Origin of the sequence: Kribbella turkmenica, from assembly GCF_004348725.1 — a bacterium.
GTDB lineage: Bacteria > Actinomycetota > Actinomycetes > Propionibacteriales > Kribbellaceae > Kribbella > Kribbella turkmenica.
Genome location: NZ_SMKR01000040.1, coordinates 1 through 45,228, shown reverse-complemented (window position 1 = coordinate 45,228; position 45,228 = coordinate 1). Strand labels below are relative to the sequence as shown.

At 71.7% G+C, this 45,228-nt stretch carries 34 protein-coding genes; 14 read left to right on the top strand and 20 right to left on the bottom strand.

Features of this window, described 5'->3' with window-relative positions:
- Nucleotides 1–3,000: error-prone DNA polymerase (locus E1218_RS11940; protein ID WP_132319297.1), on the bottom strand; the 3,000-nt coding region annotated here is incomplete at its 3' end.
- A 64-nt stretch (nucleotides 3,001–3,064) separates the two neighbouring features.
- Between E1218_RS11940 and E1218_RS11935 the strand changes: the two genes are divergently transcribed.
- Entirely contained in the window at nucleotides 3,065–3,400 is a 336-nt protein-coding gene (locus E1218_RS11935; protein ID WP_132319295.1) for a hypothetical protein, read from the top strand.
- Nucleotides 3,401–3,415: 15 nt separating this feature from the next.
- Here the strand turns inward: E1218_RS11935 and E1218_RS11930 are convergent, their stop codons facing one another.
- From E1218_RS11930 to E1218_RS36005, 6 genes are all read right to left on the bottom strand, one after another.
- Nucleotides 3,416–5,683, bottom strand: coding sequence for a penicillin-binding protein (locus E1218_RS11930; RefSeq protein WP_132319293.1), 2,268 nt, complete (start codon nucleotides 5,681–5,683; stop codon nucleotides 3,416–3,418).
- A gap of 9 nt (nucleotides 5,684–5,692) precedes the next feature.
- Nucleotides 5,693–11,206, bottom strand: a complete 5,514-nt coding sequence (locus tag E1218_RS11925) for an ATP-binding protein (RefSeq protein WP_132319291.1) — start codon at nucleotides 11,204–11,206, stop codon at nucleotides 5,693–5,695.
- Nucleotides 11,207–11,331: 125 nt separating this feature from the next.
- On the bottom strand, nucleotides 11,332–12,225 hold the full coding sequence (locus tag E1218_RS11920) for an LLM class flavin-dependent oxidoreductase (protein WP_132319289.1): 894 nt from the start codon (nucleotides 12,223–12,225) through the stop codon (nucleotides 11,332–11,334).
- A gap of 33 nt (nucleotides 12,226–12,258) precedes the next feature.
- Nucleotides 12,259–12,663 carry a Rieske (2Fe-2S) protein gene (locus E1218_RS11915; protein WP_233712179.1) on the bottom strand — a complete coding sequence of 135 codons (405 nt, stop codon included), beginning with the start codon at nucleotides 12,661–12,663 and terminating at the stop codon, nucleotides 12,259–12,261.
- 11 nt (nucleotides 12,664–12,674) lie between these two features.
- Nucleotides 12,675–13,226, bottom strand: a complete 552-nt coding sequence (locus E1218_RS11910; protein ID WP_132319287.1) for a DUF6529 family protein — start codon at nucleotides 13,224–13,226, stop codon at nucleotides 12,675–12,677.
- A gap of 8 nt (nucleotides 13,227–13,234) precedes the next feature.
- Nucleotides 13,235–13,900, bottom strand: a complete 666-nt coding sequence (locus E1218_RS36005) for a hypothetical protein (RefSeq protein ID WP_165949235.1) — start codon at nucleotides 13,898–13,900, stop codon at nucleotides 13,235–13,237.
- Nucleotides 13,901–13,984: 84 nt separating this feature from the next.
- Here E1218_RS36005 and E1218_RS11900 point away from each other — a divergent pair, with 84 nt between their 5' ends.
- Nucleotides 13,985–14,704, top strand: coding sequence for an alanyl-tRNA editing protein (locus E1218_RS11900; protein WP_132319283.1), 720 nt, complete (start codon nucleotides 13,985–13,987; stop codon nucleotides 14,702–14,704).
- Between the two features lie 70 nt (nucleotides 14,705–14,774).
- Nucleotides 14,775–16,130: an FAD-binding oxidoreductase gene (locus E1218_RS11895; RefSeq protein ID WP_132319281.1), complete on the top strand. Its 1,356-nt coding sequence runs from the start codon at nucleotides 14,775–14,777 to the stop codon at nucleotides 16,128–16,130.
- Here E1218_RS11895 and E1218_RS11890 read toward each other — a convergent pair.
- Nucleotides 16,127–16,975, bottom strand: coding sequence for an NAD-dependent epimerase/dehydratase family protein (locus tag E1218_RS11890; protein WP_132319279.1), 849 nt, complete (start codon nucleotides 16,973–16,975; stop codon nucleotides 16,127–16,129). The two genes, E1218_RS11895 and E1218_RS11890, sit on opposite strands and share 4 nt — an antisense overlap.
- 90 nt (nucleotides 16,976–17,065) lie before the next feature.
- Here E1218_RS11890 and E1218_RS11885 point away from each other — a divergent pair, with 90 nt between their 5' ends.
- The 3 genes from E1218_RS11885 to E1218_RS11875 are packed head-to-tail and all read left to right on the top strand — an operon-like array spanning nucleotide 17,066 to nucleotide 20,771.
- Complete coding sequence (locus E1218_RS11885; RefSeq protein WP_132319277.1) at nucleotides 17,066–18,223, top strand: pyridoxal phosphate-dependent aminotransferase; 1,158 nt, start codon at nucleotides 17,066–17,068, stop codon at nucleotides 18,221–18,223.
- 9 nt (nucleotides 18,224–18,232) lie between these two features.
- Nucleotides 18,233–19,186: an MBL fold metallo-hydrolase gene (locus tag E1218_RS37195; RefSeq protein ID WP_132319275.1), complete on the top strand. Its 954-nt coding sequence runs from the start codon at nucleotides 18,233–18,235 to the stop codon at nucleotides 19,184–19,186.
- Entirely contained in the window at nucleotides 19,179–20,771 is a 1,593-nt protein-coding gene (locus E1218_RS11875) for an FAD-dependent monooxygenase (RefSeq protein WP_233712178.1), read from the top strand. Before E1218_RS37195 ends, E1218_RS11875 begins: the two co-directional genes overlap by 8 nt.
- 161 nt (nucleotides 20,772–20,932) lie before the next feature.
- Here E1218_RS11875 and E1218_RS11870 read toward each other — a convergent pair whose 3' ends face one another.
- Nucleotides 20,933–21,310 carry a DUF5997 family protein gene (locus tag E1218_RS11870; protein WP_132319273.1) on the bottom strand — a complete coding sequence of 126 codons (378 nt, stop codon included), beginning with the start codon at nucleotides 21,308–21,310 and terminating at the stop codon, nucleotides 20,933–20,935.
- A 58-nt stretch (nucleotides 21,311–21,368) separates the two neighbouring features.
- Here E1218_RS11870 and E1218_RS11865 point away from each other — a divergent pair, with 58 nt between their 5' ends.
- Both E1218_RS11865 and E1218_RS11860 read left to right on the top strand, forming a co-directional pair.
- Entirely contained in the window at nucleotides 21,369–22,115 is a 747-nt protein-coding gene (locus E1218_RS11865; RefSeq protein ID WP_132319271.1) for a LysR family transcriptional regulator substrate-binding protein, read from the top strand.
- A gap of 67 nt (nucleotides 22,116–22,182) precedes the next feature.
- Nucleotides 22,183–22,701: a VOC family protein gene (locus E1218_RS11860; RefSeq protein ID WP_132319269.1), complete on the top strand. Its 519-nt coding sequence runs from the start codon at nucleotides 22,183–22,185 to the stop codon at nucleotides 22,699–22,701.
- Between the two features lie 30 nt (nucleotides 22,702–22,731).
- On the opposite strand, the gene E1218_RS11855 is transcribed toward E1218_RS11860, so the two are convergent.
- Nucleotides 22,732–24,756, bottom strand: coding sequence for a GMC oxidoreductase (locus E1218_RS11855; protein WP_132319267.1), 2,025 nt, complete (start codon nucleotides 24,754–24,756; stop codon nucleotides 22,732–22,734).
- A 179-nt stretch (nucleotides 24,757–24,935) separates the two neighbouring features.
- Here E1218_RS11855 and E1218_RS11850 point away from each other — a divergent pair, with 179 nt between their 5' ends.
- On the top strand, nucleotides 24,936–25,895 hold the full coding sequence (locus tag E1218_RS11850; RefSeq protein WP_132319265.1) for a TIGR03885 family FMN-dependent LLM class oxidoreductase: 960 nt from the start codon (nucleotides 24,936–24,938) through the stop codon (nucleotides 25,893–25,895).
- On the opposite strand, the gene E1218_RS11845 is transcribed toward E1218_RS11850, so the two are convergent.
- The 10 genes from E1218_RS11845 to E1218_RS11800 all read right to left on the bottom strand — a co-directional run bounded on the left by E1218_RS11845 (nucleotide 25,892) and on the right by E1218_RS11800 (nucleotide 37,925).
- Nucleotides 25,892–27,046: an alkaline phosphatase PhoX gene (locus E1218_RS11845; RefSeq protein WP_132319263.1), complete on the bottom strand. Its 1,155-nt coding sequence runs from the start codon at nucleotides 27,044–27,046 to the stop codon at nucleotides 25,892–25,894. The two genes, E1218_RS11850 and E1218_RS11845, sit on opposite strands and share 4 nt — an antisense overlap.
- A 118-nt stretch (nucleotides 27,047–27,164) precedes the next feature.
- Nucleotides 27,165–27,704, bottom strand: a complete 540-nt coding sequence (gene cpt / locus E1218_RS11840) for a chloramphenicol phosphotransferase CPT (protein ID WP_233712177.1) — start codon at nucleotides 27,702–27,704, stop codon at nucleotides 27,165–27,167.
- Nucleotides 27,705–27,751: 47 nt separating this feature from the next.
- Nucleotides 27,752–28,438: a GAF and ANTAR domain-containing protein gene (locus E1218_RS11835; protein WP_132319261.1), complete on the bottom strand. Its 687-nt coding sequence runs from the start codon at nucleotides 28,436–28,438 to the stop codon at nucleotides 27,752–27,754.
- A gap of 28 nt (nucleotides 28,439–28,466) precedes the next feature.
- Nucleotides 28,467–29,717 (bottom strand): MFS transporter, encoded by a 1,251-nt coding sequence (locus E1218_RS11830; RefSeq protein WP_132319259.1) that lies wholly within the window; start codon nucleotides 29,715–29,717, stop codon nucleotides 28,467–28,469.
- A gap of 77 nt (nucleotides 29,718–29,794) precedes the next feature.
- Entirely contained in the window at nucleotides 29,795–30,409 is a 615-nt protein-coding gene (locus tag E1218_RS11825) for a maleylpyruvate isomerase family mycothiol-dependent enzyme (RefSeq protein WP_132319257.1), read from the bottom strand.
- A gap of 64 nt (nucleotides 30,410–30,473) precedes the next feature.
- Nucleotides 30,474–31,286, bottom strand: a complete 813-nt coding sequence (locus E1218_RS11820; protein ID WP_132319255.1) for a class I SAM-dependent methyltransferase — start codon at nucleotides 31,284–31,286, stop codon at nucleotides 30,474–30,476.
- 76 nt (nucleotides 31,287–31,362) lie between these two features.
- Nucleotides 31,363–33,240: an FAD-dependent monooxygenase gene (locus tag E1218_RS11815; protein ID WP_132319253.1), complete on the bottom strand. Its 1,878-nt coding sequence runs from the start codon at nucleotides 33,238–33,240 to the stop codon at nucleotides 31,363–31,365.
- A 141-nt stretch (nucleotides 33,241–33,381) separates the two neighbouring features.
- Nucleotides 33,382–36,534: a BTAD domain-containing putative transcriptional regulator gene (locus E1218_RS11810; RefSeq protein ID WP_132319251.1), complete on the bottom strand. Its 3,153-nt coding sequence runs from the start codon at nucleotides 36,532–36,534 to the stop codon at nucleotides 33,382–33,384.
- 15 nt (nucleotides 36,535–36,549) lie between these two features.
- A complete protein-coding gene (locus E1218_RS11805) occupies nucleotides 36,550–36,960 on the bottom strand; it encodes a PRC-barrel domain-containing protein (RefSeq protein ID WP_132319249.1) in 411 nt (136 codons plus the stop codon).
- Nucleotides 36,961–37,064: 104 nt separating this feature from the next.
- Nucleotides 37,065–37,925, bottom strand: a complete 861-nt coding sequence (locus tag E1218_RS11800) for a Gfo/Idh/MocA family oxidoreductase (protein ID WP_132319247.1) — start codon at nucleotides 37,923–37,925, stop codon at nucleotides 37,065–37,067.
- Between the two features lie 83 nt (nucleotides 37,926–38,008).
- Between E1218_RS11800 and E1218_RS11795 the strand changes: the two genes are divergently transcribed.
- The 5 genes from E1218_RS11795 to E1218_RS11775 all read left to right on the top strand — a co-directional run bounded on the left by E1218_RS11795 (nucleotide 38,009) and on the right by E1218_RS11775 (nucleotide 45,221).
- Nucleotides 38,009–39,220, top strand: a complete 1,212-nt coding sequence (locus tag E1218_RS11795; protein ID WP_132319245.1) for a helix-turn-helix domain-containing protein — start codon at nucleotides 38,009–38,011, stop codon at nucleotides 39,218–39,220.
- A 171-nt stretch (nucleotides 39,221–39,391) separates the two neighbouring features.
- Nucleotides 39,392–41,278, top strand: a complete 1,887-nt coding sequence (locus E1218_RS11790; RefSeq protein WP_132319243.1) for an outer membrane protein assembly factor BamB family protein — start codon at nucleotides 39,392–39,394, stop codon at nucleotides 41,276–41,278.
- 9 nt (nucleotides 41,279–41,287) lie between these two features.
- Complete coding sequence (locus tag E1218_RS11785) at nucleotides 41,288–43,243, top strand: NHL repeat-containing protein (protein WP_132319241.1); 1,956 nt, start codon at nucleotides 41,288–41,290, stop codon at nucleotides 43,241–43,243.
- 23 nt (nucleotides 43,244–43,266) lie between these two features.
- On the top strand, nucleotides 43,267–44,496 hold the full coding sequence (locus E1218_RS11780) for a DegT/DnrJ/EryC1/StrS family aminotransferase (RefSeq protein WP_132319239.1): 1,230 nt from the start codon (nucleotides 43,267–43,269) through the stop codon (nucleotides 44,494–44,496).
- The gene (locus E1218_RS11775) at nucleotides 44,493–45,221 is read left to right on the top strand and encodes an amidohydrolase family protein (RefSeq protein ID WP_132319237.1); all 729 of its coding nucleotides are present in this window, start codon (nucleotides 44,493–44,495) and stop codon (nucleotides 45,219–45,221) included. Before E1218_RS11780 ends, E1218_RS11775 begins: the two co-directional genes overlap by 4 nt.
- Nucleotides 45,222–45,228: the final 7 nt, after the last annotated feature.

The following is a 45,228-nucleotide window of genomic DNA, read 5'->3' as shown; positions in this document are numbered from 1 at the left end:
CCCGGCGGCGGTGATGCCGGCGAGCTGGCCAGGCCGTTCCTCGGCGGCCCTGCCGGCCTCCCACAACGCCTGCCGGCGGTCGAGCCCGAAACAGTCGAAGGCGCCCGCGGTGGCCAGCGCCTCCACCTGCGCGGCGGTGATCCCGGTCCGGCGGACGAGGTCGGCCATCTCCGTGAACGGCCCGTTGCGCTCGCGTTCCTCGACGATCAGCTTCGCGCCCTTCTCGGCGACCGTGCGCACCTCCGACAGTCCCAGCCGGACCGCGAACGCGCCGTCGCGGCGGTGGGCACCGGTGTCGAACGGCGCCTTCGGGTCGAACGGCCCGACCAGCGGCTGCGGGTCCACCAGGCACACCGGGTCGCCGGTCGGCCCGGTGAGCTGCTGTCCGTCGACCAGTTGCTCGAGGCCGGCGTCGACCCCCGAGAGGTGCAGGTCCGGCCGGCGGACCTCCACGCCGTGGCGGCGGGCGTCGGCGACCAGGGACTGCGGTGAGTAGAACCCCATCGGCTGGGCCCGCAGCAGCGCGGCCAGGAACGCGGCCGGGTAGTGCAGCCGCAGCCACGTGCTGGAGTAGACCAGCAGGGCGAAGCTGATCGAGTGCGACTCGGCGAACCCGAAGTTCGCGAAGGCTTCGATCTTGTCGTAGATCTCGTCGGCCAGGTCGCCGGTGATGCCGTTGCCGGCCATCCCGGCGTACAGCTTCTCCTTCAGGGACGAGATCTTCTCGATCCCGCGTTTGGACCCCATCGCGCGCCGGAGCAGGTCGGCCTCGTCGCCGTCGATCTCGCCGACCGCCATCGCCATCTGCATCAGCTGCTCCTGGAACAGCGGCACGCCCATGGTCCGCTCCAGCACCGGCCGGAGCTTCGGGTGCAGGTAGGTGACCGGCTCCGCCCCGGTCCGGCGCCGGATGTACGGATGGACCGCACCGCCCTGGATCGGGCCGGGCCGGATCAGCGCGATCTCGGTGACCAGGTCGTAGAACCGCCGCGGCTTCAACCGCGGCAGGGTCGCCATCTGCGCCCGCGACTCCACCTGGAACACCCCGACCGAGTCCGCCCGGCACAACTGGTCGTAGACGCCGGCCTCCTCCTTCGGAATCGTGTGCAGCAGCCACGACTCCCCCACGTGCTCGCGGACCAGGTCCATGCAGTACTGCAGCGCGGCCAGCATCCCGAGCCCGAGCAGGTCGAACTTCACCAGCCCCATCCACGCGCAGTCGTCCTTGTCCCACTGCAGGACCGTGCGGTTCTCCATCCGGGCGTGCTCGATCGGCACCACCTCCCCCACCGGCCGCTCGGTCAGCACCATCCCGCCCGAATGGATCCCCAGGTGCCGCGGGAACTTCAGCAGCCCGGTCGCCATCTCCACCACCCGTGGCGGGATGTCGTGCTCGGTCGAGGTGATCTCCGGGCTCCAGCCGTCCACCTGCTTCGACCACGCGTCCTGCTGGCCGACCGAGTACCCCAGGGCCTTGGCCATGTCGCGGACGGCGGACTTCGGCCGGTAGCTGATCACGTTCGCCACCTGGGCCGCGTTCCGCCGGCCGTACTTCGCGTAGACGTGCTGGATCACCTCCTCCCGGCGGTCGGAGTCGAAGTCGACGTCGATGTCCGGCTCCTCCGTCCGGGTCGAGGCGAGGAAACGCTCGAACGGCAGGTTGTAGAGGATGCTGTCGACCGCGGTGATCCCGAGCGCGTAGCAGACCGCCGAGTTCGCCGCGGAGCCCCGGCCCTGGCAGAGGATCCCGTGGTCGTGCGCGAACTTCACGATGTCCTGGACGATCAGGAAGTACCCCGGGAAGCCCTTCTCCTCGATCACGTCGAGCTCGCGCTCCAGCCGCTCGTACGCGTCCGGGCGCTCCGCGCGCGTCCCGTACCGCAGGGCGGCGCCCTCGAAGGTGAGGTGCCGCAGCCAGGACATCGGGTCGTGGCCGTCCGGCACGTCGCGCAACGGCAGCTTCGGCTTCGCCCGGGCCAGGTCGAAGGCCAGCTGGCCGGCCAGCGTGACCGACCGCGACACCGCTCCCGGGAACTTCCGGAACCGGGTGGCCATCTCGGCTCCCGACCGCAGGAACGCCATCCCGGCCGGCGGCAGCCAGCCGTCCATCGAGTCCAGGTCCCGCCGGGCCCGGACGGCGGCCACCGCGGCGGCCAGCTTGTGCTGCGCCGGGGTCGCGTAGTGAACGTTGTTGGTGGCAACCACCGGGAGCCCGCGGTGCGCGGCCAGCCCGGCCAGCACCCGGTTCCGGGTCGAGTCGGCGGGCAGGAGGTGGTCGATCAGCTCGACCACCACCCGGTCCTTGCCGAACAGACTCGTCAACCGGTCGAGCTCCCGACCGGCGGCAGCCGGGCCGTCGGCGAACCCGCCGAGCTCCAGCGCCTGCCGGACCAGCCCCTTCCGGCACCCGGTCAGGATCAGCCAGTGTCCCTTCCCCGCCTCGGCCAGCTCCTCCAGGTCGTAGACCGGTTTGCCCTTCTCACCGCCGGCCAGCTGCGCCTCGGTGATCGCGCCCGCCAGTCTGTGGTACCCCTCCTGGCCCTCCGCGAGCACCAGCAGGTGACTGCCCTCGGGGTCGGCCACACCGTTCTGCGGGCCGGTCAGGCCGAGGGAGAGCTCCGCCCCGAACACCGTGGGCAGCGCGTACGCCGCGGCCGCCTCGGCGAACCGGGCCGCGCCGTAGAACCCGTCGTGATCGGTCAGCGCCAGCGCGTGCAGGCCCTGCCGGACCGCGGCCTCGACCAGCTCCTCCGGCTGCGACGCGCCGTCCAGGAAGGAGAAGTTCGAGTGCGCGTGGAGCTCGGCGTACGGCACCGCGTGCTCCGGCCGGCGGGCGGCCAGGGCCTGGGGCGGCACGTACGGCCCGCGGTGTTGCGACCACGCCGGGCTGTCGCCGCCGTCGGCCGTCACCGGACGGTCACCGTGGCTGCCCGGCCGCGACCGGTTCGACAGTTTGCGCTCCAGCTCCGACCACTTGACCGGCGGATTGTTGTAGCCCATCGCACACACCTCCCGTCGACCACAAGACTAGAACATGTGTTCGAAGTAGCGCTAATCTGAAGCCATGCTTGGGCGGTTCACGGTGCGGCCTCTCGACGACGGATCGAACAGATTCGGCGTCTGGGACGGCGCGGTCAACGGGTGGCGGGCAACAGACATCGACGACGAGACGGAGGCACACCGGATAGCCAGCGATCTCGACGTCCAGTACGACGCTCACGGTCCGCGACCGGCCGACGCGATCCGGAAGGTGAATCCGACCCAGGCGGTCCAGCGGGCGCAGTGGCACAACGGCGAGCTCGACGTCTGGATCCGCGACAACGGCGAGTGGCTGGGCCGCGTCCGGGACAAGAACGGCCGGGTCACCTGGATCCCCGGCAGCGACCTGCGCCCGCTGTAGCCGCTGTGGGAGCCCTCAGTCCCCGTCGGAGAGGTAGACGGTGATCAGGGAACCCTCCGGGGCACCCTCGCGGGCTCTGGGGTCGGTGTAGGCGACGGTGCCCTCGTTCTCCGGGGAGCGGACCCGGTCGTCGGCGATGACGACGTCGAAGCCGGCCTGCCGCAGCTTGTCCTCGGCCTCGTCGGGGTTCAGCCCGTGGATCGGCGGGATCTCCTGGCGGTCGCCGTCGGCCGTCGTCGGCCTGGGCGCGACGAAGCGGCGCAGCGACATCCCGTCCAGGGCGCCTTCCATCGCCGTCCGCCAGAGCGGGCCGGCGGTGCCGGAGCCGGTCGGGTCGGAGATGTCGCGGCCGTCGAGCGTGTGCCGGTACATCAGGTTCGTGTACGGCAGGTTGGCGTCGGCCACCACGGCGGCCGCGGCCAGGTTCGGCGCGTAACCGGCGTACCAGACCGCCTTGTTCTCCTGGATCGTGCCGGTCTTGCCGGCCAGGTCCCAGTTGCCGAAGTTCAGCCGGCCGCCGGTGCCGCCGGGCTCCATCACCGCGCTGAGCACCCGGTTCACGCCGTCCGCGACCTCAGGCTTGAGGGCCTGCTTGCACTCGATGCCCGGCGTCTTGATCGGCCGGCGGGACTTGTCCAGGACGGCGGTGACCAGCAGCGGCTTGCAGTACTTGCCGCGGGCCGCGAACGTCGCGTACGCGTTCGACAGCATCAACGGCGTCACGTAGCCGACGCCCAGCGTCATCGAGATCACCTGGTCGAGCGGCTCCAGGGTCTGGCCGTTGTACATGCCGAGCGCCTGGGCGGTCTTGGCGATCGCGCACAGGCCAACCCGTTGCGACAGTTGCAGGAAGTACGTGTTCGTCGAGTACCTGGCCGCCTCGACCATGGTCAGGTTGCCGCCCTGGGTCGAGTTCTGCGGCGTGTAGTCCGGGTCCCTGGTCCAGCCCGTGCAGGTCCGGAACTTCTTCCCGCTGAGGTTGATCTGCTGCGGCGAGTTGATCCGGTAGTCCAGGGGGATGCCCTTGGAGATCGCGGCCGCGACCGTGAACGCCTTCATCGTCGAGCCGTTCTGGAAGCCGCCGAACCCGCCGGGGTAGGACTTCTCCACGTTGTAGTTGTAGGCGGTCTGGAAGGAGCCGCGGCCGTACGGCCGGCTCTGCACCATCGCCTTCACCAGACCGGTGCCGGGCTCGACGACGGTGATCGCGGCGACCGCGCTGTCGGTCCGCTTGGAGTGCTCGTCGATCGACGCCTGCGCGGCCTTCTGGATCCGCCGGTCGAGCGAGGTCGTCACGGTCAGGCCGCCGGTCTTGAGGTAGTGCTCGCGGTCCTTGACCGTCCGGCCGAGGGCCGGGTTCTGCAGCAGCTTCGAGACGACGTACTCGCAGTAGAAGGGGTACTTCGAACTCGCGCAGCCGTTCGGGACCTTGAGGACCCTGTCCGGGTCGATCACCGGGGTCTTGAGCGCGACGTTCGCCTGGTGCGGCGAGATCACCTTCAGCTCGAGCATCCGCCGGATCACCACGTCCCGGCGGGCCTTGGCCCGGGCCATGCTGTTGGTCGGGTCGTACCCGGTCGGGTTCTTCACCAGGCCGGCCAGCAGGGCCGCCTGCGGGAGGGTGAGGTTCTTGGCCGTGGTCCGGAAGTAGTGCTGCGCGGCCGCCTGGACGCCGTACGCGCCGTCGCCGAAGTTCACCACGTTCAGGTACCGCTCCAGGATCTCGTCCTTGGAGTACTGGCTCTCGACCGCGATCGCGTACCGCAGCTCGGTCAGCTTGCGCTCGTACGTGACCGCGGTGGCCCGGTGCCGCTCCTCGGCGGTCTTGGCCTTCTCGACCAGGCTGAGCTTCACGTACTGCTGGGTGATGCTCGACCCGCCCTGCTGCACGTCGCCCGCGGTCTGGTTGCGCAGCATCGCCCGCAGCGTGCCCTTGAGGTCGAGGGCGCCGTGCTCGTAGAACCGGGAGTCCTCGATCGCCACGATCGCCTTGCGCATGATCGGGCTGATGTAGCTCAGCGGCACCGGCAGCCGGTTCTGCTCGTACAGCGTGGCGATCACGGTGCCGTCGGCGGCCAGGATCCGGCTGCGGACCGCGACCGGCTCGATCTCCAGCTCGCGCGGCAGCGTCTGGACGGTCTCCACGACCTTCTCGCTGCCGACCCCGGCCAGGCCGGCGAACGGGACCGCCAGGCCGGCCGCCAGCGCGCCGGACATCACGCTCACGGCGAGAAAAGTCACCAGTGCGCGCGTCTTGCTGCGACCGCCCCTGTCGGTGCGCATACCTCCAGGTTAGAGGGGTCCGTCGTCACCGGCCAGGCGACCGGCGAGTGCCTCGATCAACCGGGGGCGCAACTCGGTCGCGCTGATCACCGCGTCGACCGACCCGACCTCGACGGCTCGCTGGATACTGTGCACCCGGTCGAACCCGGTCGCGACCTCGCCGAGCTTCTCCGCCCGTACGGCGGTGCGCACCTCGGCCAACTCGGTCGCCAGGGCGGCCCGCTCTGCCCCACTCGCCTCCCGGACCCGCTCGGCGAGCGTCGCGACCCGCGGGTCGGAGGCGGTCCGCGCGTCCACCTCGCCGGCGAACACGACCGCGGCCGCCGGCGCACCGCCGATCACGGACGCGAACGAGCCCTCGACCGCGAGGACGGTCATCGACGGGTTCAGCGCCTTGGAGAACACCACGAACGCGCCGCCGTGGTAGCGCGACACCACGCAGAACACGATCGGGCCGGAGAAGTTCACGATCGCCCGGCCGATCTCGGCGCCGTACTCGAGTTGCAGGTTGCGCATCGAGTCGGGTGAGCCGTCGAAGCCGGACAGGTTCGCGAGCACGACCAGCGGCCGGTTCCCGCTGGCCGCGTTGATCGCCCGGGCCGCCTTCTTCGACGACCGCGGGAACAGCGTGCCGGCGGTGTAGGTGTCCGGGCCGTCGGTCGGCGGGAAGCCCCGGCGTGGCACCGACCGGGACTCGATCCCGAGCAGGCAGACCGGGTACCCGCCGAGCCGGGCGTCCTGCACGACCGCGGTGTCCGCGTCGGCCATCCCGGCCCAGCGCTCCAGCACCGGGTGGTCCTGGTCGGTGACGGCCCGCATCAACGTGCGGATGTCGAACGCCTTCTTGCGCTCCGGGTTCGTCGCGGCCGAGAAGATCTCGCCGACCGTGCGGAAGTCGCTGCCCGCGACGTTGTGCGGGTACGTCGTGACGTCGCGGTCCACCGGGTCCGACGTCTCGGCCCGGCGCGGTCCGCTCTCCCCCGGAACGACGTAGGTGTGGTCGTAGTGCGCCATCAGCACGTCCCGGGCCCCCTTGAGGTCGGGCGCCCAGTACTGCGCCTGGCCGTTCGGGCCCATCACCCGGTCGTAGCCGCCGATGCCGAAGTTGTCCTCCGCGGACACCCCGCCGGAGAAGTCCAGCGACTGCTTGCCGGTGAGCACCATCGCGCTGTCCGGCGTCATCACCAGGATGCCCTTGGTGTGCATCAGCATGGTCGCCTCGGCGTTCCAGTACGGCTGGGCGCCGACGTTGATGCCGGCGACGACGATGTTGATCTCGCCGCCGTCCTGGGTGAACTCGACGATCCGCTTCAGCGCCTTGGCCACCCAGTCCATGTTCTCGGTGCCGGAGTCCATCGAGATCCGGGCGCCGGCGGACAGCGAGTACCACTCGACCGGCACCCGCATCCGCTCGGCCAGGTCGAGCGCGGCGATGATCCGGGAGCACTCCGCCTCCGCGACCGCGCCGAGCGCCATGGTCGGGTCGCCGCTGAGCACCACCCGGGTGACGCCTTCGGGGTACCGGGTGGTCGGCGTGGTGACCACGCCGGCGATCAGGCCGGCCTTGTTCAGCCCGCGCGGCCGCTCGACGGGCACGAGCGCGCCGGTGTCGTCCAGGTCGTACTCCGTCCAGGTGCCACCCGGCCCGGCCACCATGCCGGCGACCTCGTAGGGGTAGACGGTGTTCCGGCGACGGGACCGCTGGACCTTCTGCGCGTAGTCGTCGAGCGGCTTCAGCCGCTCGGTCGGCGGCTGCTCCACCGACGTGACCACACCCGCGCCGTGCTGGTAGTAGAACCGCGCGGCGAGCAGGTTGACCGAGCCGTCCGGGGTCGCCACCCGGCCCTGGACGAGGACCTCCTCGATCCCGGCCCCCGCGGTCATCGGCGCGATGTTGCGGCGCAGCGCGGTGAGCTCGTCGACCTGGGCGTCGATCTGCGGCCAGATGTGCACCCAGACGTGGTTCATGTCCAGCTTGGCGCCGGCCGCGCCGCGCTCGGTGCGGGCCCGGCGGATCGCCTCCAGGCAGTTCGCGATCGCGCGCTCCGCGTGCGGCAGCGAAGTGACCTGCCCGTCCTCGTCGCGGACCACCGCGAACTGGCGGACCTGGGCGAGCGCGACCAGCCGCTGGTCGGCCTCGTTGTCCCGGGCGACGCAGTGGTAGAGCAGCACGTCCTCGGGCGCGTCCAGCCGGGTGATCCGGAAGTCGTACAGCCGCCACAGCGTCAGCCGCCGGCCGACCATCGGGTGCACGCCGCGGACGTTGTCGTCCTCGGTCATCGACCCGGCCGCCGGGCGGTAGGTGAAGTACCAGACCGGGCGGCCGTCACCCCGGGCGACCGCGACGGACAGGCGGCGTACTTGCTGGGAGACCGGCAGAGCGGTGACCAGGTCGCGCAGGTGGTCCGACGCCTCCTGCAGTCCTTCGGGAATGTCCGGGCCGTACAGGTACAGCTCGGCGACGGCCTCGCGCCCGGCCGGCCGGGCGTCCACCTGCGCGGTCAGCGCCTGGACGAGCCCGCTGTCCGGGTCGGCCAGCTCAACCACCGCGCCGACCGTGGTGACGAGGTGGCTCAGCCGGTCGTCGATCGAGTAGTCGGCGGTCGCGAACGGCCGGCCGTCGACCGCGAAGTCGCGCAGGTCGTGCAGTTCGTACTCGCGGTAGTGCCGGCGGATGAGCACCTCGAGCATCGGCTCCTGCTCACCCCAGCCGTGCTCGAGCCGCTGCGCCAGGAAGCGGACGATCGGCTCCGGGATTGACGCCAGCGCGTCGATCCGCTCCTTGCGGTTCGGCGCCTGCGGGTCCGCGGACAGGGCCGCGACCTCGTCGCCGACGCCGGCCAGCACAGAGGCCCGCTCGGCGTCCACCAGCGGCTGGTCGTACCAGCGGAACCGGACGCTGCGGGCCAGGTCGCCGATCACCGGGAAGCGCAGCTGGGTGGCCACCACCAGCCGGTCCAGCAGCTCGTGCGCGCCGTCGTCCAGCGTGGCGGCCGGCCGCGGCTCGGCGATCCAGCGCTGCAGCACCGCTGTCACCAGCAGCACGTCCGGCGTGGACCGCTGCTGGGCGAGGAAGATCCGGAAGACGGCTTCCTCCAGCTCGGTACTGCGCTCGAAGTCCGTCACCCCGTAGTGGCCCAGCACCCGGGCGAGCCGCGTACGGAACTCCGCCGGCAGACCGCCGCGCTCGGGGTCCAGGCTCTGCAGGTAGGTGTGGAAATGCTCGCGCGGGCTGTGCACCCGGTTCTCGGTGCTGATCTCCTCGCCGGCCGGCCGGTTGCGGCTCAGTTCGACGAAGTCCGCGAACACCTGCAGCAGGTCCATCTCGGCCGACACCGGCGGCTGCGGCAGCTCCGCCCGCGCCGACAGGTAGTCGGCGAGCATGCCGCCCTCGTCCTGCGGGTCGATGTCGAACCCGAGCAGCATGCTGCGCAGGTCGTCCAGACCCCGCTCGACCCGCTCGGCCGCGGACTTCTCTCCCGACCCGTTCGGCAGATCCAGCCGTACGCCGTTGTCCACCGGTGCGGCCTCTTCCGCACCGGCCTCGTCGTCGACCGGCTCCAGCCGGACCAACGGCGCACCCGTCTCCACCTGGCTGCCGGCGGCGACCAGCAGCTCCTTCACTGTGGCCTTGAACGGCGCGTTCAGCACCGTCTCCATCTTCATGCTCTCCAGCACGAGCACCGGGGCACCGGACTCGACCACGCTCCCGGCCTGGACCGGTGTCGCGACCACGAGCGCCGGCGCGGGCGAACGCAGTACGCCGCCCTCGTCGCGGCTGACGCGGTGGGTCACACCGTCGACCTCGACCAGGTGGACCGGGCCGTGGGTCGCGGTGACCAGGCGGAAGCGCTGACCGCCGACCACGAGCCGGCTGCTGTACGAGTCCAGCCGCTCGAGCTCGGCGTCGACGGCCTTGAACTCGGTGCCGTTGCCGACGCCGACGCGGAACCGGTCCGGGCCGATCCGGGCGACGGTCACCCGGTACCCGACGCCGCGGAGCTTCAGGTCGATGGCCCGGCCGACCTCGTGCTGCACCTGCGGCCGGCCACCGTGCGCGGTCTCCAGCAGCCGGGTCCGCTCGACCTGCTCGGCTTCCTCGTACCCCTCGATCGCGGCCGCGACGAGCGCGACACCCGAGTGCCGGTGCGAGACCAACCGGCCCTCGCCGCGGACGCGGTCGATCCAGCCGGTGTCGGCACTGCCGTCGATCACCTCGGGCTGGTCCAGCAGCTCGAGGATGAAGCTCTTGTTGGTGGTGCCGCCGTCGATCAGCACGGTGGTCGCGGCGACCGCCCGGCGCAGCCGCGCAAGCGCCTCGTCGCGGGTCCGGCCGTAGGCGATGATCTTCGCGATCATCGAGTCGAAGTCGGCCGGGATGCTGTCACCCGCGCTGACGCCGGTGTCCACCCGGACGCCCGGTCCGGCCGGCAGGTCCAGGACGGCGATCCGGCCCGGGGACGGCGCGAAGTCGCGGTCCGGGTCCTCGGCGTTCAGCCGCGCCTCGACCGCGTGCCCGGTCTCGACCGGCTTGATGCCTTCCAGCCGACCGCCGGCGGCGACGTGCAACTGCGCCTTGACCAGGTCGAAGTCGGTGGTCAGCTCGGTGATCGGGTGCTCGACCTGCAGCCGGGTGTTCACCTCCAGGAACGCGAACGCCTTGTCACCCGGGTGGTACAGGAACTCGACCGTCGCCGCACCGCGGTAGCCGACCGCGAGCGCGAGCCGCTCGGCCGACGCCTTCAGGTCCTCGACCTGCGACGAGGACAGCAGCGGGGACGCGGACTCCTCGATCACCTTCTGGTTGCGCCGCTGGACCGAGCAGTCCCGGACGCCGAGCGCCCAGGCCGTGCCCTGGCCGTCGGCGATGACCTGCACCTCGACGTGCCGGGCGCCGGTGACCAGGCGCTCCAGGAAGACCACGCCGCTGCCGAACGCGCGGGCGGCCTCCTCGCTGGTCCGCGCGTACGCGTCCTCGAGCTCGTCGGCCGACCGGATCACCCGGATGCCGCGGCCGCCGCCGCCCGCGGTCGCCTTCAGCATCAGCGGGTAGCCGATCGACTCGGCTGCCTCGAGGGCCGCCGGCAGCGACTCGACCGCGCCGCGGCTCCATGGCGCGACCGGTACACCGACCTCCTCGGCGATCAGCTTGGAGCCGATCTTGTCGCCCAGCTTGCGCATTGCCTCCGGCGGCGGACCGATGAAGGTCACGCCGATCCGCTCGCACAGCTCGGCGAACGCCGGGTCCTCGGCGACGAACCCCCAGCCGACCCAGGCGGCGTCCGTCCCGGTCTCGCGCAGGGCGCGCTCGAGCACCTCGAGATCCAGGTACGGCCGGGCAGACGCCGGGCCGAGCGGGTAGGCGATGTCGGCCTCGCGGGCGAACGTCGCGGTCCGCTCACCCTCGGTGTACAGCGCGATCGTCTCGATCGGCTCGCCGCCCTCGGCGTTGAGCTCACGCACCGCGTTGATCAGCCGCATCGCGGCCTCGCCCCGGTTCACCACTGCGATACGCTTGTACATCGACCGCCTCCGTGTCTCACCCTGCGTTGTGCTCCTGGGATCGCCAGTCGCTGGCACAGGTTTTCAGCCCGGGAGCCCTACCGTCGAGTCGCCCCCCTTTTCCGGAGCGCCGTCACGCCTGGTAGTCAGCCCGTCAGTCCGTCCAGCAGCGCCTTCGTCGCCGGTACGACGTCGGTCGCGAACCGGGTGATCTGCGTGAGGTCGTGGCGCTCCGGCCAGAACACGAACGTCCGGAACGGCTGTTCGGTCGCCAGCCGGGCGAAGAACGCCGCCCACTGGTCCGGCGTACCGCGCACCGGAGCGTCCCCATGGGTGGTGTCGGTGTCGCCGGGTGCGTCGGTGATCGTGCCGACGACCTGGGCGATCCGGAGCACGGCCGCCGGATCGCGGCCGGCCGCTTTCGCCGCCTCGTCGATGATCGCGTTCGCCCCGGCCCACTGCTCGTACGGCAGATACCTCGGGATCGGGGCGGCCCAGCCGTCGGCCAGCCGGCCGGTGAGCCGCATCGACTTCGGCCCGACCGAGCCGACCCAGATCCGGATGTCGTGCGGCGGCCGGGGCCCGGGGCGCAGGTCCAGCGAGTAATACTTGCCGTTAGCAACCACCCGGTCGGGCTCGGTCCACAGCCGCCGCAGCAGCGGGATGCCTTCCTCGAGTGCCTCCAGGGCCTCGGCCGGTGTCCGGGCCGGGCCGCCGATGCCGGTGATGCCGCGCGGAAACCCGCCCGCTCCGAGCCCGAGCTCGAACCGCCCGCCGGACAGGACGTCGAGGGCCGCGGCGGCCTGCGCGAGCATGCCCGGCGGGCGCAGTGGCAGCGGCGCCACGTCCGGGAAGAACCGCAGCCGCTCGGTCCGGGCCAGCAGGTCCCCGATCAGCGTCATCGCGTCGATCTGGCTCGGCGCGTACGGATGGTCCTGGACCGCGACCAGGTCGAGCCCGCCTTCCTCCGCCGCCGCGACCAGGTCCCGGTGCAGCCCGATCTCCGGCGTCGGCGTCACCTGTACTCCGAATTCGACCATGCCGGAAGGATGTCAGTCGAAGAGCACTCGAAATCAACCGAGCCGGATGGAGTCACCGGTGACGGTGATCCGTTGCGGGGCCAGCGGCTGCTGCGCGGGATCCTTCACGACCGACCCGTCGGTGATGTCGAACTTGCTCCCGTGACAGGTGCAGTTGATGGTGCCGCCCTCGACACTGGCGACCTGGCACCGCTGATGCGTGCAGACCGAGGTGAACGCCTTGAACGTGCCGGCGGTCGGCTGCGTGACCACGACCTGGGCGTCGCCGACGATGACTCCCCCGCCGACGGGGACGTCGGCGGTCTTCGCGAGCACGGCGTTCGCCGGCGCCGACGTGGCCGGCGCGTTCTGCGGTTCGCCGTAGGTGCTGCAGCCGGAGACCGCGGCGACGGCCGCAGCACCCGCGGCGAGGACGGTACGGCGACTCGCTTCGTCCACGGGGAGTCCTCTCAACGAATGATGCCGAAGGTGGAGAAGAACCACAGCGACGAGGTCAGCCAGAGCCCGACCAGGCCGGTGAACACCGCACCGCCGACCGCCGGCAGCAGCCAGCGCGGCAGGTCGTTCCGGCTGAGTGTCAGCATCTTGGCCGCGAATGCGCCGTAGAAGAAGCACCCGAGCAACGAGTGCGCGAGCACCCGCGGCTGGTCGTACTGGAATCCCAGCGCGTACAGGCAGTGCGCGACCACCGGGATCGTGACCGCGACGGCGGCCCGGCCCGACCACCGGTGCAACGGACCGACCCACCGCCGACCGCTCAGACCGCGCAGGTGCCCGAACAGTGCAAGCGCCGAGACCAGTTGTACGGCGGCCAGCACCACGGCGACGGTGGCCAGCCAGGCCTTCACCGACTGCGGACTGGAGAAGCCGGCCACACTGACTGCGACCCCGGTCGGATCGTGCAGCCGGCCGTAGACACCGAGGACGACGGCGACCGCGGCACCGACCGACAGCGGGATCACGGCCCTGCTCGCGGCCCGGACCGGCGCAGTCGTCGCCATGGCTCTCCTCAAAACGTCTCGTCGCCGGTGATCGACGCGGCCGTCACCGGCGTACCGCCGACGGTCGCCGCGCCGGTGCCGGGGTCGAGGGCCGGGGCGGGTGCCGGGCTGCCGTCGTTGTCGACGCCGACCTGGCTGCCGTCGGGGAGGACGATCCAGCCGATGGTGTTCCGGGTGGTGCGCGCGCGGTAGAGGCCGGCCGGCGGATCCACCTTGTCGATGGTGAAGGACAGTTGGCGGCCGCGCACGGTGACCGTCCCGGTGACGGCGTCGGCGGCCACGGTGGCGGCCAGCTGGTCGCCGGCCTTGGACCGCAGGGCGAGCCGGCCGGCGTCCTGTGCCCCGGTGAACCACGCTTCGACCTCCCGGCCGTCGCAGACGTACCCCACGGCCCGGCCGCCCTTCACCGCGACGGCGAGGGTGGCTTCGCGTCCGGTCGTCCGGCCGGTGAAGACGAGGGCGATCTGCCGGGTCGGGCTCGCCGTCGGGCTCGGAGTCGGCGTCGCGTCCGGCGAAGGCGGCCGAGTGGCCGGAGCGCTCGTGGTCGGCGGGACGGTGGTCGCGGACGCATCGGGTGCGGCGAGCGTGCCGGTCTGGGTGCTGTTGACGACGAGCATCGCCACCAGGCCGACGGCGGCGGCCGCGAGCGTGACCAGCGGACTGCGTTGCCCCATGTCTCCCCCAACCCCTGCGATCGAGAATCCACGGTGCCCCCGCCGGGGTCAACGGCTGAGAGACGTGCCCTAGGATTCGGCAGGGTGACGCACACCCATCGGCTGGATCTCGACGACGCCACCCTGCGGGAGTGGGACGCGACCGTCGTCGGCGTCGACCCCGAACGCGGCATCGTGCTCGACCGGTCCGCGTTCTATCCCGGCGGCGGTGGTCAGCCGCCGGACCACGGCGTGCTGCTGTGGGGCGGGGTCCGCACCCGCATCCTCGGCACGGCCAAGGGCGACGACCTCTACCTGGTGCCGCACGAGGAGGATCCGGTGCCGCCGGCCGGCACCGCCGTCCGCGGTGCGCTCGACGACCGGCGCCGGACGGAACTCATGCGGACCCACTCGGGCCTGCACGTGCTGACCGGTGTGGTGTTCCGGGACTTCGGCGCGCTCGTCACCGGCGGGAACATGGAGCCGCTGACGGCCCGGATGGACTTCGACCTGGCCGAGGTCCCGCCGGACTTCAAGGACCGGGTGGCCGAGGCGGTGAACGCGGAGATCCGCACCGACCGCCGGATCACCGTGAGCACCCTGCCGCGGGACGAGGCGTTCGCGATCCCCGACATCATCCGGACCGCCACCAACCTGCTGCCGCCCGGCATCGAGGTCGTCCGGATCGTCGACATCGACGGTCTCGACACCCAGGCCGACGGCGGCACGCACGTCGCGTCCACCGCGATGATCGGCCGGATGGAGGTCGTGAAGATGGAGAGCAAGGGCCGCGGCTTCCGCCGGCTGCGCGTCCGGATCGTCTGATCCCGCACCGGGCCCTGCATCGTCTGACCCCACCCATCGGGAAGACTCGCCCCGGAGAGGGGAGACACGCATGGGTGCGTTGGCAGAACAGCTTCGGGGTGTGGTGCGGGGTCCGGTGTTCGGCCCCGAGGACGACGGATTCGCGGCGGAGGTGGCGGGGTTCAACCTCGCGGTCCGGCACACGCCCGAGGTGGCCGTCGGGATCACCTCGGAGGCGGAAGCGGCCGCGGTCGTCCGGGCGGCGGCGGACAGCGGTACGCCGGTCCGCGTGCTGGCGACCGGCCACGGTTCGGCCCGGGCGATCGAGGACGGTGTGCTGGTCACGACCGCGCGGATGGCGAACGTGACGATCGACGGCCGGATCGCGCACATCGAGGCGGGCTGCCGCTGGGCCGAGGTGGTCGCGGCCGCGGCCGAGCACGGCCTCGCGCCGATCACCGGCGCCTCCGACGCGGTCGGCTGCATCGGCTACACCCTGGGCGGCGGCCTCGGCCCGCTGTCCCGGACGTACGGCGTCTCGTCCGACTGGGTCCGCGGCTTCCGGGTGGTCACCGGCACCGGCGAGGTCGTCACGGCGAACGCGGACGAGAACCCCGACCTGTTCTGGGCCCTGCGTGGCGGCAAGGGCGGCCTCGGTCTGGTCACGTCGATGGACTTCGAACTCGTCGAGCTCACCTCCCTGTACGGCGGCTCACTGTTCTTCGGCGCCGACGACATCGCGTCCGTGCTCAGCGCCTGGCTCGAGTGGACCAGGTCCGTGCCCGAGACGGTGAACTCGTCGGTCGCGATCCTCCGGCTGCCGCCGCTGGACGCGATCCCCGAACCGATCCGGGGCCAGACCACGCTGACCGTCCGCTACGCGTTCGTCGGCGACCCGGCCGAGGGGGAGCGCCTGTTCCAGCCGATCCGGGACGCCGGTACGCCGGTGCTCGGCGGCGTCGGCGAGATGCCGGCGCGCGACATCGCGCTGATCCACAACGACCCCAAGGACCCGCTGCCGGCCTGGGACCGCGCGGTCCTGCTGGCGGAGGCCGGCGCCGACTTCGCGACGACGTTCGTCGACGTCGCCGGCCCGGGCCGGCAACTGCCCCTGGTCGCGCTCGAGCTCCGGCACCTCGGCGGCGCCGTGCACCGCGACGTGCCGGAGGGCAGTGCGGTCGGCGGGCGCGGCGGGGCCTACAGCCTGGTGATCATCGGCGTCCCGGATCCGGCGCTGTTCGCAGAGGTCCTGCCGGCCGCGGCCGACGGCGTACTGGCGCCGCTCGCGCCCTGGATCTCACCGGAGATGACCGTCAACTTCGCCGGTGGGCTGTCCGTTCACGGGGTGTACGAGGCGTGCTGGCCGGCCGAGACGCTGGCCCGGCTGACCGAGGTCCGCACGGCGTACGACCCGGACGCCGTGTTCCCCTACGGGCCGCGGAGCTAGTCGCGCCAGGAGTGCTGCGGTTCGTAGCCGAGGAGCTTGCGGGCCTTGTCGATGGACAGCAGCGTCTCGTTCGGGCCGAACGGCCGCTTCACCGCAACGCCGGGGAAGACCTCGGCCAGGAGCTCCTCGTTCGGCCGGGTCATCACCGTGTCGGCGTTCGCGACGATGAACACGTCTGTGCCGGTGGCGTCGTACTCGAGCGCCTTGCGGACCGCCTGGGCGCCGTCGCGGGCGTCGATGTAGCCCCACAGGTTCCACTTGCGCAGGGTCGCGTCGGCGTCGAACGACGGGAAGTTCGCGTAGTCCTCGGGGTACATCACGTTGGAGAAGCGCAGGCCGATCAGCTTGAGGTCCGGGTGCCACCGGACCAGCTGCCGGGCCAGCTCCTCCTCGAGCGTCTTGACCAGCGAGTACGTGCTGTTGGGTCGCGGTGCGTAGTCCTCGTCCACCGGCACGTACGGCGGGAACTCGTCGAACGGCAGCCCGAGCACGGTCTCGCTCGACGCCCAGACGATGTTGCGCACACCGGCCCGCAAGGCCGCCGAGAACACGTTGTACGTGGCCACCATGTTGTTCTCGAACGTCGCCGCGTTCGGCCGTAGTCCCGGCGCCGGGATCGCGGCCAGGTGGACGACCGCGTCGACGCCGTCGTGCCGGTCGTCGATCCCGGCGATCGCCTCGTAGGTCTGGCCGAAATCGGTCAGGTCGACCCGGGACGACGTCACCCCGGCCCGCGCCGGCGGGGCCTGGTCGAGGGCGACCACGTCCCAGCCGTTGTCCTGCAGGTGATCGACGACCGCCCGGCCGAGCTTGCCGCTGCTTCCCGTGACCGCTACCCGTGGCATCCGCACTCCTCTCGAGCTCCTGAGCCTGATGATTCCACCGGCAGCAAGCGTTCTCAGCGGGTAGCCAAGGGGTGGACTAGGCTCGGAGGCGTGAAACTAGCTGGGCGGATGGAACGTCTCGGGACCGAGTCTGCGTTCGAGGTGCTGGCGAAGGCCAAGGCGCTGGAGGCGAGCGGCCGGGAGATCGTGCACCTCGAGATCGGCGAGCCGGACTTCGACACGCCGGCCCACGTCGCGGCCGCCGCGCAGCAGGCGATCGACAAGGGCCACACGCACTACGTCCCGGCGCCCGGCATCCCCGAGCTGCGGACCGCGGTGACCGACTTCCTCGAACGCACCGGCCGGCTCAGCGCCTCCCCCGACCGGGTGCTGGTCACGCCGGGCGCCAAGCCGATCATGTTCTTCACGATCATGGCGCTGTGCGAGGAGGGCGACGAGGTCCTCTACCCCGACCCGGGCTTCCCGATGTACGCGTCGATCGCGTCGTTCGCCGGCGCGACGCCGGTCCCGGTGCCGCTGCGCGAGGAGAACGGGTTCGTCATCGACCCCGAGGAGCTCGCGGCGCTGGTCACCCCGCGGACCAAGCTGCTGATCCTGAACTCCCCGCACAACCCGTGCGGCAGCGCCTCGACACCCGAGCAGCTGGCCGCGATCGCCGAGATCGCGATCCGCAACGACCTGGTCGTGCTCAGCGACGAGGTCTACTGGGCGCTGCGGTACGACGGCGACCACCACAGCGTCCTGGACCTCGACGGCATGGCCGAGCGGACGATCCTGCTCGACGGCTGGTCCAAGACGTTCGCGATGACCGGCTGGCGACTGGGCTTCGGCGTGTTCCCGCAGCCACTGGTCGAGCCGATCACCCGGCTGGTGATCAACTCCGTCTCCTGTACGTCGGCCTTCAGCCAGCACGCCGCGATCGCCGCCCTCGAAGGACCGTGGGACGACGTCGACACCATGCTCGCCGCGTTCCGGGAGCGTCGCGAGGTGATCGTCTCCGGCCTGAACGCCGTACCCGGCGTGTCGTGCGTGCGGCCGGGCGGCGCGTTCTACGCGTTCCCGAACATCACCGAGCTCGGCCAGTCGGCCGCGACCCTCGCGGACCGGCTGCTCGAGGAGGCCGGGGTCGCCTGCCTGCCGGGCACGGCGTTCGGCGGGTACGGCGAGGGGCACCTGCGGTTCTCGTACGCGAACTCGGTCGAGAACATCCAGCGCGCCCTGTCCGCGTTCGAGGACCTGACGTCCTAGCGGGGCCGGATGAGACCGTTCGCGTCCTCGGCCGACCTGTCCGAGAAGACCGAGATCCTGGAGGTCCTGGCCGACGGGGTCTACGCGCTGACGGCCGAGGGCGATCCGAACGTGGGCGCGATCGAGGCCGAGGACTTCCTGGTCGCCTTCGAGGCCCGGGCCACCCCGGTCGCCGCGCGCGCCTGGCTCGGCAAGCTCCGCGAGCACACCACGAAACCCGTGCGCTACCTCGTACTCAGCCACTACCACGCGGTCCGCGTGCTCGGCGCGTCCGCGTTCGGCGCCGACGTGATCATCACCCACGACAACACCCGCGCGCTGATCGAGGAGCGCGGCCGGGAGGACTGGGAGAGCGAGTTCGGCCGGATGCCGCGGCTGTTCCGCGAACCCGGCTCGATCCCCGGCCTCACCCGGCCGGACGTGACGTTCTCGGACCGCCTCACCATCGACCTCGGCGGCGACCGCGGCGAGCTCGTGCTGCAGTACTGCGGCCGCGGTCACACCGCCGGGGACATCGTGGCCTGGCTGCCGAAGCAGCGCGTGCTGTTCGCCGGTGACCTGGTCGAGGCGCAGGCCGCGCTGTACACCGGGGACGCCTTCCACGCCGACTGGTCGACGACGACGCTGGACCGGGTGAAGGAGTTCGGGGCGGAGGTCCTCGTCGGTGGCCGCGGCGCGGTCCCGCGCGGACGCGAGGCGGTGCACGCGGCGATCGAGCAGACCAGGAGCTTCCTGCTGGTGCTGCGGGCGGAAGTCGGCGCCGTGCATGCGCGCGGCGGGACGCCGGCCGAGGCCTTCCGGGCCGCGCACGACGCGCTGGCTCCGCAGTACGGCCGCTGGCCGATCTTCGAGCACTGCCTGCCGTTCGACGTCCAGCGGCTGTGGGACGAACTGGACCGCATCGACTGGCCCCGGATCTGGACCGCCGAGCGTGATCGCGAGGTGTGGGACAGCCTTGTCTGACGGCGGCGCGGTCGCGGTGATCGGCAACGGACCGGTCGGGCAGACCACCGCGTTGCTGCTGGCCCGCTGGGGCGTCCGGGTGCTCCTGCTCGACCGGCGGCCGGCGCGGGACGTCGCCGGCTCGCGGTCGATCTGCCAGCAGCGCGACGTCCTCGACATCTGGGCGTCGGTCGGCGCGGAGCGGATCGCTCGCGAAGGGCTGGCCTGGACGACCGCGCGGACGTTCTACCGTGAGCGCGAACTGTTCTCCTGGACGTTCGCGGACCCCGGCAGCTCGGCCCTGCCGCCGTGCGTGAACATCTCCCAGAGCCGGACCGAGGCGATCCTCGACGAGCGCATCGCCGACGAGCCGTTGATCGACGTCCGGTGGGGGCACGAGGTCACCGGCATCTCCCAGGACGGCACCGGCGTGACACTGACCGGCGACACCGGCTCCCTGCGGGCCGAGTACGCCGTACTGTGCGCGGGTGCGCGGGCCGAGTCGCTGCGGCGACAGCTCGGGGTCACCTTCGACGGCGAGAGCTTCGCGGACCGGTTCTTGATCTGCGACATCCGGGCGGACCTGCCGGGCTGGGAGACGGAACGGCGGTTCTTCTTCGACCCGGCCTGGAACCCCGACCGCCAGGTGCTGATCCATCCGTGTCCGGACTCGACGTACCGGATCGACTGGCAGGTGCCCGCGGACTTCGACGCGGGCGCCGAACGCGCCGACGGCCGGCTGGACGCGCGGATCCGGCAGATCATCGCCGACCGTCCCTACGAGCTCGAGTGGCAGTCGGTCTACCGTTTCCAGTCCCGGTGCGCGGACCGGATGCGGGCCGGCCGGGTGCTGCTCGCCGGTGACTGCGCCCACCTGTACGCGCCGTTCGGCGCCCGCGGCCTGAACTCCGGCGTCCCGGACGCCGAGAACGCCGCCTGGAAGCTCGCGTTCGTCCTGCACGGCTGGGCGCCGCCGGAACTGCTCGAGAGCTACCACGTCGAGCGGCACGCGGCCGCGCTCGAGAACCTCGCCGTCACCAGCGCGACCATGAGGTTCCTGGTCCCGCCGGACGAGGAACAGTGGGAACGGCGGCGCCGTCTCCTCGACGCCGCCGTCGCCGACCCGGCCAAGGTCGCCGAGGTGGACTCCGGCCGCTTCGCGGAACCCTTCTGGTACGTCGATTCGCCGTTGACGATGCCCGACGCCACCCGCCCGTTCGGCGGCCGGCCGCCACGCGGTCAACTGCCCGCGCCCGGTCCGGGCATCCTCGTTCCCGATGTTCCCGTGGCCGGCGGCGGCCGGTTGCGTGCCCTGGTCCGGGACGGATTGTTGCTGCTGACAACTGATCGGCCGGGCACCGGCGCCGAGGTGCCGGCCACGGCCACCTCCGCCCCGCAGCGGGTTCTCGGCCTCACGGACCTCGGCGTCGACCCCAGTGTGCTCGGCGCCCGCCCCGGCGAAGCCTGGCTGATCCGGCCGGACGGTTACGTCTCCGCGGTGCTCGCCGATCCGTCGCCGGAGTCCGTCGGCGCGGCCGTCCGCCGTACCCTCTGCGGCGAGCGGACCGTCGCGCCAACCACCGATGCGCCGGCGGGGCAGGTTTGACCGTTGACTCCGTCGGCCGGGATCGCCATCACCGGTCGGCGCTGACCACCCGGTAGCCCAGGGTGTAGAGACCGCGAAGAATGCCCGGGACGTGGCCGGCGCCGTGCACCACCCCGGCGTCGATCCTCATTCCGGCGCAAGGCCGAGGGTGCTGGAGCTCCTCAGTCCTCGGAGGGCTGGTGCTTGACGCGGGCGGCTTCCTTGCGGACCTCGGCCTGGGTGGCGCGTTCGTGGGCGAGCCAGTCGGGGTTCTCCGCCTTGATGCTCTCGATCTCGTCGGTGGTCAGCGCCTCGGTGACGCCGGCCCGGGCCAGGCCGCTGATCGAGACACCCAGCTTGGCGGCCACCACAGCGCGCGGGTGCGGGCCGTCGCGGCGGAGGTCGCGCAGCCACTCAGGCGGATCGGCCTGCAGCGCGTTCAGCTCGTCGCGGGACACGACGCCCTCCTGGAACTGCGCCGGAGTGGCCTGGAGGTACACGCCCAGCTTCTTCGCCGCCGTGGCGGGTTTCATCGTCTGGACCGTCTTGCGCGCCGTCATGGCAGCAAGGGTAGCGAGCGGGTACGCCGCAGCGGATCGCACCCGGTAGCCTGACCAGGTGACCGGCCCGCGAACGTCGTTCCGCCTCGGGTACGTCCCGGGCGTGACGCCCGCCAAGTGGGCACGGGTCTGGCAGGACCGCTCCCCCGGGATCCCGCTGGAGCTGATCCAGGTCACCGCCGCCGACGCGGTCGGCCTGGTCCGCGCCCGCGAGCTGGACGCCGCGTTGCTGCGGCTGCCGATCGACCGCACCGGCCTGCACGCGATCCCGCTGTACGTCGAGACCACGGTCGTCGTCGTTCCGAAGGACCACGTGGTGACCGCGGTCGAGGAGGTCAGCACCGAGGACCTGGCCGACGAGCTCATGCTGCACCCGCTGGACGACGTCCTCGACTGGAAGGGTCCGCCCGGCCGGCTGATCGACGACCGGCCGGCGACCACCGGTGCCGCCGTCGAGCTCGTTGCCGCGGGCACCGGCCTGCTCGTCGTACCGCAGTCGCTCGCCCGGCTGCACCACCGCCGGGACCTGACCTACCGGCCGCTGGTGGACGCGCCGGAGTCCGGGGTCGCGCTGTGCTGGCCGGAGGACGGGACGACGGAGCTGACGGAGCAGTTCATCGGCATCGTCCGCGGCCGCACCGTCAACAGCAGCCGCGGGCCGGAGCCGGCCCAGCCGTCCACCCAGCCGCCGACCCAGCCGCCGACCCGGAAGTCCACGCCGAAGACCGCCCAGAAGTCAGGCCGGCCGAGGCCCGCCCGGTCGCCGGAGCGCCGTGGCGGTCAGCGCCGGAGGCCGCGCCGGTAGCAGCCCTGGTATTAAGTTGAGCCTTCAACTATCATCGGGAGGGCACGCCGTCGAGAAGGAGTACGTCATGGCGATCTTCCGGTTGAACCACGCGGTGCTGTTCGTGCGCGACCTCGCCGAGAGCGTCGCCTTCTACCGCGACGTGCTCGGCTTCGGCTACACCGAGACCGGGGACGCGTTCCAGGGCGCGGCGTTCCTGCGGGCGCCGGGCTCGACCAACGACCACGACCTCGGGCTGTTCGAGATCGGCGCCCAGGCCGCCCCGTCCGGCGCCGGTCGGGCGACGGTCGGGCTGTACCACCTCGCCTGGGAGGTGGACACCCTCAGCGACCTCGAGACCCTCGCCGGCACGCTCCGCGAGGCCGGCGCGCTGGTCGGGGCGTCGGACCACGGCACCACCAAGTCGCTGTACGGCAAGGACCCGAACGGGCTGGAGTTCGAGATCGTCTGGATCATCCCGGCGGACCTGCTCACCGACGAGGACCGGCAGAAGACCGGTGTCGGCCGGCTGGACCTCGCCGCCGAGATCGCGAAGTACGGCCGCGACGCCCGCAGTGGCGTCGGCATCTCCCGCGTCCTCGGCTGACCGCGCATCCCGGCCCGCTGCGGCCGGCGGTCAGCGCACGAGGTGGCCGGCGATCCGCAGCGAGTTCGCCAGCACGGTCAGCACCGGGTTCACCCCGCCATTGGTCACGTGCACGGAGGCGTCCGCGATCCACACGTTGTCGTGTCCCCAGACCCGTCCGTACGGGTCGGTGACCGACCGCGCCGGGTCGTCACCCATCCGGCAACTCCCAGCCTGATGCTGACCGACACTCGCCTGCCGCCTGCTCCCCCGTCTGCCGACCGCGGTCCGCACCGCACCCGCCTCGATCAGCCACTCCTGGGCCTTCGCACTCATGAACGCGTGCGCGCGTACGTCCTCCGGATGGATCGATCCGCTGATCACGACGACCGGATTGCCGAACCGGTCCACGACGCCCGGATCCACCCGGACCCTGGACTCCGCCGACGTGACCTCCTGGATCGGACCGACGACCCGCATCATCCGCCGGGCCGCGTGCCGCATCGCCTGCTTCCCGGCCGCACCAGCCCGCGGGATCAGCCCGGCCGAGGTCAGGTAGTCGTACGTCGCGGCCGGCGTCGGCACGAACTCGTCGGCGAGCATCCCGCCGCCGACGATCCCGGCGTTGCCGTGGCGGAAGTCGCAGGTCGCCACCGAGACCCCCGGCCCGACGAGGTCCACCACCTCGTCGTCGAACAGCCCGACCGCTCCGGCGTACACGTGCGCCTGGAGATAGCGGCCGACCTGGTCCCGGTTGTTGCCGAGCCCGTCCGGCTCGTCGTCGTGTGCGCTGTTCAGCAGCAACCGGGGTGTCTCGGTGGCACCCGCGGCGACGACCACCTCCGCGCAGGTCACCGTCCGTCGCCAGCTGCGCCCATCCTCGTACCCGACCAGGGCCACGCCGACGACTCGGCCGGCGGAGGTCACCAGCCGCTCGGCAGTCGCCTCGGTCACCAGCGTGCAGCGACCAGTGGCGAGGGCGGCCGGCAACGCGGTGTTGTGCGTGCCCGCCTTGGCCTCGACCGGACAGGCGAACCCGACACACTGCCCGCAGCGCACGCACCCGGCGCGGCCCTGGTAGTCGACCGAGTTGATCAGCAGCGGTACGTCGAGCGTCCCCCAACCGAGCCGCTCGGCCGCGGCCGCCAGTCGCTGCCCCGGAGCGGTCCGCGGCATCGCCGGCATCGGCAACGGGGTCGACCGCGGCTCATCCCACGGGTCCACTCCCCCGCCGCTGACCCCGAACCGCTGCTCGGCCAGGCTGTAGTACGGCTTCAGGTCGTCGTACGTGATCGGCCAGTCCGCCAACGCGCTGCCGTCGGGCACGCCGTACGTGCCGGCCATGGCGAAGTCCGGGGGGACGAACCGCCACGCCTGCGCGCCGTACACGCGGGTGCCGCCACCGACGGTGAAGGCGTTGTTGCCCCAGCCGGGATCCGTCGGCAGGACAGTACGCCGGACGCCGTCGACGACCGCGATCCGCGGCCGGCCGTGCGGGTCGGGGTCGGTCGGAGCCGGCAGCCCGGACCACGAGCGCGGGTTCCGCAGGTGGTCGCGGGTCAGTGACTCGGTGGCCGGATAGCGGCCGGTCTCGACGACGAGCACCGCCCGGCCCGACTCGGCGAGCACCTGGGCGGCCGCTCCGCCGCCGGCCCCAGAGCCGACGACGACGGCGTCGTACCGATCGAGCAGGGCCGTCCAAGGGGTGACGGCCAGCTCCGTCCGCACCAGCCGGGCCTCGCCGCCGGGGTTCCAGCCGACCGTGGTCCAGCCCGGCGGGTGGCTGCCGTTGGCATCCAGATCATGGCCGTCGCCGGCGTAGTACCCCTGTGCGATCAGCCGGACGAGCCATCCGCCGTCCTCGTCCGCGAGCACCCTGTCCAGGTCCGGTTCGTCGCCGGCCACGTCCAGCGCCCGCTCCACCCGCGGCCGCCAGTCCGGCCGGTCCTCGGCGAGCGCCCGCTCGACGAACGCGACCGCCCCGGCCTGCGCCGCCGACGGCGACTCGTCCGCGGGAACAGCCACCTCGGCCAGCCGCCCGAGCACGGCCCGATGCCGTGCCGAAAGCCCATCCACCTGCGATCCCTTCGCCGACGCCCGCCCCAGCCTTTCACGTTCCGGCACCGCGCGACTCCAGTGCTTGTGGGTTTTCACCGCCTAGTGGGCCCACCGGCCCGGTCGACCCGAGCGATCACAGGTTTTGCCCGGGGCGGGCGCGGGCACCGGCAGGCGGATCGAGGATCCGGAGGTTTTGCATGCCCGTCGTCGGATGGCACGCGTCGCACGAGCAGATTCCGCCCAGCCAGTTGCTGCGGGACATCCAGCTGGCCGAACAAGCGGGGTTCCACGCGGCCTGGTCCTCCGACCACATCACGCCGTGGAGCACGCGGCAGGGTGAGTCCGGGTTCGCGCTGTCATGGATGGGGGCGGCGATGGCGACCACGGCGATCCCGGTCGGAGTCGTGTGTACGCCGGGACAGCGGTACCACCCCGCGGTGATGGCCCAGGCGCTGGCGACGCTGGCCGAGATGTTCCCCGGCCGGTTGTCGGCCGGGCTCGGCAGCGGTGAGTTCTTGAACGAGCACGTCACCGGCGATCCCTGGCCGGACAAGGCCACCCGGAACGCGCGGCTGAAGGAGTCGGTCGACGTGATCCGGGCGCTGTTCGCCGGCGAGGAGGTCACCCACCACGGCCTGGTCCGGGTGGACCGGGCGCGGTTGTGGTCCCTGCCGGAGCAGCCGCCGCGGATGCTCGCGCTGGCGGTGAGCGAGGCGACCGCGCGCTGGGCGGCGGGCTGGGCGGACGGCCTGGTGACGATCTGGCAGCCGCAGGGCATGCTGAAGCGGATCGTCGCCGCGTTCCGGGAGAACGGCGGCGAGGACAAGCCGCTCGCGATGCAGATCCACGTCAGCTGGGCACCGGACGACGACGAGGCCGAGAGCATCGCCTTCGACCAGTGGCGGTCGAACGTGTTCGAGCCCCCGCTGTGCTGGAACCTCGCGACCGCCGAGGAGTTCGACCTGGCCGCCAAGTACGTGGGCCCCGAGGACATGTACCGCAGCGTGGTGATCTCCTCGGACCCGGCACGCTTCGTCGAGTGCGTCCGGGAGGCCGTGGACCTCGGCTTCGACGAGATCTACCTCCACCACGTCGGCCAGGTCCAGCAGCCCTTCATCGAGACCTTCGGGAAACAGGTCCTGCCCGCGCTCGTCTAGACGCTGGTGCGGAACGGACCGGTGACCTCGTAGGTGATGCCGCCGCTGCTCGAACCGCTCGTCCCGCGCTGCGAGGAGAAGTAGAGCCGGTTGCCGGCGGGGTTGAACGCGACGCCGCACAGCTCGGAGCCGGACTGTCCGGTGACCCGCAGGAACGGCGCGACGACGTCGTTCGGCGTGATGATGCAGATCTCCATGGTGCCGCCGTCCTCGGCGACGTACAGGTCGCCGACGGCCGTACCGGTGATGTTGTCGACGCCGGTCAGCGGCGGGTTGCTGGTGAGGTTGTCGTCGTACGCGATCGCGATGGTGTTGTTCACGGCGTTGTAGGCCCACACCCGGTTGTCGCCCTTGGTGGTGAAGAAGCAGGTGCCGTTGCGGTAGTAGCAGCCCTCGCCGCCGTTGAAGACCTTCATTCCGGAGACCTGCCTGCGCGTGCGGGTCGGGCTGCCGTCCGGGTCCGGGACGTTCGCCCACGAGAGTGTGCCTCCGGATTCCCGCAGTACCTGCAACGTGCCCGCGGACAGGTTGCCCCAGGTCGACGGGACGAAGCGGTAGAAGCCGCCGTCGGGGACGTCCTCGGTCAGGTAGACCACGCGCCGGTCGGGGTCGACCGCGGCCGCCTCGTGCGAGAAGCGGCCGAGGGCCGGCCGTCGTACGGCGGCCTGAGCGCCGGTCGGGTCGGTCTCCCAGATGTAGCCGAGGTCGGTCTCCTCGCCCGAGAGCCACGTGCCCCACGGGGTCGCGCCGCCCGAGCAGTTCCGGGTCGTACCGGACAGGATGCGGTAGGCGCCGGTGATCGCGCCGCTGCTGTTGAAGCGCAACGCGCTGGCGCCGCCGCTACCGCTGCTCATCTCGGAGTTGGACACGTAGATCCACCCCGTACCGTTGGCGAAGCAGGCGCCGCCGTCCGGGGCGCTGTGCCAGGGGTAGCCAGTGCCGGGAACGGTCTGCGTCGACCGCGCCAGCACCCGGCTGGTGAAGCCCTGCGGAAGCATGATGCCGTTCGCGTCGGCCGCCCGCAGGCCGCCGTACGGGCTCGGGCCGGTCTGAGCCGGGAACGCGAGCGCCTCGGGCGCCACGCTGAACCCGAAAGCCACCGAGGTCGACGTGCCGATCACGGCCGCGCGAAGAAACGTACGACGGTCCACGACTGCTCCTCACAAGGTTGGGGCGGTTGGCGTGCCAGACAGTCAACCGACCCGCGCTTGAACACCGCGCGAGACCATCCGTGAACGTTGAGTCACAGTACGGCGGCCTGCACCTGAATCACCGGCCGGCGAGGTGGCGTGCGATCGCGTGCGCACACGCCAGCGACTCGGTATGGGTGGTGTCGACTTCCACGTCGTACTTCACGCCCTCGTGGACGACGGTGGCCTGCAACTCGGCCATGCCGGTCACCCGGTCACCGCGGGCGAGCTCGCGGCCGGCGGCGACGGCCGGGTCGCAGCGGACGCCGACCCACAGGACCTCGAGATCGCCGAGCGCGTCGAGCCAGCGCTGTTGTGAGCCCGCTCCCCCGAGGAACACGTCGTCGACGATCACCCGTCCACCGGCCCGGCACATCGCGACGATGCCCGCCACCCAGGCGGCGTCGAGCTCCCGGAACACCGGGCCGACCTCGATGTCGCCGTCCGGCTTGAACTCGATCCCGGCGTCAGAGTTCCGCATCGCCGCCGGCAGCGCGTCGACGAAACTGTCCACGCCGAACGCCATCCACGGGTCCGGCAGCACCGCCTGCAGGCACCGCACGATCCCCGTCTTGCCCGAGCTCGACCCGCCGTTGAGCACAATCATCCGCACCGTCACGGCCCTCAGGCTAGACAACACCTCGGGCCGTGGCTCGCGGTTTTCGGTCAGAGCTGGTTGCTCTGGCGTTCGACCTGCTCGACGACCTCCTCCGAGATCCGGCGGAGCTTGACGTTGCTGGTCTGCGACAGCCTGGCCAGGAAGGCGAACGCCCGCTGCTCGGTCAGCTTGTAGCGTTCCATCACGATTCCGACCGCCTGGCCGATCGTCGTGCGGGTCCGGAGGGCTTCCTCGAGGTTGTCGATCTCCCGGGCGTACTCGATCGCGGTCGCGGACTGGTGGGCGAACAGCGCGGCGAGTGAGTCGAAGTCCTCGAACGCCCCGTCCTCGCGCGAGTACAGGTTGAGCGCGCCGTTCGCCTTCGGTGCGTCGAACAACCGCAACCCGGCCTGCGCCTTCACCCCGGCCGCGCCCGCGATGGCGGCGTACTTCGGGAAGCGCTGGTCGGAGGCCAGCACCGGGGAGATGATGTGCACGGTCGAGGCCGCGGCCTGGTAGCAGGGCCCCTCCTGCAGCTCGTACTGCGCCGCGTCCAGCGGTAGCAACAGGTCGTCCGTCGGCGCCACCGCCTCCAGCCGGCCGTCATCGTGCAGCACGGTGATACTGGCGTAGTGCACCGGCGGCAGCAGCTCGACGGCCGCAGCCGTGATGTTGCGCAAGGTTTCGTCCAGCGCTCGCGGTGTCAGCGCCTTCGACAACTGCCGCATCGTCTCGACCAGGTGCTCATCAGCCATAAGGAGACCGGTACCCGATCAGGCCGCGTCAACTCCCTGCCGTGACCGGAATCCGTGCTTCGGCCGCGTGCGAGCGGCGGGCCAGCAGGATGAACGGCAGCGCGAGCAGCTGGACCGCGGCGCCGATGACGTACGCCGGACCGTAGCCCCACACGCCCGCCGCGCGGCCGAGCGCCGGCTGGACGACGACGCCGCCACCGGAACCGAGAAGGCTGTCCGACGACAGTACGGTCGCCCGCTGGGCCGACGGGATCAGCTCGTTCAAATAGGCCTGCCGGACCGGCGAGATCGCCGCGAACAGCACGCTCCAGACCGCCAGCAGCACCAGCGCGGCCCAGAAGTTCGACGCCAGGCCGATCAGCACCAGCACGACGCCGACGGTCCCGGTCGCGGCCAGCATCATCGAGGTCCGCCGGCGGAACGTGCGCGCCACGGACGACGCCGACAGGCCGCCGACGATCTGGGCACCGGCGACCAGGCCGGCGCTCAGCCCGGCGATCGCGTAGGAGTCGCTGCTGCCGAACAGTTCGAGCAGATAGGGCTGCGCGGCGTAGAAGCCGTAGACGCTCACGCCCGCGGTGAACGGCGCGGCCAGCATCACCCAGCGCACCGGCGGGTTCAGCAGTCCGTGGGCCAGCGACGACCGGAGGATGCCGCGCATCTCAGCGACCACCGACGTCCGCGGCTGCGGCGTGAAGCCGATGTCGTGCATCGCCCGCCAGGCCAGCACAAACGTGACCGCGAGCAGCGCCGCGCGGACGACGTACGGCACGCCGAGGTTCGTCCACTGCGCCAGCAGGCCGCCGCCGATCGAGCCGGCCAGCATCGCCGCGCCGTCGGCGATCTGACCCTTCGCGAACGCTGCGTCCAGCGAGCCGCGGTACCCAGTCGCGGTCAGCCCGTCCACGAGCCAGGCCTCGGTGGCTCCGCTGAAGAAGGTGAAGCCCAGCCCGAGCAGGACCGACGCCACTGCCCAGGCCGTGAACGGCGCGTCGGCCCGCTGCCACAACAGCAGGTACAGCAGCGTGGACCCGAACAGCGTGATCGTGCCGAGGAGGTACGACGTACGCCGGCCGACGGTGTCCGCGACCACACCGGTGGGGATCTCGAACAGCACCATGCCCACCGTGAAGAACGCGTTCGCCGCGAACGCCTGCCCGATGCTCAGTCCGGCATCGAGCAGGAACAACGTGTTGACACCCCAGATCATCGAGGACGCGCCCGTCGACACCACCGTCAGCGTGATGTACGTCCGCAGGACCTGCTCCGGCCTGATCATCAGGGACCTCCTCCGCAGTCGTCTGCTACGTCGGAGCCGTCCCGGCGATCTCTACAACCAGGCGGCGCGGCCGCGCTCTACAACCAGGGCGGCAGCGGCCGGGCCGGCGACCCGTCGGCGGTCGTCACGCTCTCGTACGCTCGCCCGGCCAGGTACGCCGCGATCTCGGCCAGCGGCCCGCGGAGCTCCGGGACGTCGCCGCGCCTGGTCCGGATATCGGTGCACAACTCCTCGAGGAAGTCCTCCGGCAGGTCCGCGAAGGTCACCCCGGTGCCGAGGTCGACGGCATGGATCATCACCTCCCGGCCGCGCATCCAGGGGATCGCGGTCGCCGGGACCTCATCGCCCTGGGCGGTCAGCACCCGCGCCTGCCACTGCTCCTCGGTCAACGTCGCCATCGCCTCGGCCAGAGCCCGCGCCGACTCGTCGAACCAGGTCAGCAACTCCGCCGCCGGCCGCCGCGCACCCACCTCGATGTCCAGGTTCCGCTGCTCGGTCGACGCGTACATCGGTCGCGCGTCGCCGGTGCGCGCCCAGTGCACGAGGTTGCCGAGCGCCGCGGCGTTCAAGGCGAGGTGAGCGGCGACATGCTTCCTGCTCCATCCGGGGAGCAGCGACGGGGCGTCGAGATCGACGAGGGCTTCGCGGCTGAGCGCCGTACCTTCGGCGATCCATCGCATCAGGCGGATCATGGCCGAAACGTACCGGACCGGGCGGTGCCCGCGGCTCGACGGCCGCCGCGGCACCGCCCGGTCGTCAGGCCTTGGTGGCGATGGCGATCAGGTACTCCCAGTCGCTCGCCCAGGTGCCGTCGGCCGCGTGGTCGGACGCCTCGGCCAACGCGATCATGTCGTCCCGCAACGCCCGCCGGCCGGCCTCGTCGAGCCGCTCGGCCGCCTTGTACGTCGGCCCGTAGTGCGTCAGGAAGAAGTCGGCGAAGTGCTCGGCCGACGCGAACCGCTGGGTCACCGTCGCGACAGTCGTCTCGACCGCGCTGACCCGGTCGCCGAACAGTTCCCGCAGGACCTCCTCGGTCCCCCAGCGCGACGGCGGCAGCGCACCGGCCGGCGGGGCCACGTGCTTGCCGACTGTCTTGAGCAGCTGACCGATGAACCCGGTCGGCGTCCAGCTGGCCAGGCCGATCCGGCCGCCCGGCGCGGCTACCCGGACCAGCTCGTCCGCGGCCTTCTGGTGGTCGGCCGTGAACATCACGCCGATGGCCGACGTGACGTAGTCGAACGAGTCGTCCGCGAACGGCAGGTTCTCCGCGTCGGCCTCCCGCATGTCGACGGTGAGCCCTTCGGCCTGTGCCCGGCGTTCCGCGATCGCGACCAGCTCGGGCACGTAGTCGATGCCCTTGACGACGGCGAACCGCCGGGCCGCGGCGAGCGCGACGTGACCCGTTCCGGTCGCGACGTCGAGCACGGTCGCGCCGGGCCGCGGATCGACCGCGGCGGTCAGGGCTTCGGCGACCGGCACGGTCAGCCAGGCGATCTTGCCGTAGTCGCCGCTCCCCCAGGTGGCCCGCTGCTTCGCCTTGATCTCCTCGAAGGTGGCGGTGGTGGTCATGGTGGTACCTCTCTCTGTTCGGGCACGCCGACCGTCCTCCGGTCGCGCGTGCTGGTCGGGGAAGGTCGCGGTGGCCCTAGCGGGCCGCGACCTGGTCGGCCGGCAGCGGGTACGGCGCGATCACCGGCAGGTACGGCGCCGGATCGCCGGACCACTCGTACGCCCGGATCGCCGCCGCACTCCGCCGGCCGGTGATCGCCCGGAACAACTCGGTGCGACCGGCCTCGAGGGTGGTCCCGGGCTCGCCGGAACCCAGCACCCAGTCCTTGTGGCCGTCCGACAACCGCAACGCCGGCAGGCCGTGCTCGGCGATCCGCACGCGCAACCAGTCCCGGTACGCGGCGAAGCCGAAGTGTGTGATCGGTGACATCGCGTCCGGCTCGAGGCCGAGCGCTTCCCGGAGATCCGCGAGATGCACGGCGAGATCGCCGACAGGTGCCGCAAGCAACCATGACGGACCGCCGGGCAGAGCGCCCCGGCGCATCGCCGTCACCAGCCGGCCGCCGTACTCGTCGAACTCGCGCAGGACCGACTCGATCGACCGGTCGGAGCGGCGGCCCACCTGGCCGGCGGTCCAGGCCTCGCGTTGCTCGGCGACCGCCGGATCGCGCCAGGCGTCGAGTGCTCCCGGGAAGTACGACCCGCGGACGCTGTCCCCGGCGATGCCGGCCAGGTGCGCGATCAGGTCTCTGACCGTCCACTCCGGACAGGCGGGAACCTGGCGAGCCAGGCGCTCCTCGTCCAGATCCAGAGCGAGGACCTGTCGCCGCCCGTCGTCGTACGACCAGGCCGCGGTCCAGCGGGCGACGCGCTCGCGGGTGGTGACGCGCGACGGGAGCACCTGCTTGGTGAACGTGTCCAGGAAGTCCTGACCGGCCGCCGGATCGGACGCGAGCCCGGAGAAGGTCGCGGCTGCCCGGCCACGGGCGAAGACAGCCAGTGAGTAGGACCATTCGTAGTACTCGGCGGCTCGTTGGTCGCGCCACTCCTGATAGCCGTCCAGGTCGCCGCCGGCGGCCAGCGTCGTACCGATGTACCAGGCCTGCTCGATCGCGTCGGCGATGCCCTGGGCAGTCACCGGATGCTTGAAGTGACCGGCGTCGCCGAGCAGCGCCCAGCCCGGCCCGGCCGCCTTGCGGTAGTGCCCGCGCAGCATCGTCTCCGGGACCACGACGACCGGCGAGATCCGCTCCGCACCATCCAGCAGCCGGGCGTTCAATACAGCCGGGAACTGGTGCAGGGCGGCCAGATAGCGCTCTTCGCGCTGGGTGGCCGAGCCGCGGGTGATCTCCGGCGTACCGGTGACGGACAACAGGTGAATCCCGTCCTCGCACGGCACCGACATCAACGCCGACCGCTCGTGCACGTCGATGTGGCACCAGTCCGCCGGCGGCAACCCGCGCCAGTACGCGAGCAGGAAGGCCATCTCACCGCGTCGCTCGTCCGTCGCCCGCACCCCGAGCCGCCGAGCGACCGTCGAGACCCGCCCGTCCGCCCCGAACACCCAGGTCGACTCGATCCGTTCGCCGGTGTCCAGTACGACGCCCTGCACCGGATCGTCGCCGATCAGTGCAGTCACCCCGGCCGTCCGGATCTCGGCCCCGGCGGCCTCGGCCAGGTCGACCAGCGCGGCGTCCAGGGTGATCCGCCGGATGCAGGTCGCCCGGTCGAAGCCTCCTATCGGCGTGAAACCACCGGCCACGGCGTGACCGAGCACCCGCCAGCTGAAGTTGACCATCCGCACCTCGTGCACGGCCCGGAGCTCGGCGAGCGCACCCAGCTCCTCCAGGCGCTGCAGCGTGTCCGGGAACATCACGTGCGTCGACACGGTGTCGCTCGGGAACTGGTCAGGGTCCACCAGGAGGACCCGTCGGCCGGCCCGGGCGAGCAGGATCGCGAGCGTCGACCCCGCACAGCGTGCGCCGACCACGACGGCGTCGTACCGCTCGGTCATCGCGCACCCACCTCCGGACGGGCAGTGCTCTGATGATCGGCGGCGGTCACACCGACCGCAACCAGCAGCGGTACGGCGAGCGCCTTCGCTTGGTTCATGTCAGACACCATGGCGGTCTGATGTTGAAATCATGTTGAAGCGCTATTGAAGCGAGCGCCCCCAGGCCTTCACCGCGGCGGCACGTCGCCACGGCAGCCGGTACGCCGTGAACACGTCGACGGCCCGCTGGTACGCGTCGTCGGCGCCGGTCACCACGCCGCGGGCCAGTTCGACGACGCCGGCCAGTCCACGCCAGTCCTCACCAGCGGCCATGATCTCGTCACACCGCGCCAACTGCTGCTCGGCCTCGGCGACCTCGCCGGTGTCCGCGAGGATCCGGGCCAGCTCGGCACGGGCCGCCAGCTCGGTCGGGACCTGCGGACCGTCGACTCCGATCGTGATCGCACGTCTGAGTGCGGCCTCGGCGCCCTCCTGATCACCCAGAAGCCTGCGCACGCCACCGAGCCAGCGAGCGTTCAGAGCGGCGTCGTGCAGGTCGCCGGCGTCCTCGTCCCGGCGGAGCGCCGCCGACCAGTCCCGCTCGGCCTGTGCCCAGTCCCCGGAGAGGAACGTCAGTACGCGACCGCTGACCGCGTCACCGGGCAACGGCTCGGCCACTCGCCCGGCTTCGTCCAGATCGCCCATCGCCGCCAGCGCCAGTGCGAGCTGGTCGACGACGGTGTCGTGCGGGCGCTCGAAGGTGTCGAACCGTGCCAGGGCCAGTCCACGGCGGCACCAGGCCCGGCCGGCGACCGGATCCAGCAGGTACGCCGTCGCCGTCAGCGCGGCACCGCTCACCGAGGCCCAGCCCAGATACGGGTCGGCTACTTCGTGGGCGGTCGTCCACATCGCTTCCCGGAGCCTCACCGCCGCACTCAACCGCCCGAGGTTGAACTCGTGCCAGGCACGGCCCCAGGACGCCATCACGAGCAGATCCCGGCGACCGAGGTCGCCCGCCAGTGCCTCCGCCCGGCGGGCGGCGTCCCCGAGCAGCTCGGTGCGGACGCCGTACATCGCGGCCTGGCTCAGCCCGCGGTGCAGGTGGAACCGGTCGCCGTTCAGGCGTTCGGCGGCGGCGAAGTGCTCGATCGCCCTGGAAATGTCCATCACCGCGTGGTTCGTGCAGAGGGCACCGCCCAGCCGGCTGTGGACCGTCGCCAGCGCGGCCGGATCACCGGCGGACAGCTCGAGCGCGGTCTCCAGCAGCTCGATCGCCCGCCGGTCGCCGATACTCGACTTCAGCCGGAGCTTCGCGGTCGCTACCGCGGCCGCCGCCCGCCGTCCGGGAGCGGCGCCCGCCTGGTCGAGAACGTCGACCGCGGCCTCGGCGTGGTCGACGGCCTCGTGCCAGGCGTAGAGCCCGGCGGCCTCCTCGGCCGCCCGCAGACCGAGATCCGCCGCCTGCTCCGGATCCGCGGCCGGCCCGGCGGCGCGCAGCTGCACGGCCGCCGCCGCGATGCTTGTTCCGGGCAACAACGCGGCCGCTGCCCGGACGTGCAGCCGCTGCCGCCGGGTCTGCGGGAGATCGGCGTACACCGCCTCCCGCATCAGGTCGTGCGGGAACCGGTACGTCGCCTTCCACGAACTGCCCGCCTCGACCAGGAACCCCGCACCGATCGCCTGCTCCAGCGCGTCGATCAACGGGTCCTCGGCCAGGTCGACCAGCTGCGCCAGGATCCCGAACTCCGCCTCGCTCCCGAGAACGGCGGCACACCGCACCACCTGCTGCACCTCGGCCGGCAGGACCTGCAGGCGACGCCGCAGTACGTCGCGCACCCCGGACGGCACCACGAACGCATCGTTGCCGGCTTCGAGGTCCCGCACGACCTCGTTGGCGTAGAACGGGTTGCCGCCCGTGCTGCGCCAGAGCTCCCGGACGAACCCGGCCGGACGGTCCCCGACCAGCGTGCCCAGATCGCTCTCGGTCAACGGTTGCAGCGCCATCCGGTCCGCCCCCGGAAGGTCGCCCACCAACTCCAGCAACGCCGGATGCCTGGTCCCGGGCGGGTCGCGGAAACACACGATCACCAGGACACCGTCGGGCAGCTGACGACCGACGTTCCGCAGGACCACCGCGCTGGCGTGGTCGATGCGCTCGGCATCCTCCAGCACGAGCACGACCGGCGCCAGCCGGTCCAGCAACCCGGCGACCCGGTCGCGCACCACTTCCGGGGTCTGGGCGACGATCCCGGGACTCTCGTCGAAGGCCGCGAGGATCGGCTGGTACGGGATCTCGGCCTGGTCACAGCGCCCGACCAGCACATCCGCATCCGCGCCGCCGGCGAACTCCGCGACCAGCCTGGTCTTGCCGATTCCGGCTTCACCCGAGACCAGTACCACCTGCCCGGGCCCGGACCGCACCTCCCGCCAGCGGGCGCGCAGCCGGTCGAGCTCGGCCGATCGTCCGACCATCCGGTCACGGCGGACGCTGCCGAAGAGAGCGTCCGGCGGAGCTTTCACCCGGTTCGCCGGCTGCTGACGCGGGAGCAGCAGGGCCGGATCGCCTCGCAGGATCGCCGTTTCCAGCGCGGCCAGCGCCGGACCGGGGTCCAGGCCGAGCTCGCCGGCAAGCCGCTGCCGGGTCGAGGCATACGCCGCCAGCGCGTCCGCCTGCCGCCCGGCTCGGTACAACGCGAGCATCAACTGGCCGTGAAAGGGCTCCCGGAACGGGTGGTCGGCCACCAACCGCTCCAACTCGGGGATGACGTCGTACCGGCCGACCGCCAGATCGGCGCTGATCCGCATCTCCAGCGCATCCAGGCGCAGTCCCTCCAACCGCGCGGTCTCGGCCTCGGCGAACAACGGCCGGCCCAGGTCGTGCAGAACCGGCCCACGCCACAGCGCGAGCGCCTCCCGCAGCAACCGGGCGGCTCGCTCGGGATCTGCCAGTCCGACAGCTTCCTGACCGAGGCCGGCGAGCCGCTCGAAGCGGTACGCGTCGACCTGTTCCGGGTCGACCGCGAGGCTGTAGGCGGACCGGCGGGTGACCAGCAAATCCGCCGCCCCGACGGATGCGAGGCGGCGGCGCAGGTGGGAGACGTGCGTACGGAGCGTGACTTCGGCGCCCGCCGGCGGCCGGCTGCCCCACAGGGCCTCCACCAGCCGGCCGGCGGACACCGCCTGGTTCAGCTGGATCAGCAGCACCGCGAGCAGCCCGCGCTGCTTCGGGCCTCCGATCTCGAGCCGGGCGTCGTCGACCCTGACCTCGAGCTCACCGAGAATCCCGAACCACGGTGCGCTTCCCCCTGACGTCACACAGGCAAAGTACGGCTACCGCGGCCAGCCTGGGTAGAAGTAGCCGGGTCCCCAGAACGGCGGAGTGTCGTAGTACCCGTAGACGTCTTCGAGGTAGTGGCGTTCGGGCACGACGTCCGGGTCGTACACCGGACCGCCCGCGACCCGGTCGCGATCGGTGGAGATGTGGACATTGTCGTCGTCGACACGGGTGATGGCGTCGACCGGGATCAGGCGCTTCGTCTCGCCGAGCCCGAGGAAACCGCCCGAGCCGACCTCCAGGAAGCGCACCCGGCGCTCGTCCTCGTCGATGAGCACGCCGTCCACCGTGCCGACCTCCTCGTCGTTGAGATCCACGACGGTCCGGCCGCGCAGGTCGTCCGCGGGGTCGGCCAGTGTCAGGCCGGCGTCGTCCAGTCGGACCAGAGTGTGAGTGAACTCGTTCATCGGTCCTCCTTCGCATGATGTCGCACGGTGCAGCCGGCCGGTGACACCGTGTGCGAGCGGGCCATCGGCCGGCGGCATCGCTCCGGTACCCAGGGGGACCGCGGTTATGCCGGTGGCGTGTAAGCGGCCGTGTAGGCAGCGGCATCCCACGGTGAGAACGAGTCCGGCAAAGAAGCCGGATCGACCCAGTCACCACCGGTGGCCGCGGACCGCGCCAGCGCCAGCAGCATCAGCTCGGGCTCGACGCTGAGCTTCGGCGCTACGCCGACCAGGTGGGCGGTCAGGAACGGCCGATAGAGCTGACCCGGATCGGGCCGCAGGTGCTCCACCGAAGTGGAGGTCGCCACGGTGGCGAAGTACGGATAGCCCTCCTGGACGTCGACCAGCACCTCGGCACCGCTCGCGTGCCGCAGCAGGCCCCGTCGGCTCGACTCGTCGAGCGCCCGGGCCGCGATGAAGCCCGGCCCGAGCAGTGCCTCCGCGAAGGACACCGCGTGGACGCCGTAGTAGAACGGATGCCCTGCGCAACCAACCAGGACCAGGGCGGCCACCTCACCGCGTGCCCGCCAGGCAAGTGCGTCCGGCAGGCAGCGGAACGACGACCCGCCGCCGACGGATTGTCCGGCCTCGGCGCGGGCGGCCAGGTCGCGGAGGTCCCCAGCCCGCCCGGCGATCGGTTTGTCGAGTACGACCGCCAGGCCCGCGTCCAGCAGCGTGCACGCCTGCTCGTACCGCTGGTCCCAGTCGCAGCCGAGCAGCAACGCGGCATCGACCGGCAGCTCGTCCAGTTCGTTCGCCACCACCGCGATCCCGTGCCGCTCGGCGAACTCGGCGGCGTACCCCGGCGGCCGGACGGCACCCGAGTCCAGGACAGCGCTCACCTCCAGTCCCAGCTCACGCAGCAACGGCACGAAGGCCGCCGGGTGCGAGGTGTCGAGCTCGACCAGGCCGATCCGTGGGGGCATGGGTGCCAGTGTTCTACGGCGAGGGTTCTTGCAGCGGCCTGGGGTTGTGGTGAGACTGGCCCGATGAAGGAGGGGATCCCGGCATGGTGACGACGATCGGTGTCGTCGGCCCGTCGGACCTGGTCACCTCCACCAGCCGCATCGTCGCCGCCCTCCGCGGGGTCGAGGTCGTGCCGCTGCGCTACCGGCGGGAGACCGACACTCCCCGGGTGATGACCGAGGCGCCGGCGAGTGTGGACGCCTGGCTGTTCACCGGCGTCGTGCCGTACCAGATCGCTGCCGCGAACGACCTGCTCGACCGCCCGGCGGCGCACGTCGAGTACACCGGGGCCACGTTGATGCGGGCGCTCGTGCACCTGCTGCGCGAAGGCCAGGACGTCACCTCGATGAGCATCGACGTCCTGGACGAGGCACAGGTCCACGAGACCCTGGACGAGGTCGGCCTGCCGACCGACGGCGTCCGCGTGCTTCCGTACCGCCGCGGTCTGGGCGCCGACGACGTGATCGCGTTCCACCGCCAGGCCGGTGCGACCGTCGCGGTCACCTGCCTGCGATCGGCGTACGAGAAGCTCCGGACCGAACGGACGGCCATCCGGCTGGCGCCGTCGATCCACTCGGTCCGTGCCGCGGTGAACAGTCTGCTGCTCGTGCATGACGCTTTGCGCAGTGACGATGCGCAGATCACTCTCGGTCTGGTCGAGATCGCCGCCGACGGTGAGCAGGCGCTGCGGCGCGAGGCCGGCTCGCTCGGCGGCAGCGTCATCCGGTACGACGACAAGCGGTTCCTGGTCGTGGCGACCCGCGGACCGCTCGAGCAGGCCACCGCCGCGTTCAGCGAGCTCGGCATGCTGACCCGGCTCAAGGAGGAGTACGGGCCGGTGCGGATCGGCTTCGGCATCGGCGGCTCGGGGATCGAGACCGAGGCGCTGGCCCGGCGCGCGCTCGGCCGGGCCAGGACCGCCGGACGGACCGCCGCGGTGGTCTCGCTGCGCAACGACATCGACCTGGTCCTGGTCGGCGGGGCGGCGCCGCGCGCCCAGCAGCGGTCGAAGCTGCAGGTGCTCGCGCAGCGTGCCGGGTTGTCGAAGGCGACGCTGGAGCGGCTCCAGGAGCTCGTGCACACGACCCCGGAAGGCCTGACCACGCGCAGCGTCGCCGACCACCTCGGGATCCAGCCGCGGACCGCCCGCCGGGTGCTGAACCGGCTGGAGCGTGCCGGTCTCGCCGACGCCACCGGCACTCAGATCGGCCCCGGCAGCGGCCGGCCGCTGGTCGTCTACCGCGTGCACCTCTGAGGCTCCCACACCCTCCGCGGTGATCTGTTGACGTCTTCATTCGGCCGCGCGTACTCTGCCGGGGTAATTTCAGCCATGGCCGTAAAACAGCGCACGGCGTCCCAGGAGGCCTTTGTGGACAGGCGATTCGTACGGAGACTGCTCGGTGTGCTCGTCATTTGCGCAGCGCTGGTGAGCGCTCCGATCACCCCGGGCGCGGCCGCCGGGCGTGCGGTGACGGTCGCGAATCTCGGCCCGGCGTCGGCAGTCACGTCGACCAGCGTCGCCGAGCAGGTCGGCGACCGGATCTGGACGGTGACGTCCGGCGTCTCGCCGATCCAGGTCGGCGCGTTCGACCCGGTCACCCGGACCGTCGACCGCTTGCTCACGCTGCCGACCGGTGCCGGCGCCTGGGCGATGACCCACGTCGGCACCGATCTGTACGTCGGTCTCTACACTCCCGGCGACCTCTACCGGATCGACACGGTGTCGGGATCGGCCACCAAGGTCGCCCGGTTCGGCTCGTTCATCTGGTCGATCGCGGCCACCCCGGACGGCAAGATCGTCGCCGGCACCTACCCGGACGGCGCCGTCCACGAGTACGACCCGGCCACCGGAGCGACCCGGGCCTACGGGGCGGCGGTCCCCGGCGAGCAGTACGTCCGCAGCATCGCCGCGGACGCGACCACGATCTACGCCGGCGTCGGCACGAAGGCCCACCTGATCGCCATCGACCGGTCCGGCGGTGAGCGGCGGGACGTGCTCCCGGCGGCGTACGCCGACCGGACGTTCGTCGCCACCCTCAGCCTGTCCGGGACGAGACTCGCGGCCGGCCTCTCCCCCACCGGCACGATGCTGGTCTTCGACACCACCGATCTGAGCAACCCGGTCGAGGTGCAGACGCCGGACGGCGACCAGTACGTCACCGCGATCACAGTCGACGCACCGACCGGCGACGTCTACCTCGGCACGCGCCCGTCCGGCACGCTCTACCGGTACGCCGGCTCCACGCTCGAACGGCTCGGATCGCCGTACGACGGGGCGTACTTCAACCGGATCCTCGTCGACGGCCCGGTCATCCGGGCCGAACTGACCAGCCAGGTCGTCGAGTTCGACGCCGGCACCGGAACGTTCCGCGGGACCGATCTCGGCCAGGCCGGCCTGCCGCCGGCACCGGAGCAGCCGATGGGCATCGCCGCGACCGCGACCTCGGTGCTGGTCAGCGGCAAGGCCGGCATCCAGGTGCACGACCTCGCGGCCGGGACCAGCGCGCGCATCTTCCTGCCCGGCGAGGCCAAGACCCTGACCCCGGTCGGCCGCGACGTCTACCTCGGCGTCTACACGCTCGCGCGGCTGTGGTCGATGAAGCCGGACGGCTCCGGCCTGGACGAGTTCGGCCGGATCGGCAACGAGCAGACCCGCCCGACCGACGCGACGTACGACGCCCGGTCGCGGACCTGGCTGATCGCCACCGAGCCCGACTACGGCAAGTACGACGGCACGCTCACCGAGCAGCACCTGGACACCGGCGAGCGCGAGGTCCACCGCGGCGTCGTACCGCAGCAGTCCGTCCGCTCGGTCGCCACCCACGACGGCATCGCTTACCTGGGCGGCGCGACCCGGAACAGTCTCGGCACCGACCCGATCTTGCCCGAGGCAACCATCGTCGCCTTCGACCAGGCCCGGAACCGGACGCTCTGGGAGGTCGCACCGCTGCCGGACGCACAGTCCTACAGCGATGTCATCGTCCACCGTGGTCTGCTCTACGCGACCACCGACGACGGGCAGCTCGCCGTTCTCGAGCCGCGCACCGGCGAAGTGCTCTCGACCGCTGTCATCGGCACCGGTCAGAACACGCTGACGATCGCCCGCGCCGGGCTGTTCGGCACGGACGGCAAGCGCGTCTTCCAGATCGTGCCCCGGCGTTCCGGGCCGCCGGCGGTGACCACGGTGGTCGACGGCCTGGCTTCCCAGATCTACGGCTTTCCGCTGATCACGACGTCCCACATCGGCGACGCCCTCTACACGATCAAGGGCCGCGACCTGGTCCGGATCGGCAACCTTCCCCGCGCGAAGTGAGGCCATTCGATGAGGATCTCCCGCCGTACGGCGCTGACCGGCGCCCTGCTCACCGGGGCGGTCACCGCCCTGCCGGCTCCCGGAGCGCGAGCTGTGCAGGCTGAACCGGTCGACGGCTCGACGCTGCCGAGGTTCGGTGCCGCCTGCCTGACCGCGGCGGTGGTGGCGATGGCCGTGCACGACGGGCACGCGTACGTGCTGACGCGCGGCATCGTGCCGCCCCGGCTGGTGGACATCGACCTGGCCACCCGCCGGGTGAGCAGGACGATCGACGTTCCGGCCGGCGAGGGCGGCTGGGGCATCACGGTGGCCGCCGGGAAGATCTACGTCGGGCTCTATCCGGTCGCCGAGGTCTACTGCTTCGACCCGGCGACCGGCACCCTGACCCGCGTCGGGACTCTGGCGGGCGCCGGTGGGTTCGTCTGGGACCTGACGACCTCGCCGGACGGCCAGGTGTTCGCGGTCAGCTATCCGAACGGCGCGGTCTGGCAGATCGATCCCGCCACCAACGCGCTCACCCGGCTCGGTGCGCCGGTGCCGGGTGCGCAGTACGGACGCTACGTCGGTGCGGCCGGGGACTTCGTCTACGCCGGGATCTACACGCCCTCGCAACTCGTCGGCTACGACCGCTCAGCCGGCACCTTCGGTGATCTCACCCCGGCTGAGCTGCGCGGGCAGAACTTCGGCCCGTTCGCGGCGACCGCGGACCGGATCTACGTCGGCGCGTCCGGAGCATTGGTCAGCATGGCGCTCGACGGCAGCGATGTCCGCGTGGTGCCGTTGCCCGCCGGGGAGACCGGCGTGGACGCGCTCACAGTCACCGCGGACGGAACGGCGTATCTGACGACCCGCCGCTCGGGCACGGTCTGGACGTGTGGTCCCGCGGACACGACGCTGACCGCGGTCGCCACGCCGGCGCCGGCCGACGAGCATCGGCGCCTCCACCTGCTGGACGCGACCACGCTGCTCGGCTCGACCGGATCCGGCGTGCTGTGGTGGCTCGACCTCTCGACCGGCGGGTCCGAACTCGTCGACCTGGTCGACGCGGGCTTCACGCCGGCACCGGACAAACCGCAGTCGATCGAGCTCGGCGACCCGCACCTGTACGTCGGTGGCCACTGGGTCGTCACCGAGCACGCGATCGGGACGGGCGCTACCCGCCGCATTCGCGTTCCCGGCGAGCCGAAGACCCTGACCTGGGTGAAGGACGAGCTGTACTCCGCGATCTACCCGAGCACCGAGGTCGTCCGGATCAACCCACGGACGAAGGAGGTGCACAGCTTCGGGATCATCGGCCACGACCAGATCCGGCCGTGGCAGGCGGCGTACGACGACACGTCGAAGCTGCTCGCGATCGCGTCCGCACCCCGGACCGGGAGGCTCACCGGCGCGCTGACACTGCTCGACACCAGGACCGGCGAGCTGGACATCCACTACGGCGTCCTGCCCGACCAGAGCGTGCTGTCGGTCTCGATCGTCGACGGGATCGCCTACCTCGGCGGCGACATGGTCGGCGGCGGCGGGATCACGCCGACGCGTTCGGCCGCGGCGATCGGCGCGTTCGACCTGCGCCGGCGAGAGCTGCTCTGGTCCGTCGACCCGCTGCCCGGTGAGCGCTCGATCCAGAGCGTCGCGGTCAAGGACGGCGTCCTGTACGGCGTCCTGAAGCGGACCAGCGGCGGCTGGTTCACCTACGACCTGACGACCCGGGCCGTCGTGCGCGGGACCAACAAGCTGTCCGGCTACGGCGAGATCTTGGTGGACCGGACAGGCGTCTATTGTGAAACGAACTTCGGCGGGAACCTGTACCAGCTCGGCCCGGGGCTCACCGAGGCGAAACTCCTGGTGAACAAGCTCGGCGACGGGTGGTACACGGTGCCCCAGCTGTCGCCGGTCCGCGGCGGGCCACGACATCACGTCTGGGGTCTCGCCGACCGCGACCTCGTCCAACTACCGTTGCCGTGAGCAACCTCAAGGGGACTGTGCCGATGACCGGACTCGCACGCGACGGCGGTACTCCGGTGCGCTCCACACCGCTGCCGACGGTGATGGACTCCACGGGCCGGCGGTTCGGCGACGAGGAGGTGAAGGCGGCCGAGCGGGTGCTCCGCAGCGGCATGCTGTCGGCCACCTGGGGCACCGAGGTGCCGGCGCTGGAGCAGGAGTTCGCGGACGTGCTGGGCGCCGGGCACGCGGTCGCCTGCAGTTCCGGTACGGCGGCGCTGCACCTCGCGGTCGCGGCCGTCGATCCGGCGCCGGGCGACGAGATCATCACCACCCCGATCAGCGACATGGGCACCGTGTTCCCCATCCTGATGCAGAACGCCGTCCCGGTGTTCGCCGACGTGGACCCGGTCACCGGCAACCTCGACCCGGCCGCGGTCGCCGCCGCGGTCACGCCGCGGACCAGGGCAGTGATGGCCGTCCATCTGTTCGGCAAGCCGGCCCCGATCGTCGAGCTGCGGGAGCTGTGCGACCAGCACGGTCTCGTGCTGGTCGAGGACTGCGCGCAGGCGTATCTCGCACCAGCCGGTGACACGCTCGCCGGCAGGATCGGTCACATCGGCTGCTTCAGCCTGCAGCAGACGAAGCACATCAGTGCCGGCGACGGCGGACTCGTGGTCACGGACGACGCCGCCCTCGCCCGGCGGATGCGGCTGTTCGCCGACAAGGGCTGGCCGCGCGCCACCAACGAGCGCGACTACCTGTTCCTCGCCCTCAACTACCGCATGACCGAGTTGGCCGGCGCGGTCACCCGGGCACAACTGACGCGGCTGGCCGGCGTCGTCGCCGATCGTCGTACGGCGGCGGCCCGGGCCACGGCCGGGATCGCGGAGCTGGCCGGGGTCACCGCTCCGCCGGACTCCGGTGACCACGTCTACTGGCAGTATCCGCTGATCCTCGATCCCGCGGTCGCCTGTGACCTGCGCGAGTGGGCGGCCGCGCTGACCGCCGAGGGGATCCCGGCGAACGGCGGCTATCTGACCAGCCCGCTGTACGGCGCCCCCGCCCTGCGCGACCGGGTGACGTACGGCCACTCCCACTTTCCATTGCAGGACGTCGAGTACCCGGTGGGCCTGTGTCCGACCGCCGAAGACCTGATCGACCACCGCCTGCTCGTCCTGCCCTGGAACGAGAACTACACGACCGAGGACGTGGACGACATCGTCACCGCGATCCGCAAGGTCCACAGCGTGCTGTCCAAGGAGGCCGGATGAGCGACGTACCCGTGCTGCTGGATTGCGACGTGCTGGTCGGGCATGACGTCACGACGGGGCGGTGGAGCCGGCCCGACGACGTACGGGACGTGTTGAAGGCGACCGGGATCTCTGGCGGGGTGGTGTCGTCGCTGCGGGCGACGTACTTCGACGTGCCCAGTGGGAACGACGAGGCGGCACAGGTTGCCGAGGGCAACGGGTGGACGGCGTGCCCGGTGCTGGACCTGCGCGACCCGCTCGGGGCCGAGCGGGAACTCGACCGCTGGATGTCCGGGCCGCAGCGGCCGCGGGCGATCCGCCTGGCGCCGGCGGCACAGGGAGTCGAGCCGACGTTCCCGGCGTTCGAGCACGTCGTCCGGCTGCTGGTGGACGCCGGGCTGACGATCCTCACCGAGGGCGACGTGCGGAAGGTCGGGCCGGCGCTGCGGGGGCTCGGGGCGACGGTCGTGTTCCTGGACACACACTTCTACTACCTCGGCGACTTCGTCGTGCTGGCCCGCGGTGAAGCCGGGTTCCACACGTCGACCCGGATGCTGACCGGGCCGGACTCGCTGGAGATCGTGGCGGCGGAGGTCGGCGCCGACCGGCTGGTCCTCGGCTGCCGGACGCCGTTCCACGAAACCCAGGCCGTCGTCCGCCGGCTGCTGACCTCCAGGCTCACCGCGGCGGAGATCGCCCAGGCCGGCAGCCACAACCTCACCCGACTCCTGGAGCCCGCATGCTGATCGACGT

What these genes read in the sequence shown, in the direction of transcription:
- E1218_RS11785 (WP_132319241.1), top strand. Translation starts at nt 41,288, where the DNA reads ATGAGGATCTCCCGCCGTACGGCGCTGACCGGCGCCCTGCTCACCGGG.
- E1218_RS11910 (WP_132319287.1), bottom strand. Translation starts at nt 13,226, where the DNA reads ATGGCGACGACTGCGCCGGTCCGGGCCGCGAGCAGGGCCGTGATCCCG.
- E1218_RS11825 (WP_132319257.1), bottom strand. Translation starts at nt 30,409, where the DNA reads ATGATCCGCCTGATGCGATGGATCGCCGAAGGTACGGCGCTCAGCCGC.
- E1218_RS11850 (WP_132319265.1), top strand. Translation starts at nt 24,936, where the DNA reads ATGCCCGTCGTCGGATGGCACGCGTCGCACGAGCAGATTCCGCCCAGC.
- E1218_RS11920 (WP_132319289.1), bottom strand. Translation starts at nt 12,225, where the DNA reads ATGGTCGAATTCGGAGTACAGGTGACGCCGACGCCGGAGATCGGGCTG.
- E1218_RS11890 (WP_132319279.1), bottom strand. Translation starts at nt 16,975, where the DNA reads ATGCCACGGGTAGCGGTCACGGGAAGCAGCGGCAAGCTCGGCCGGGCG.
- E1218_RS11925 (WP_132319291.1), bottom strand. Translation starts at nt 11,206, where the DNA reads ATGTACAAGCGTATCGCAGTGGTGAACCGGGGCGAGGCCGCGATGCGG.
- E1218_RS11815 (WP_132319253.1), bottom strand. Translation starts at nt 33,240, where the DNA reads ATGACCGAGCGGTACGACGCCGTCGTGGTCGGCGCACGCTGTGCGGGG.
- E1218_RS11860 (WP_132319269.1), top strand. Translation starts at nt 22,183, where the DNA reads ATGGCGATCTTCCGGTTGAACCACGCGGTGCTGTTCGTGCGCGACCTC.
- E1218_RS11895 (WP_132319281.1), top strand. Translation starts at nt 14,775, where the DNA reads ATGGGTGCGTTGGCAGAACAGCTTCGGGGTGTGGTGCGGGGTCCGGTG.
- E1218_RS11930 (WP_132319293.1), bottom strand. Translation starts at nt 5,683, where the DNA reads ATGCGCACCGACAGGGGCGGTCGCAGCAAGACGCGCGCACTGGTGACT.
- E1218_RS11800 (WP_132319247.1), bottom strand. Translation starts at nt 37,925, where the DNA reads ATGCCCCCACGGATCGGCCTGGTCGAGCTCGACACCTCGCACCCGGCG.
- E1218_RS11795 (WP_132319245.1), top strand. Translation starts at nt 38,009, where the DNA reads ATGGTGACGACGATCGGTGTCGTCGGCCCGTCGGACCTGGTCACCTCC.
- E1218_RS37195 (WP_132319275.1), top strand. Translation starts at nt 18,233, where the DNA reads ATGAGACCGTTCGCGTCCTCGGCCGACCTGTCCGAGAAGACCGAGATC.
- E1218_RS36005 (WP_165949235.1), bottom strand. Translation starts at nt 13,900, where the DNA reads ATGGGGCAACGCAGTCCGCTGGTCACGCTCGCGGCCGCCGCCGTCGGC.
- E1218_RS11775 (WP_132319237.1), top strand. Translation starts at nt 44,493, where the DNA reads ATGAGCGACGTACCCGTGCTGCTGGATTGCGACGTGCTGGTCGGGCAT.
- E1218_RS11780 (WP_132319239.1), top strand. Translation starts at nt 43,267, where the DNA reads ATGACCGGACTCGCACGCGACGGCGGTACTCCGGTGCGCTCCACACCG.
- E1218_RS11870 (WP_132319273.1), bottom strand. Translation starts at nt 21,310, where the DNA reads ATGACGGCGCGCAAGACGGTCCAGACGATGAAACCCGCCACGGCGGCG.
- E1218_RS11820 (WP_132319255.1), bottom strand. Translation starts at nt 31,286, where the DNA reads ATGACCACCACCGCCACCTTCGAGGAGATCAAGGCGAAGCAGCGGGCC.
- E1218_RS11805 (WP_132319249.1), bottom strand. Translation starts at nt 36,960, where the DNA reads ATGAACGAGTTCACTCACACTCTGGTCCGACTGGACGACGCCGGCCTG.
- E1218_RS11935 (WP_132319295.1), top strand. Translation starts at nt 3,065, where the DNA reads ATGCTTGGGCGGTTCACGGTGCGGCCTCTCGACGACGGATCGAACAGA.
- E1218_RS11835 (WP_132319261.1), bottom strand. Translation starts at nt 28,438, where the DNA reads ATGGCTGATGAGCACCTGGTCGAGACGATGCGGCAGTTGTCGAAGGCG.
- E1218_RS11830 (WP_132319259.1), bottom strand. Translation starts at nt 29,717, where the DNA reads ATGATCAGGCCGGAGCAGGTCCTGCGGACGTACATCACGCTGACGGTG.